The following is a 57,671-nucleotide window of genomic DNA, read 5'->3' as shown; positions in this document are numbered from 1 at the left end:
AGACCACCGCGATCGTCGGCTCGCTGTAGGAGATCTGCTCGGCGACCGCACGGAACTCCGCCAGCATCGGGTCCATCAGCGGCGAGTGGAACGCGTGGCTGACCCGCAGCCGCTGCGTCTTACGACCGCCCTCGGCCAGCTGCTCGGCGATCGCCGTAACGGTCTCGTCGTCACCCGAAATCACCGTCGCGTTCGGCCCGTTGAGCGCCGCGATCGACACCTTGTCCTCGTGCCCCGCGAGCAGCGGCAGCACATCCGCCTCACCGGCCTGGACCGCGACCATCGCGCCACCGGCAGGCAGCGCCTGCATCAGCCGGCCGCGGGCGGCGACGAGCTTGGCGGCGTCGGCGAGGCTGAACACCCCGGCGACGTGGGCGGCGGCGATCTCGCCGATGGAGTGGCCGACCAGGACCTCGGGGCGGACCCCGAAGGCTTCCAGCAGCCGGTAGGCGGCGACCTCGAAGGCGAACAGCGCGGGCTGGGTGTAGCCGGTCTGGTCCAACTCCTCGGACTCGAAGCACAGATCGCGCAGCGAACGCCCGAGGTGCCCGTCCAGTTCGGCACACGCGGCGTCGAAGGCCTCCGCGAAGACCGGGAAGCGCTCGTACAACTCCCGGCCCATACCCGCACGCTGGGCGCCCTGACCGGTGAACAGCGCCCCCACCTTCGGCGCGCCCTGCGCCACCCCGGTCGGGACCTCGCCCTCGGCCAGCCCCAGCAGCCCGGCGAGCAGCTCCTCGCGGTCCGCACCGACGACGACGGCGCGGTGCTCGAAGAGCGCCCGGCCGGTGAGGGCCTTGGCGACGGCACCGAGACCGAGTTCGTCCTGCTGGTCGGTGTACGCGGCAAGGCGCTCGGCCTGTCCGCGCAGCGCCTCCTGGCTCGCGGCCGAGAGGACCCAGGCGGTCGGGCCCGCGGCCTCCGCCGGGGCGGCCTCCGCCGGCGTGCTCTCGCCCTGCTCGATGATGACGTGCGCGTTGGTGCCGCTGATCCCGAAGGAGGAGACGCCGGCCCGCCGCGGGCGGTCCTCAGCCTGCGGCCAGTCGCGCTGCTCGGTGAGCAGCCGTACCGCGCCGGAGGCCCAGTCGACGTGGTGGGTGGGCTCCTCGACGTTCAGGCTCTGCGGCAGCACGCCGTGCTGCATCGCCATGACCATCTTGATGACCCCGCCGACACCGGCCGCCGCCTGGGCGTGGCCGATGTTGGACTTCAACGAGCCCAGCCAGAGCGGCTCCTGGCGGTCCTTGCCGTAGGTGGCGAGCAGCGCGCGGGCCTCGATCGGGTCACCCAGCGAGGTGCCGGTGCCGTGCGCCTCGACGGCGTCGACGTCGGCGGTGGTGAGCCCGGCCTGGGCGAGGGCCTGGCGGATGACGCGTTCCTGCGAGGGGCCGTTGGGGGCGGTCAGGCCGTTGCTGGCGCCGTCCTGGTTGACGGCGGAGCCGCGTATGACGGCGAGGATCCGGTGTCCGTTGGCCTGGGCCACGGACAGCCGCTCCAGGACCAGGATGCCGACACCCTCGGCCCAGGAGGTGCCGTCCGCGCTGGTGGAGAACGGCTTGCAGCGGCCGTCGGGTGCCAGGCCGCGCTGGCGGCTGAACTCCACGAACGACGAGGGCGTCGACATCACGGTCACGCCGCCGGCCAGTGCGAGGTCGCACTCGCCCTGCCGCAGCGCCTGTCCGGCGAGGTGCATCGCGACCAGGGAGGAGGAGCAGGCGGTGTCGATGGTGACGGCCGGCCCCTCCAACCCCAGGGTGTAGGAGATGCGGCCGGAGGCCACACTGCCGGTGCTGCCGATGCCGACCATGCCCTCCAGCTCGCCGGGGACGGCGGCGAGCGGGGGCAGGTAGTCGTGGAACATGAGTCCGGCGAACACGCCGGTCCGCGAGCCGCGCAGCGAGCGCGGGTCGACGCCGGCCCGCTCGATCGCCTCCCAGGAGGTCTCCAGCAGCAGGCGCTGCTGCGGGTCGATCGCCAGCGCCTCACGCGGGGAGATGCCGAAGAACCCGGCGTCGAACAGGCCGGCCTCGTGAAGGAACCCGGCCTCCCGGCAGTACGACGTCCCGAGCTGCTCGGGGTCGTCGTCGAACAGGCCGTCGAGGTCCCAGCCGCGGTCGGACGGGAAGGCGGAGATGCCCTCCCGGCCTTCGGCGACCAGCCGCCACAGCTCCTCCGGCGAGGAGACCCCGCCCGGGAACCGGCAGGCCATGCCCACGATCGCGATCGGCTCCTGCTGGCGATCCTCCATCTCCCGTACCCGACGGTTGACGTCCCGCAGCTCCGCCGTCGCCCGGCGGAGGTACTCCCGCAGACCGCTCTCGTTGTTCGACATCGCCAGTCCCCTAGCCCTTGCTCAGTTGTCCGGAGGTCAGAAGGTCTTGAGTTCGTTTTCGAGCGCCGCGAGGAGGTCGTCCTCGGAGGCCTCGGTCAGCTCGGAGTCCGCCGTCGACCGCGCCAACTCGCGCAGTCGGCCGACGACTTCCTGGCGGAGTTCGTCGTCCGGGTCCAGCTGGGCCAGCGCCGCCTCGAAGCGGTCGAGGTCCGCCAGCAGCGGGTTGGGGGCCTCCGCCGGGGCCAGTTCGGTCCGGAGGTGGTCGGTCAGGGCGTGGGGGGTGGGGTAGTCGAAGACGAGCGTGGCCGGCAGGCGGAGCCCGGTCGCGCGGTTGAGCTGGTTGCGCAGCTCGAGGGCGGTCAGGGAGTCGAAGCCGAGGTCCTGGAAGAGCCGGTCGGGGTTGACCGCCTCGGGGCCGGTGAAGCCCAGGACGGTGGCGGCCTGTCGGCGCACCACGTCCAGCAGGAGCTCCTGCTGGGCGGTGGCGTCCAGCCCGGTCAGGCGCTCGGCGAGGCCGCCGCCGGCGGTCTGTGCGGCGGCGGCGCGGCGGGTCTGGGTGGTGACCAGGCGGCGCAGCAGCGGGCGGACGGTGTCCTGCTGGCCGAGGGCCTTCAGGTCGAGGCGGGCGGGGATGACGTGGTGCCGGTCGGTGCCGAGGGCGGTGTCGAAGGCGCTCAGGCCCTGTGCGTCGGAGAGCGGCAGGACGCCGGTGCTGCCCAGGCGTCGCAGGTTGGCGGCGCCGAGCTCCTCGGCCATGCCGCCGGCCGTCCACAGCCCGTAGGCGAGGGCGGTGGCGGGCAGGCCGGCCGCCCGGCGGTGGGCGGCGAGGGCGTCCAGGAAGGCGTTGGCGGCGCCGTAGTTGGCCTGCCCGGCGTTGCCCCAGGAGCCGGCCAGCGAGGAGAAGACCACGAACGCGGCCAGCGGGAGCTCGCGGGTGAGCTCGTGCAGGTGCCAGGCCGCGTCGGACTTGGGGCGGTAGACCCCGTCCAGGCTGTCGGTCGAGATGCCCTCCACCAGGCCGTCGTTCAGTACGCCGGCGGCGTGGACGACGGCGGTGAGCGGGTGTTCGGCGGGGACGGCGGCCAGCAGGGCGGCCAGCGCCTCGCGGTCCGCGACGTCGCATCCGGCGATCGTCACCTCGGCGCCCGACTCGGCGAGTTCGGCGCGAAGTTCGGCCGCGCCGGGGGCCTCGGCGCCGCGGCGGCTGACCAGCAGCAGGTGGCGGACGCCGTGGGCGGCGATCAGGTGGCGGGCGACGACGGCGCCGAGGCCGCCGGTGCCGCCGGTGATCAGGACGGTGCCCTCGGCGTCGAGCGCCGCGGCGGTGTCCGGCGCGGCCGCGGTCCGGGTGAGCCGCGGAGCGCTCACCGCGCCGGCCCGGAAGGCGAGTTCGGGCTCGTCGCCGGCGATCGCCCGGGTCAGGGCGGTCAGGCTCTCCGCGGTGTCGTCGAGGTCGGCCAGCACGAACCGGCCGGGGTGCTCGGCCTGCGCGGCGCGGACCAGGCCCCAGACCGGCGCGAGCGCCAGGTCGGGGGTGTCGGTGGCCGCGGCGCCCCGGGTGACGATCACCAGTCGGGAGTCGGCGAGCTTCTCCTGGGCCAGGAAGCCCTGGACCAGCTCCAGCGCCCGGTAGGAGGCGCTGCGCATCCGGGCGGGGGCGTCGGCCCCGGCGTCCGCGGTGACCTCGGCCAGGACGTACGGCGCGAAGCCGTCGGAGAGCTCGTCCCAGTCGGTGTACCGCTCCGCGCGGGTCAGGGCGTCCAGGCCGGTACCGAACACCGCCAGGTCGTCGACGGCGTCCTCCGCGACGGGGACGCCCGACCACTCGACGCCGAACAGCACGTCGGACGCCCGGCCGGCGGCCGCGAGCTGCTCGGCCGAGACCGGCCGCAGACCGAGGGAGTCCACGGTGAGGACGGGGGCGCCGGTGGCGTCCGCGAGGTGCAGGGCTACCTCCTGCGCGCCCTTGGTGGTGATCCGCACCCGCAGGGCGGTGGCGGCGGAGGCGTGCAGGGCCACCTCGGACCAGCTGAACGGCAGCAGGGTCTCGGTGGCGTCGGCCGGGCGGCTCAGCAGGATCGAGTGCAGCGCGGCGTCGAGCAGGGCCGGGTGGACGCCGAACCGCTCGGCGTCGCCGCGGTACTCCTCGGGCAGCCCGACCTCGGCGTACACCTCGTCGCCCGCGCGCCACAGGGCCCGCAGGCCCTGGAACGCCGGACCGTAGTCGTAGCCCTGGTCGGCGAGCGTGCCGTAGGCGTCGCCCAGCTCGACGGGCTCGGCGCCGTGCGGCGGCCAGGCCTGCGGGGCGGGCGCGGGCGCCGCGGCGTCCGCGGCGAGCTGACCGGTGGCGTGCAGGGTCCAGCCGCCGTCCTGCGGGCGGGAGAACACGCTGACGGCCCGGGTGCCGTCCTCGGCGGGCTCCTCCACCACGACCTGGAGCTGGACGGCCTCGTCCTCGGCGAGCGCCAGCGGCGCCCGCAGGGTGAGCTCGCGCAGGTGCGGGGTGGCGGTGCGGTGGGCGGCCTGGAGGGCCAGCTCGATGAAGGCGGTGCCGGGCAGGATGGTCGTGCCGTGCACGGTGTGGTCGGCGAGCCAGGCGTGGGTGGCGAGCGAGAGCCGGCCGGAGAGGACCAGCTGGTCCGCGGTGGCGACCTCGGTGGCGGCGCCGAGCAGCGGGTGCTCGACGGTGCCGAGGCCGACGGTGGCGAGGTCGCCGGCGGGCGCCTGGCCCTGGATCCAGTAGTGCTGGTGCTCGAAGGCGTAGGTGGGGAGGTCCACCAGGGCGGCCTGCTCGGGGAGCAGCGAGGACCAGTCGATCTTGACGCCGCGGGCCCACAGGCCGCCGAGGGCGGTCACCAGGGTGCCCGGCTCGTCCTGCTTGCGGCGGGCGGCGGCGAAGGCACTGATGCGCTCGTCGTCGGCCAGGATCTGCCGGGCCATCGCGGTCAGCACGGCGTCGGGGCCGGTCTCGACCAGCACCCGGGCGCCGGCGGTGACGGCGGCGGTGATGCCGTCGGTGAAGCGGACGGCGTCGCGGACGTGCTGGACCCAGTACTCCGGGTCGGTCAGCTGCCCGGCCTCGGCGAGGGTGCCGGTGACGTTGGAGACCAGCGCGATCGTCGGCTCGCTGTAGGCGATCTGCTCGGCGACCTTGCGGAAGTCGGCGAGCATCGGGTCCATCAGCGGGGAGTGGAAGGCGTGGCTGACCCGCAGGCGCTGGGTCTTGCGGCCCTCGGCAGCGAGCTGCTCGGCGATGGCGGTGACGGTCTCGTCGTCGCCCGAGATCACGGTGGCGTTGGGTCCGTTGAGGGCGGCGATGGAGGCCTTGGCCTCGTGCCCGGCGAGCAGCGGGAGGACCTCGGCCTCGGTCGCCTGGACGGCGATCATGGCGCCGCCGGCGGGCAGGGCCTGCATCAGCCGGCCGCGGGCGGCGACGAGCTTGGCGGCGTCGGCGAGGTCGAAGACCCCGGCGACGTGGGCGGCGGCGATCTCACCGATGGAGTGGCCGACCAGGACCTCCGGGCGGACCCCGAAGGCCTCCAGCAGCCGGTACGTGGCGACCTCGAAGGCGAACAGCGCGGGCTGGGTGAAGCCCGTCTGGTCCAACTCCTCGGACTCGAAGCACAGATCGCGCAGCGAACGCCCGAGGTGCTGGTCCAACTCTTCGCACGCGGCGTCGAAGGTCTCGGCGAACACCGGGAAGCGCTCGTACAACTCCCGGCCCATGCCGGTGCGCTGGGCACCCTGACCGGTGAACAGCACGCCCACCTTGGACGATCCGGCGGCCGCGCCCTGCGCCAGCCCGGCGGCCGCGCCGCCCTCGGCCAACGCGGCCAGCCCGGCGGCCAGTTCGTCACGGTCGGCGCCGACGACCACGGCCCGGTGTTCGAGGCCGGCCCGCGAGTGCAGCGTCTTCGCGGCCCCGCCGAGGCTGAAGTCCGTGTCGGAGGAGAGCAGTTCGCCCAGTCGGGCGGCCTGGGCGCGCAGCGCCGTCGCGGTCGCCGCGGACACCAGCCACGGCACCGGACCGGCCACCTCGACCGTGGCCGTCTCCTCGGCCTGCGCCTGCTCGATGATGACGTGCGCGTTGGTACCGCTGATCCCGAACGAGGACACGCCCGCCCGGCGCGGACGCTCGGCGTCGGCCGGCCACGCGCGGTTCTCGGTGAGCAGCCGCACCGCGCCGGAGGACCAGTCGACGTAGGGGGTCGGCTCGGCCACGTGCAGGGTCTGCGGCAGCACGCCCTCCTGCATCGCCATGACCATCTTGATCACGCTGGCGACGCCGGCCGCGGCCTGGGTGTGCCCGATGTTGGACTTCAGCGAGCCCAGCCAGAGCGGCTTGTCGGCCTCGCGCTGGCGGCCGTAGGCGGCGATCAGGGCCTGCGCCTCGATCGGGTCGCCGAGCGAGGTGCCGGTGCCGTGCGCGTCCACCGCGTCGACGTCGGCGGCGGCCAGCCCGGCCTGCTCCAGCGCCTGGCGGATCACCCGCTCCTGCGAGGGGCCGTTGGGGGCGGTCAGGCCGTTGCTGGCGCCGTCCTGGTTGATCGCCGAGCCGCGCAGCACGGCCAGCACCCGGTGGCCGTTGGCCCGGGCCACGGACAGCCGCTCCAGCACCAGCACACCGGCGCCCTCGCCCCAGGAGGTGCCGTCGGCGGTGGAGGAGAAGGACTTGCAGCGGCCGTCGGGCGCCAGCCCGCGCTGCCGGCTGAACTCCACGAACATCGCCGGGTTGGCCATCACGGCCGCGCCGCCGACCAGTGCGAGCTCGCACTCGCCGAGCCGCAGCGCCTGCGCGGCCTGGTGCATCGCGACCAGCGAGGAGGAGCAGGCGGTGTCCACGGTGACCGCCGGACCCTCCAGGCCCAGCTCGTAGGAGACCCGGCCGGAGGCCACGCTGGCCGCCTTGCCGGTGCTCGCCATGCCCTCCAGGTCGCCGGGGACGGCGCTCAGCGGCGTGGCGTAGTTGTGGGTCATCAGGCCGGTGAACACGCCCGTCCGGCTGCCGCGCAGCCCGGACGGGTCGAGGCCGGCCCGCTCCAGGGCCTCCCAGGACACCTCCAGCAGCAGCCGCTGCTGGGGGTCGACCACGACCGCCTCGCGCGGCGAGATGCCGAAGAAGCCCGCGTCGAACTGTCCGGCCTCGTAGAAGAACCCGCCGCTGCGGCTGTAGCTGGTGCCGTAGTGGTCGGGGTCGTCGTCGAAGAGGTTGTCCAGGTCCCAGCCGCGGTCCTGCGGGAACTCCCCGATGACGTCCCGTCCGTCGGAGACCAGCCGCCACAGGTCCTCGGGGGACTTCACCCCGCCGGGGAACCGGCAGGCCATTCCCACGATCGCGATCGGCTCCCGGGTGGCCGAGGCCAACTGCCGGTTCTGCTCACGCAGCCGTTCGGTCTCCTTCAACGACGCGCGCAACGCATCGATCAGCTTGGTGTCGTTGGCAGCCATCTCTGCTACACGCTCCTCGCGTCACCGAGATCGGGGAAAGTTCGGAAAGAGTCCGCCGGAAAGAACGGACGGAAAGGCGTCACAAACGGAAAGGCATCAAGAACGGCACGCATCAAGACGGCAAGCGCAGGACGGCAAGCGGCAAGACGAAAGGCACCGGCAACGGCAAGACAAAAGAAGAGGGGCTGCCCAGCCCGCCGTCCATGGGGTCACGGCGGGCTGGACAGCGTCCACGACAGCGGCCGGTCAGCCCTGCCGCGCCTTGACCTGCTCCGCCAGCCCGCGTGGGGTCGGGTTGGCGAAGAGGTCCGCCAGCTTCAGCCGGACGCCGATCTGCCGGCTGATCTTCTGGATGAGCTGGGCCCCCAGCAGCGAGTGGCCGCCGCTGGTGAAGAAGTGCGAGTCGGCGTTGAGACCGGGCACGTCGAGCAGTTCGCGCCACATCCCGGTCAGCTCGTCGACGACCGGGTCGCCGGTGGTGGCCACGACCGCGGCGCCGCCCTCCTGCTGGGCGCGGCGCTCCTCGGCCGTCCTGGTCAGCTCGGGGTAGTTCACCTTGTCGTTGCCCGTCATCGGGAAGGCGTCGACCACGATGAAGTCCTGCGGCACGGCGGCGCCCTGCAGCAGGGCGCGGCTGTGGCTCCACAGCTCCTCGACCACGCGCGGGTCGTCGGGCGCCACCACGAAGGCGACCAGGGCGCCGTCGGTGGTCGGGTCGCCGACCAGGACGACGGCGGCCGCGCCGACCTCGGCGTGCTCCAGCAGCACCGACTCGACCTCGCTGAGCTCGATCCGGTTGCCGCGCAGCTTGACCTGGCGGTCCATCCGGCCGAGCACCTCCAGCGTGCCGTCGGGCAGCCAGCGGGCGACGTCGCCGGTGCGGTAGTGGGTGCCGTACCGGGGGTGGTCGGCGAACCGCTCGGCGGTCAGCTCGGGGCGGTCGTGGTAGCCGATCCCCACACCGGCCCCCGCGATGCACAACTCACCGCGGAGGCCGACGGGGACTTCGCGACCACGGGGGTCGGCCACGAAGATCTGGGTGTTGGCGATCGGGCCGCCGACGTGCAGCCGGCCCTCGTCCAGGTCCGCGATCAGGCCGGAGGCCGACCAGATGGTCGTCTCCGTCGGACCGTAGACGTTGCGCAGCTCCCCGCCGGTGGCGAGTAGCTGGCGGGCCAGAGCGGGCGGCAGCGGCTCGCCGCCGGACAGCACCCGGCGGCCCTCCAGCCGGGCGCCGGCCTCCTGGACGACCAGCCGCCAGGTGGTCGGGGTGGCCTGGACGATGTCGATGGCGTGCCGGTCCAGGACCTCCAGCAGGCGTCCGCCGTCGACCCGGGCGTCGTCCGGGGCGACCACCACGCGGCCGCCGCAGGCCAGCGGGACGAGCAGCTCCAGGGCGGAGATGTCGAAGCTGAAGGTGGTCATCCAGAGCGCCGCCGTGCGCGCCGAGCAGTCCAGCTCGTCGACGAAGTGGGCGACCAGGTTGACCAGGTTCCGGTGGCTGATCTTCGTGCCCTTGGGGCGGCCGGTGGAACCGGAGGTGTAGATCAGGTAGGCGCAGGACTGCGGGTCCACCTCGGGCACCGCGAAGCCGTCGGCCGCGTCCTCCGCAGCCGCGTCCTCGGGGGCGCCGAGCCGCAGCACCGTGCGGTCGCCCTCGGGCACCTCGACGTCCGGGTCCGCCAGCACGAACCGGGCCTGCGCGTCGTCCAGCTGGTAGACGATGCGCTGGCTCGGGTGGTCCGGGTCGAGCGGCAGGTAGACGCCCTCGGCCAGCCAGACGCCGAGCACCGCCGAGGCGAGCGCCGCGCTGCGCCGGGAGAGCAGGGCGACCACCGAGCCGGGCTCGGTGCCCGCCTCGCGCAGCCGCGCGGCGACGGCCTGCGCGGCCCGCCACAGCTCGCCGTAGCCGATCTCGCGGCCGGCCTCCTCGACCGCCACCGCCGCCGGGTCCGCCTGGGCCCGCTCGGCGACGGCCTGCAGCACCGACGCGTAGGCCAGCGGCCGCTCGGTGGCGTTGGCGCCGTCGATGACCGCGTGGTCGCGGGCCGACCAGGCAGACAGGTCGCCCACCGCGCGGTCGGCGTCCTCGCCCACCGCGAGCAGCAGCGCCTCGTAGCGCTCGATCATCAGGGCGACGTCCTCGCGGTCGTACGCGTCCTGGTAGAACGCGGCCCGGATCTGGAGCGAGTCGCCCAGCTCGGTGACGAAGAACTCCAGGTCGAACTTGCTGTAGCCGTTCTCGACGGTCAGCAGCCGGGCCTTGCCGCCGCCGATGCCGAAGCGCGGGTCGCTCTGCGGCACGAAGTTGAAGACGTGCCGGAACAGCGAGTTGCGCCAGGAGGCGTCGACCCGGGGCACGATCTCCAGCAGCTCGTCCACCGGGAAGCCGGCGTGTCCGACGGAGTCCAGGAAGGTGCGCCGCAGACCGGTCACCAGCTCGCGGAAGGTTTTCTCCGGCTCGACCTGCTGACGCAGCGTCAGCACGTTGATGTGGTAGCCGACGGCCTTCTGCTGCTCCCGGCCGCGGACGCTGATCGGGGAGCCGACGGTGATGTCCGGCCCGGCGCCGTGCGCCGCGAGCAGCGCGTAGTAGGCGGCGAGCAGGATGACCACCTCGGGGGCGCGCAGCTCGCGCTGGAGCCGCTTGGCGACGGCCGCGGCCTCCGGGGAGAGCTTGCGGGTGACCCAGTCGCCGACCAGGGTGGTCTTGGCGGGCAGCGGCTTGTCGTTGCCCAGGTTCAGCCCGGAGACGTCCAGGCCGTCGACCTGCTTCTGCCAGAAGTCCCGGCTGCGCTCGGACGGCTGGGGCTCCGTCCAGCGCGGCACCTCGGCGGTCAGCGCGTCGGGCACCGGGGCGCCGGTGTCGAAGGCGTCGTAGAGGGCGCAGAACTCCTCCACCACGATGCCGGTGGACATGCCGTCGTAGACGCTGTGGTGCAGCACCAGGCAGAAGACGTCTCCGGTGGCCGGCTCGCCCTCCGACTGGTCGCCCACCGGGCTTCCGCCGCCGGGCAGTTCGACGTGCCGGGCGCGCAGCAGGCTGCTGCCGTCGGCCCGGAACGGGGTGCCGGTGAAGGCGGTCAGCTCGGCGAGGACGTCGGCCTCGGGCGCGGGCCGGACGGTCTCCAGCGGGACCTCGGCGCGGTCGGCCGGCACGGTCCACCGCTGGAGGCCGGAGCCGTCCGCCCCCTCGGAGCGGAAGACGGTACGGAGCACCTCGTGGCGGCGGACCAGGGAGTCCAGTGCCTGCCGCAGGGCCTCGCCGTTGAGCGGGCCGTCGGCCTGGAACGTGAAGGTCAGGTTGTTCACCCCGGCGCCGGGGACGAGGTCCTCCAGCAGCCAGAGGGACCGTTCTTTGCTCGTGGCGGGCAGGGTGTCGGCGGCTGCCCCGTGGGTGTGCTGCATCTCCGTGCTTCCGATCCTCTCGGGGGCCCCTACTTGGCGAGCAGTTCGTCGACGGCCTTGGCGACGTCGTCGTTGCGCAGCAGGTCGGCGTGGACGATGCCGGGGAAGACCAGCTCCTCGGCGACGTACTTGCCCTCGCGCCGCAGGATCTCGTTGCGGACCCGGCTGAGGCCGTTCTCCGCGCTGGAGGAGGAGACGGCGGTGGCGCCGGCCCAGAGCGGCAGCGGGTCGGCCTGGTCGGCGATCGCCAGGTAGGCCATGAAGGCGCCGAACATCTCGACCAGCTCCTCGACGAACTCCTCGCCGAGCCCGGTGCGCTCGCAGGCGATGGCGATCGCGTCGCGGAACCGCTCGACCAGGGCCCGGGCCAGCTCGGTCGGGTCCTGGATCTCCTCGAAGGCCAGCTTGCCGGCCTCGCGCAGGTCCTCGGCCTCCTCGGCGTTGAGGACCTGGCTCAGGCTCTCCACGACCATCGCGAACTGCCAGTACACGGTGCCCGTGTTGACCAGCTCGGGGTCGAACAGGACGACCTCGGGCGCCGGGTCCTGCCACTCGGCGATCCGCTCGGCGAGCAGGGCGGCGTGCACGCTGCCGACGCAGAAGCCCATCACGGCGCGGACGGTCAGGCCGCTGGCCTTCACCTCGTCCAGCCACGGCCGGATGTACTCCTGGCTGTCCACCCCGGTCAGCGGGGTGGGGGCGACGACGGTGCGCCAGAAGGCGTGGCCGCCGGTCAGCCGCGCGGCGAGTTCGGAGAAATCCGCCTGAAGGCGGCCGGTGGCCGGAAAGTCGACCGTGAGAATGACCTGGCCGGTCTCCCCCTCGGTGATTTTCGTCCAGCTGGTCGTCGGGTCGCTCATTGATTCCCCTTGGATGTAATCCCACGATCAGGCGGTCGCTAGCGAAGTTAGTCATCCCGGTTATCCGGCCACACCCCCTAAGGCCCCCTAAACGCGGAGGTGGGGGGTCCGGGGGAGGCCCGGGTACGGCGAAAAGGGGGCCCCGGTGTCCCGGGGCCCCCTGGGGTTGTGACGTGTGTTACGAGCGGCGCGGAATCGGGATCACATAGCGGCTGAACACGAGGTCGCGCAGGACGTCGTCGCCGCCCTCGACGATCGAGACGTAGCGCATGTCCCGCACCAGCTTCCCGATCGGGTGCTCGTTGGTGTAGCCGAGTCCGCCGAACATCTCCGAGCCGACGGTCGCGACGTCCCAGCCGGCCTGGCCGCAGAACATCTTGGCGGTCAGCGCCGACTTCAGCGTCCCCTGCTTGGCGAACGCGGTGGCCGGGTCCGGGCTCTCCATGATCGCGTCGTAGTCCCGCGCCGCCTGCCGGCACTGGCTCTTCATGACGTCGATCTGCATCTCCATCTGGCCCAGCTTGGCGGCGAACACCGGGCTGTCGACCAGCGGGGCGTCGCGCAGGCGCTTGGTCTTGGCGTACTCCATGCACAGGTCGCGGATCCGCCGGGCGGTGCCGAGCGCGGTGGTGGCGATCAGCGTGCGGCTGGCGTTGAGGCCGATCTCCAGCAGCCGCAGGCCGTTGCCGTTCAGCCGGTTCCCGGCCGGGACGCGGCAGTCCTCGAAGTGCACCTCGTAGGTGGCGGAGGAGCGCAGCCCGATGACGTCCCAGCGGCGGACGATGCTCACCCCGGGGGTGTCCCGGGGCACCAGGACGGCCAGGTGGTCGCCCGGGTCCTCGGCGGACGCGGCGACGACCAGCAGGAAATCGGCGAATCCCGCGTTGGTCGAGAAGTACTTCTCGCCGTTCAGCACGAGTTCATCTCCGCTGCGGGCGGCGACCGTCTCGATCCGGCCGAGTTCGCTGCCCGCATTGCGCTCGCTGCCGAGCGTCGCGCAGTACGCGCCGCGCTCGGCCATCGGTGCGAGATAGCGCTCCTTCAGCTCCTCCGACCCGTACAGCGAGACCATGCTCGTGCCGAGGACCGAAATGAACAGCGTGAACGCCGCACCCGCGTCGCCGTAGGCGAGTTCATTGACGATATCCACGCTGTCGGACAGGGTCAGCCCCTGCCCGCCGCTCTCCTTCGGCAGCCACCAGTTGGCGAGCCCGGTCTCCCGGAACCGGTCGTACAGCGGAAGCGGGGCCTCGGCCAGGGAATCGAGCTCGGCGTGCCGGCCCTTCAGCTCCTGGGCGACAAAGCCGCGGACGGCCTTCTGGATTTCGGGCGCCACCAATTCACTTCTCCTTCTCTTCGGAGCCGGTCACTGCCGTGCCGGTCACCACCGCGCGGGTCTCCGCCGTACGCACCGGTGCGGGGCCTGTCGGCACCCCGCGGGCCGGTGTCCTGCCCGTCCGGGTCACTGCCCGTCCGCCTGCAGCGCCAGCTGGATGAGGTCGTCGACCAGCATGCTGTCGATGTCCTGGTCCGAGGGGGCGTCCTCGGCCTCCGCGGCCGCCCCGCCGTCGGCGAGCCGCAGCAGGCCCTCCAGCAGGCCGGAGTCGCGGAGCTCCTGGACGGGGATGGCGGCCAGCATCCGGCGCACGTCCTCGTCGGTCTGCTCGGGCTCCGCCGCCTCCTCGTCCTCGGGGAGGAGCAGGTTGCGCACGTGGCCGGAGAGCGCGCCGGGCGTCGGGTAGTCGAACACCACGGTGGTCGGGACCTGCACGCCGACGGCCTTGTTGAGCTGGTTGCGGAACTCCACGCCGCTCAGCGAGTCGAAGCCGAGCTCCTTGAAGGTGTAGTCGGTGTCGACGTCGTCGGCGGACGGGTAGTCGAGCACCACCGCGATGGTGTCCCGGATGATCTCCAGCAGTCGGCTCTCCTGCTCCTCGACCGGGAGCACGCTGAGCTTCACCGCGAAGGAGGACAGCGCGGGCTGGGCGGGGGCCGCGCTCTGCGCCACCTGCCGCGGGCGGGTCCGCACCATGCGGCGGAACAGCGCGGGCACCTCGTCCTGCCGCTGCAGTGCGGTCAGGTCGAGCCGGGCGGGCACCACCACGGCGCGGTCGAGGCCGAGCGCCAGGTCGAACAGCGGCATCCCCTCGTTCTCGGTCAGCGGGGCGATGCCGATCCGGCGGAACCGGGCCAGGTCGGCCTGGCCGAGCGTGCCGCCCATGCCGTGGTCCAGCTCCCACAGGCCCCAGGCCAGCGAGACGGCCGGCCGGCCCTCGGCCCGGCGGTGCTCCGCCAGCGCGTCCAGGAAGACGTTGGCCGCCGCGTAGTTGGCCTGGCCCGCGGTGCCCATGGTGCCGGCGATCGAGGAGTAGGTGACGAACGCGGTGAGCGGCAGCTCGCGGGTGAGCTCGTGCAGGTGCCAGGCGGCGTCCACCTTCGGCCGGAAGACCCGGTCGAGCCGGTTGGTGGTCATCGCGGTGACCGGCCCGTCCTCCAGCACGCCGGCCAGGTGGACGACGGCGGTGAGCGGGTGCTCGGCGGGGACGGTGGCCAGCAGGTCGGCCAGTGCCCCGCGGTCGGCGACGTCGCAGGCGGCGAGGACGGCGTCGGCGCCGAGCTCGGCCAGCTCGGCGGCCAGCTTCTCGGCCCCCTGCGCCTCGGCGCCGCGGCGGCTGACCAGCAGCAGGTGCCGGACGCCGTGCACGGTCACCAGCCGGCGGGCGACGAGTGCGCCGAGGCCGCCGGTGCCGCCGGTGACCAGCACCGTGCCGGTCGGGTCCCAGACCGGTGCCGGGCCGCCGGTGGCGGTGGCCGGGGCCAGTCGCGGTGCGAGCAGCCGGCCCGCGCGGACGGCGAGCTCAGGCTCGTCGGCGGCGACGGCCGCCACGAGGGCCCGCAGGCTCTCGGGGGTGTCGTCGACGTCGGCCAGCACGAGGCGGCCCGGGTGCTCGGCCTGCGCGGCGCGGACCAGGCCCCAGACCGGGGCGAGCGCCAGGTCCGGGCTGTCGGTGGCGACGGCGCCCCGGGTGACGAGCACCAGGCGGCCGTTCGCCCACTTCTCCTCGGCCAGCCACTGCTGGACCAGCTCCAGGGTGCGGTGCGCGGTCAGCCGGGCACGCTCGGCGGTGTCGGCGCCGGGAGCGGCCTGGACCAGGGTGAACACCACGTCCGGGACGGCGGCGGCCGAGCGCAGCGCGGCGAGGTCGGCGTGCGCGTCGATCGCGGGCGGCAGGCCGTCCGCGCCCAGGGCGGCGAGCCGCAGCCGGTCGTCGGCGGCCGGGACGGGCACCTCCGTCCAGTCCAGGGCGAGCAGCGAGCCCGCCGAGGCGCCGGTGACGGCGGCGGTCAGCTGCTCCACCGAGACGGGCCGCAGGTCGAGCGAGTCCACCGAGAGGACCGGGGCGCCCGAGGCGTCCGTGAGGTGGAGGGCGACCTCCTGGGCGCTCCTGGCGGTGATCCGCACCCGGACGGCGGTGGCGGCCGCGGCGTGCAACTCGATCCCGGACCAGGAGAACGGCAGCAGGGCCGGCTGGTCCGCGCTGTCGGCCTGGTCCGGCTGCAGGACCATGTGCAGCGCGGCGTCGAACAGCGCCGGGTGCAGGCCGAAGCGCGCGGCTTCGGAGTGCGCCTGCTCGGGCAGCTCGATCTCGGCGTACACGGTGTCGCCCGCGCGCCAGGCGGCCCGCAGGCCCTGGAACACCGGGCCGTAGCCGTAGCCCCGGTCGGCGAGCAGCGGGTAGGCCTCGTCCAGCGCGGCCGGCCGGGCGCCGGCCGGCGGCCAGGCCCGGTCGTCCGGCGCGGGGGTGGCGCCGGTGTCGGACAGGCGGCCCGCGGCGTGCAGGGTCCAGGCGCCGAGTGCGGCGTCCTCGGCCCGCGAGTACACCTTGACGTCCCGCAGGCCGTCCTCGCCCGGCTCCGCCACGACCAGCTGGATCTGCCGGGCGCCCTGCTCGGTGAGCACCAGCGGCGCCTGCAGGGTGAGTTCCTCGACGCGGGTGCAGCCGGCCCGGTGGGCGGCCTGCAGCGCCATCTCGACGAAGGCGGTGCCGGGCACGATGACGTTGCCGTGGACCTGGTGGTCGGCGAGCCAGGCGTGGGTGGCGAGCGAGAGCCGGCCGGAGAGGACGAACTGCTCGGTGCCGGCGAGTTCGGTGACGGCCCCGAGCAGCGGGTGCTCGACGGCGGCCAGTCCGGCCGTTCCGACGTCGGCCGTGGTGGCCGCGGGGGCGGTCAGCCAGTACTGCTGGCGGTCGAAGGCGTAGGTCGGCAGCTCCACCGGGCCCGTCCCGGCGGGGAGGACCGGCGCCCAGTCGACCTTGACGCCGTGCGTCCACAGGCCGGCCAGCGCCTCGGTGGCGGTCTGGGTCTCGGTACGGCCCTTGCGGGCCAGCGGGACGGCGGTGACCTCGGGCTGCTCGTCGGCCAGGATCTGCCGGGACATCGCGGCGAGCACGCCGTCCGGGCCGGTCTCGACCAGCAGGCGGGCGCCGGCGGTGACGGCGGCGGTGATGCCGTCGGTGAAGCGGACGGCGTCGCGGACGTGCTGGACCCAGTACTCGGGGTTGGTGAGCTGTCCGGCCTCGGCGAGGGTGCCGGTGACGTTGGAGACCACCTGGATCACGGGCTCGCTGTAGGCGATCTGCTCGGCGACCTTGCGGAAGTCGGCGAGCATCGGGTCCATCAGCGGGGAGTGGAAGGCGTGGCTGACCCGCAGGCGCTGGGTCTTGCGGCCCTCGGCGGCGAGTTCCTCGGCGATCGCGGTGACGGCCTCGTCGTCACCCGAGATCACCGTGGCGTTCGGGCCGTTGAGGGCGGCGATCGACGCCGTGTCCTCGTAGCCGAGCAGCAGCGGGAGTACGTCCGCCTCGCCGGCCTGGACGGCGATCATGGCGCCGCCGGCGGGCAGGGCCTGCATCAGCCGGCCGCGGGCGGCGACGAGCTTGGCGGCGTCGGCGAGGTCGAAGACCCCGGCGACGTGGGCGGCGGCGATCTCGCCGATGGAGTGGCCGACCAGGATCTCCGGGCGGACGCCGAAGGCCTCCAGCAGGCGGTAGGCGGCGACCTCGAAGGCGAACAGTGCGGGCTGGGTGTAGCCGGTCTGGTCCAACTCCTCGGACTCGAAGCACAGATCACGCAGCGAACGCCCGAGGTGCCCGTCCAGTTCGGTGCAGGCGGCGTCGAAGGCCTCGGCGAAGACCGGGAAGCGCTCGTACAACTCCCGGCCCATACCCGCCCGCTGGGCACCCTGGCCGGTGAACAGTGCGGCCACCTTCGGCGCGTTCGCCGCGGTGCCCTGGACCAGCCCCGACGCCGCGCCGTCCGCGGCCAACGCGGCCAGCCCGGCGAGGAGTTCGTCACGGCCGGCGCCGACCACCACGGCCCGCTGGTCGAACCGCGCCCGGGAGTCCACCAGCGCCGCGGCGATCGCGGCGGGCGAGGTCTCGGGGTGCTCGGCCGCGAACCCGGCGAGCCGGGCGGCCTGGGCGCGCAGCCCGTCCGCGGTGCGGGCGGAGACCACCCACGGCAGCGGACCGGCCGCCTCGACGGGGGCCGTCTCCTCGGCCGGCTCGGCCTGCTCGATGATGACGTGCGCGTTGGTGCCGCTGATCCCGAAGGAGGAGATGCCGGCCCGGCGCGGACGGCCGTCCTGCGGCCACTCCCGCTCCTCGGTGAGCAGCTCGACGGCGCCCGCCGTCCAGTCCACGTGCGGGGTCGGCTCGGCCACGTTGAGGGTCTTCGGCAGCACGCCGTGGCGCATCGCCATGACCATCTTGATCACGCCGCCGACGCCCGCCGCCGCCTGGGCGTGGCCGATGTTGGACTTCAACGAGCCCAGCCAGAGCGGCTCCTCGCGGTCCTGGCCGTAGGTCGCCAGGATCGCGCGGGCCTCGATCGGGTCGCCGAGCGAGGTGCCGGTGCCGTGCGCCTCGACGGCGTCCACCTCGGCGGCGGACAGTCCGGCCTGAGCGAGCGCCTGGCGGATCACCCGCTCCTGGGAGAGGCCGTTGGGGGCGGTCAGGCCGTTGCTGGCGCCGTCCTGGTTGACGGCCGAGCCGCGCAGCACGGCCAGCACCCGGTGGCCGTTGGCCTTCGCCTTGGACAGCCGCTCCAGCACCAGCACGCCGACGCCCTCGCCCCAGGACGTGCCGTCCGCCGAGGAGGAGAAGGACTTGCAGAGCCCGTCGGCGGCCAGCCCGCGCTGCCGGCTGAACTCCAGGAACATGCCGGGGGTGGCCATCACGGTCACACCGCCGGCCAGCGCGAGGTCGCACTCGCCGAGCCGCAGGGCCTGGCCCGCCAGGTGCATCGCGACCAGCGAGGAGGAGCAGGCGGTGTCGATGGTGACCGCCGGGCCCTCGAAGCCGAAGGAGTACGCGATCCGGCCGGAGACCACGCTGCCGGCCATCCCGGTCAGCAGGTAGCCCTCGGCACCCTCGGGCGCCTCGTGCAGGCGCGGGCCGTAGTCCGGTGCCATGACGCCGGCGAAGACGCCGGTGCGCGAGCCGCGCAGCGCCGCCGGGTCGATCCCGGCCTGCTCGAAGGCCTCCCAGGAGGTCTCCAGCAGCAGGCGCTGCTGCGGGTCGGTCGCGGTGGCCTCGCGCGGCGAGATGCCGAAGAAGCCCGCGTCGAACCGGCCGGCGTCGTGCAGGAAGCCGCCCTTGGTGACGTAGCTGGTGCCGGAGTGCTCCGGGTCGGGGTGGTAGAGGCCCTCGAGGTCCCAGCCGCGGTCCTCCGGGAACCCGGAGATCCCGTCCCGGCCCTCGGCGATCAGCCGCCACAGCTCGGCGGGGGAGGAGACCCCGCCGGGGAAGCGGCAGGCCATGCCGACGATCGCGATCGGGTCGTCGTCCGGGGCGGCCACCGGGCCGTCGAAGCGGGCGGCGCCGTCCTGGGCACCGAACACGGCCGCGTGCAGGTGGTGCGCCAGGGCCGTCGGCGTCGGGTGCTCGAACAGGACGGTGGTGGGCAGCGGGAGTTCGCACTCGGCGCCGAGCGCGTTGCGGATCTGCACCGACAGGTGCGAGTCGACGCCCAGGTCCTTGAAGGTCCGGTCGGCCTCGACCGCGTCCGGCGACGGGTGGCCGAGCGCGGCGGCGGTGTGCGCGAGCACCAGGCGCAGGCAGGCCGCCTCGCGCTCGGCGGCGCCCAGCGGCTCCAGCTCCTGGCGCAGCGCCGAGGCGGCGGCCGGCTCCTCGCCGGTGTCCGCGGCGGCGGCCGTGCGCAGGGCCGGGCGGGTGGCCAGGCCGGTGGTGTCCAGCCAGTACCGCTGGCGCTGGAAGGCGTACCCGGGCAGCGCGACGCGCGCTCCGCCGAGGGGGGCGAACACGGCCTCCCAGTCCACCGGCAGGCCGCGCACGAAGCCCTCGGCCAGCGAGGCGAGGAAGCGGTCCGGCCCGCCCTCGCCGCGGCGCAGGGTGCCCAGCGCGACGGCGGTGGCGCCGGAGGCCTCCAGGCTCTCCTGCACGGCGACGGTCAGCACCGGGTGGGCGCTGGACTCGATGAAGAAGCCGAAGCCGTCGGCGACCAGGGCCCGGACGGTGTCGGCGAAGCGGACGGTCTGGCGCAGGTTGGTGTACCAGTACTCGGCGTCCAGGCCGGCGGTGTCGATCAGCTCGCCGGTGACGGAGGAGTAGAACGGGATCTCGGCGCTGCGCGGCTCGATGCCGGTCAGCGCCTCGATGACCTGCTCGCGGATGATCTCGACCTGGGCGCCGTGCGAGGCGTAGTCGACGGCGACCTTACGGGCCCGGACGCCGTCCGCCTCGCAGGAGGCGATCAGTTCGTCCAGGGCCTCGGGCTCGCCGGAGACCACGCTGGAGGAGGTGCCGTTGACGGAGGCGAGCGAGATCCGCTCGCCCCAGCGGGCGAGCCGCTCGACGGTCTGCTCGGCGGGCAGCGCCAGCGAGACCATGCCGCCGAGGCCGGAGAGCCGCTCCTTGATGGCGCGGGCGCGCAGTGCGACGACCCGGGCGCCGTCCTGGACGGTGAGCGCGCCGGCCACGGTCGCGGCGGCGATCTCGCCCTGGCTGTGGCCGACCACGGCGGCCGGCTCCACGCCCGCCGCCCGCCACATCGCGGCGAGCGAGACCATCACGGCCCACAGCGCGCACTGGACGACGACCACGTCCTCCAGCGACTCGGCGTCCTCGCCGCCGCGGACCACGTCGGTCACGGACCACTCGACGTGCGCGCGCAGCGCGGCGTCGCACTCGGCGAGCCGCTCGGCGAAGGCGGGGGAGGTCTCCAGCAGCGCGGCGGCCATGCCCTGCCACTGCGCGCCCTGGCCGGGGAAGACGAAGGCGACCCTGCCGGGGATGTCGGCCTGGCCGGTGACGACGTTGGCGCCCGGCAGCCGGTCGGCCAGGGCGGTCAGCCCGGCGAGGCCGTCGGCGCGGTCGGCGGCGAGGACCACGGCCCGCTGGTCGAGGGCGGCGCGGGTGAGCGCCAGCGAGCGGCCGAGGTCGGCCCGGTCGGCCTCCGGGTGCTCGGCGGTGAAGGCCGCCAGCTGCTGCGCCTGGGCGCGCAGCCCGGCGCGGCCGCTGCCGGACAGCACCCACGGCACGGGAGCGCCGGAGGTCTCGGTGAGCAGGGCCGGACCGGTCGGCTCGGCGGCCTCGGCGGGCGCCGCGGCGCCGTCCCACTCGCCCACCACCACATGGCAGTTGGTGCCGCCCATGCCGAACGCGGAGACGCCGGCCAGCAGCGGCCGGTCGGCCTGCGGCCAGGGGCCGAGGGCGGTGCGGACCTCCAGGTTGAGCTCGTCCAGCGGGATGTCCGGGTTGGGCGTCTCGTGGTTGAGGGTGCCCGGCAGCTCCCGGTGCTGGACGCTCAGCAGCACCTTGAGCAGCCCGGTGATGCCCGCCGCGCCCTCCAGGTGGCCGACGTTGGTCTTCACCGAGCCGACCACGAGCGGCAGTTCGCGGCCCTCGGCGGCGCCGACGGTGCGGCCGAGCGCGGCCGCCTCGATCGGGTCGCCGACCGGGGTGCCGGTGCCGTGCAGCTCCACGTACTGGACGTCGCCGGCCGCGATCCCGGCGTGCTCGTGGGCGAGCCGGACGACCTGCTCCTGGGCCTGCTGGTGGGGCGCGGTGAGGGTGGCGCCGCCGCCGTCGTTGTTGACCGCGCTGCCGAGCAGCACGCAGCGGATCGGGTCGCCGTCCGCGATCGCCTGGGAGAGCAGCTTGAGGACGACGACCGCGCCGCCCTCGCCGCGGACGTAGCCGTTGGCGCGGGCGTCGAAGGTGTAGCAGCGGCCGTCCGGGGAGAGGGCGCCGAAGGTGCCGATCCGCTCGGTGGTCTCCGGGATCAGGTTGAGGTTGACGCCGCCGGCCAGGGCCACGGTGGACTCGCCGGAGCGCAGGCTCTCGCAGGCCAGGTGGACGGAGACCAGCGAGGAGGACTGGCCGGTGTCCACGGTGAGGCTGGGGCCGCGCAGGCCGAGCACGTAGGAGAGCCGGTTGGCGATGATGCTGCGGTGCAGGCCGGTCATGGTGTGCGGGGTGACGGCGGCCGCCCCGAGCTGACCGGTCAGGCTCGCGTAGTCGTCGGTGATGACGCCGACGAAGACACCCGAGCGGCTGCCGGCCAGGCGGTCCGGGGCGATGCCCGCGTCCTCCAGGGCCTGCCAGCCGAGCTCCAGGACGAGCCGCTGGTGCGGGTCCATCGCCGTGGCCTCGCGCGGCGAGATGCCGAAGAACCCGGCGTCGAACCCGTCGACCGAGTCCAGGAAGCCGCCGCGTCCGTAGGAGGTCCGCAGGCCCTCGTCATCCGACCAGCGGCCGGCCGGGGCGTCGGTGACGGCGTCGCCGCCCGAGCGCAGCAGCTGCCAGAAGGAGGCGGGATCCGGTGCCTGCGGCAGCCGGCAGGAGAGGCCGATGACCGCCACCGGCTCGTTCACAGTGTGTGCGAGTTGCTTGGACATACACCCAATCCAGCTTCAGGAGAGCAGTTCAGGGAAGGTGGCGATCAGCTCGGCGGAGAGGAACTCGGCCAGAGCCAGTGGCGTCGGGTACTCGTAGACGGCGCTGAGCGACAGCTCCAGACCGGTCTCCTCGCGCAGCCGGTTGCCGAAGTCGACGGCGGAGAGCGAGGTGAAGCCGAGGTCGAGGAAGTCGCCGTCGGGGTCGATCGCCTCACCGGAGGCGTGGCCGAGGGCGATCGCGCACTCGTGCCGCACGAACAGGCAGAGCTCGTCGAACCGGGCCGGCTCGTCCAGGGCGCGCAGCCGGTCGAGCAGGGTGAGCGCCTCGGGCTCGGCCTCGGCCTGGCCGGCGGGCGCCTGCGGCTGTCGGCGCTGCCACCAGTCGGTGAGCAGCGGGAGCAGCCGGTCCACGGCCTCCTGGTGCTCCTCGGCGCCGTCCAGCAGGCCGAGCAGGGCGGCGGAGTCGCCCTCGCCGACGGCCTGCCAGAAGCGGCCCTCGGCGGAGTCCGGGGCGGCCGCGCCGGGCAGCTCGGGCTCGGCGTCCAGCCAGTAGCGCTCGCGCTGGAAGGCGTAGGTCGGCAGGTCGGCGGGCCGGCCGGTGCGGGCCGGCACGGCGGGGGAGAGGTCCACCGGGTGGCCGGCGGTGTGCAGCCCGGCCAGTGCGGTGAGCAGCGCGGTGGCCTCGGGGCGGTCGCGGCGCAGCGCCGGCAGGACGGTGGCGTCGGCGGCGGTCAGGCTCTCGCGGGCCATCGCCGCGAGGACGGCGTCCGGTCCGGCCTCCAGGTAGCCGGTCACGCCGGCCTCGCGCAGGGCGGCGACGCCGTCGGCGAAGCGGACCGCCTCGCGGATGTGCCGCACCCAGTACTTGGGGTCGGTGAGGGTGCCAGGACCGGCGACCGCGCCGAGCAGGTTGGAGACGACCGGGATCTGCGGCTCGCGGTAGGTCAACTCCTGCGCGACCGCCGCGAACTCGTCGAGGATCGGGTCCATGTGGGCGGAGTGGAAGGCGTGGCTGACGCGCAGCCGCTTGGTCTTGCGGCCGGTCGCGGCGAGCGCGTCGGCGACCGCGGTGACGGCGTCCTCGTCGCCCGAGATCACGGTGGCCGAGGGGCCGTTGACGGCGGCGACGCAGACCCGGTCGCCGTACCCGTCCAGGGCGGCCAGCACCTCGGCCTCGGTGGCCTGGACGGCGGCCATGGCGCCGCCGGCCGGCAGGCTCTGCATCAGCCGGCCGCGGGCGGCGACCAGCTTGGCCGCGTCGGCGAGGTCGAACACCCCGGCGACGTGCGCGGCGGCCAGCTCGCCCACGGAGTGGCCGATCAGGTGGTCGGGGCGGACTGCGAAGGACTCCAACAGGCGGTACAGCGCCACCTCGTGGGCGAACAGCGCGGGCTGGGTGTACCCGGTCCGGTCCAGCTCCTCGGCGTGCTCCGGGTCGAAGACCAGCTCCTTGAGGGAGCGCCCGAGGTGCGGGTCGAGGGCGGCGCAGGCGGCGTCGAAGGCCTCGGCGAAGACGGGGAAGCGCTCGTACAGCTCGCGGCCCATGCCGGTGCGCTGGGCGCCCTGGCCGGTGAACAGCACGGCGAGCGGTCCGGCGTGCGAACGGCCCTGGACCACCGAGGGGTTGGCGGTGCCGGCGGCCAGCGCCGCCAGCCCGGTGAGCAGTTCGTCCCGCCCGGCGGCGAGGACGACGGCCCGGTGGTCGAAGCCGGTGCGGGTGGTGAGCAGTGCGGAGGCGACGGCGCCGGGGTCGGCGGCAGGCTGCCCGGAGAGCAGGGCGTGCAGCTGCTCGGCCTGTCCGCGCAGCGCCTTGGGGCTGCGCGCGGACAGCGCCCACGGGGTCAACCGGCCCTCGGCGGGGGCGGATTCGCCCGCGTCCACGGCCTCGGCCTGCTCCAGGATCAGGTGCGCGTTGGTCCCGCTGATGCCGAAGGAGGACACCCCGGCCCGGCGCGGGCGGCCGGTCTCGGGCCAGGCGCGCCGCTCGGTGAGCAGCTCGACGGCGCCGGAGGACCAGTCGACGTGCCGGGTCGGCTCGTCGACGTGCAGCGTCTGCGGCAGCAGGCCGTGGCGCATCGCCAGCACCGTCTTGATGACGCCGCCGACGCCCGCGGCCGCCTGGGTGTGGCCCAGGTTGGACTTCAGCGAGCCGAGCCAGAGCGGCTCCTCGCGGTTCTGGCCGTACACGGCGAGCAGCGCCTGGGCCTCGATCGGGTCGCCGAGGGCGGTGCCGGTGCCGTGCGCCTCGACCGCGTCCACGTCCGAGGGGGCCAGTCCGGCCTGGGCGAGCGCCTGGCGGATGACCCGCTCCTGGGCGGGGCCGTTGGGGGCGGTGAGGCCGTTGCTGGCGCCGTCCTGGTTGACGGCCGAGCCGCGGATCAGGGCCAGCACCGGGTGGCCGTTGGCGCGGGCGTCGGAGAGCCGCTCCAGCACCAGCAGGCCGACGCCCTCGGACCAGCCCGTACCGTCGGCGGCCTGCGCGAAGGCCTTGGAGCGGCCGTCCGGGGCCAGGCCGCGCTGGCGGCTGAACTCGACGAAGACGCCCGGGGTGGCCATCACGGTCGCCCCGCCGGCCAGGGCCAGCGTGCACTCGCCGCGGCGCAGCGACTGCACGGCCAGGTGGAGGGTGACCAGCGAGGAGGAGCAGGCCGTGTCGACGGTGATCGCCGGGCCCTCGAAGCCGTAGGTGTAGGCGATCCGGCCGCTGGCCACGCTGGCCGCGCTGCCGATGCCGACCAGGCCCTCGACCTCCTTCGGCGTGGGCCGGCAGCGCCAGGCGTAGTCCTGGTACATCACCCCGGTGAAGACGCCGACCTGCTCGCCGCGGAGCGAGTCCGGCACGATCCCGGCCTGCTCGAGGGCCTCCCAGGAGGTCTCCAGCAGCAGCCGCTGCTGCGGGTCGATCGCGACCGCCTCACGCGGCGGCAGACCGAAGAACCCGGCGTCGAACTCCGCCGCGTCGTACAGGAATCCACCGCGCGTGGAGTAGGTCTTTCCGGCGGTCCGCGGGTCCGGGTCGAAGAGGTCCTCGGCCCAGCCGCGGTCCTCGGGGAACTCGCCGATGGCGTCCACTCCTTCGGACACCATCCGCCAGAGGTCCTCGGGCGAACGGACCCCGCCGGGGTAGCGGCAGCCCATCGCGACGATGGCGATCGGCTCCTGCTCGCGGTCGGCGATGTCGTTCAGCCGCTGCTGCGCCTGATGCAGGGCCGTGGTGGTCCGCCTGAGGTATTCCCGGAGTTTTTCCTCGTTCGTTGTCATGCGAACGTCTATCTCCTCGACTGAAGAACGGACCGCGCGGCAGAATGCGACGAATCACGGGTTATATGGCGCCGACCATATCCACCCGCTCATTCCGGGCTCAACCCCTGGTGTCCCCCTACCCGCCCCGGGCGGGCCGCCCGGCGGCATACCCGCAGTTCCGGGCAGGGGGAACCCCCTATTGCCCGATAGGGGTGCCCGGGGGCGCTTGAGGGGGGTTGACGTCTGGCCCCGCGAGTATCGCCCCGGCTTGAATGTTATGCAGACCGGCGGCCCGTCGCACAAGGCGGAACTGAGCGGCGGACCGCTTCTCGGGAAGCGCGAGGGGATGGGGAATCCGAATGTACAAGTCAGCAGCGCCGGAACGGAGCAGTCTCTGGATGCGGCGTTTCCAGCCGTCTCCGGCCGCACCCGCGCAGCTGGTCTGCCTCCCGCACGCGGGCGGCTCGGCCGGGTACTTCCTGCCGGTGGCCCGGGCGATGAACACCTCGGTGGACGTGCTCGCCGTCCAGTACCCCGGGCGCCAGGACCGCGCCGCCGAACCCTGCGTCGAGGACCTGCACGAACTCGCCGACCTGGTGGTGCGGGAGCTGCGCCCCTGGTCGGACCGGCCGCTCACGCTGTTCGGCCACAGCCTCGGCGCCTCGCTGGCCTTCGAGGTGGCCGTCCGGCTGGAGCGCGAGGGGATCGAGCTGCAGGGCGTGATCGCCTCCGGGCGGCGCGCGCCGTCCCGCCCCCGCGACGAGTACGTCCACCTGCTGGACGACCGCGCGCTGATCCGGGACATGGAGCGGCTGAGCGGCACCGACCCCCGGATGCTGCGCGATCCGGAAATTCTGGAAATGATTCTCCCGTACGTCCGCAGCGACTACAAGGCGGCCGAGACGTACCGCTGCCGGCCCGGCGCGGATTCCATTGACCGGCCCATTCTGGTGCTGACCGGCGATGCCGATCCGCATGTCACCACCGCCGAGGCCGAGGCATGGGCCGAGCACACCACCGGTGATTTCTCGCTGCGCACCTTCGCGGGTGGCCACTTCTTCCTCAACGACCACGCGCTGTCGGTCATCCCGGCGATCAACGCATTCATCGCCGGCCACCGCTCCATGGCGAACATCGCGTGAATTCAAGAGCAGCCGGCCGTGGATTCCCCGCGGCCGGAAGACCGCGGCCGGGGGCTTCCCGACGACCGCTTCCGCACCGCCCGTCTGCCGGTCCTCGGACCGGTGGCGGGCGGTGTCCGGCTGCCTGGACCCGGACGGTCGCTCCGCTCCGAGGTCAGTACCAAAAGATGTGACGAGCGTCACACTCCCTGACCATAGCGATACGCTCCCGTTGCGTATCGAAATCCCCTAGAGTTCTGGGCCATGACACAGACCACGATTCCCCAAGTCCAGCCCCAGGCAGGACATCCGCGCCGTTGGCTGATCCTCGGCGTGCTCGTCAGCAGCCTGCTGGTGATCCTGATCGACAACACGATCCTCAACGTCGGCCTCCGCACGATCCAGCACGACCTGAACGCCACGCAGAGCGAGATGGAGTGGGTGCTCGACTCCTACATCCTGATCTTCGCCGGCCTGATGTTCACCTTCGGCGTCCTGGGCGACCGGGTCGGCCGCAAGCTCCTCCTGGTGATCGGCCTCGTGCTGTTCGGCCTCACCTCGGTGGTCGCGGCGCTGGTGACCGAGCCGGTCCCGCTGATCCTGGCCCGTGCCGGGATGGGCCTGGGCGCCGCGATGGTCCAGCCGCAGACCCTCTCGATCATCCAGAACGTCTTCCCGCCGAACGAGCGCGGGAAGGCCATCGGCCTCTGGTCCTCCTTCTCCGGCATCGCCATCGCGGTCGGTCCGATCACCGGTGGCCTGCTGCTGAAGTACTTCTGGTGGGGCTCGCTCTTCCTGGTCAACATCCCGGTCGTGATCGTCGGCTCCATCGCGGTGATGATGGTCGTGCCCGAGTCCCGTGACCCCAAGCCCAGCCGGCTCGACCCGCTCGGCGTGGTGCTCAGCACCGTCGGCGTCATCGGCCTGGTCTACGGGATCATCAAGGGCGGCGAGACCAACGACTGGATCTCCGCGGCCGTCCTGCTCCCCTCCGTCGGCGGCGTGGCCGTCCTGGCGCTCTTCGTCTGGCTGCAGAAGCGCAGCGCGTCCCCCACGCTGGACGTCAACCTGTTCCGCAACCGGCTCTTCTCCAGCGGTACCTTCGCCCTCTCGGTGACCTCGTTCGCGCTGATGGGCGGCCTGGTCTTCATGGCCTACTACTGGCAGGCGGCGCGCGGCTACGACGCGCTGAAGGCCGGCCTGTTCGCCCTGCCCGTCGCGGTCGGCATGATGATCAGCGCGGCCAAGAGCTCCGGTCTGACCGCCAAGTTCGGCCACCGCGGCCCGGTCGCCGGCGGCCTCGCCATCATGGGCCTGTCCCTGCTGGGCTGGGCGATCGTCGACAAGGACACCGCGGTCTGGTACCTGCTGGTGATCAGCCTGCTGTTCGGCTTCGGCATGGGCGGCGTGTTCGCCCCGGCCACCGCGCTCGCCATGTCGGCGGTGCCGGTGACCAAGGCGGGCGCCGGCTCGGCGGTCACCAACACCGTCCGTCAGATGGCCGGTGCGCTCGGTATCGCGGTGCTCGGATCGGTGCTCGCCGCGGCCTACCGTGGCAAGATCTCCGACACGGTGGACACGGTCTTCCCGGAGGCCGCCCGGCACAACGCCGCCGAGTCGATCGTTGGTACGGGTACCGAGGCCGAGAAGCTGGTCGCCCAGGTACAGTCGGGTAGCGTTCCACAATCCGCGCTCGCCAACCTGCACTCGCTGTTCGAGAAGGCACAGGACGCCTTCATCTCGGCGATGCACGTGACGTCGATCGCTGCTGGAGGGTTCGCGCTCCTCGGCGCGGCGGCGGTGGTCCTGGCGATGCCCAGCCGTAACCCCCGCACCGAGTAGGAGGCCCCACCATCCAAAAGACAAGTGCGCCGGTCAAAAGAACGCCGGTCCGGTCCGGACGGCCTCGGAGTGAGGAGGCGGAGCGTGCGATCCTCGACGCCTCGCTCGCCCTCCTCGCCGAGGTCGGCCCGGACGGGCTCTCCGTGGAGACCGTCGCGGCCCGGGCCTCCGTCGCCAAGACCACCATCTATCGGCGATGGAAGACCAAGGACGAGCTCCTGGTGGCCGCGATCTGCTCCCTGCGGGGCGAGATGCCGGAGGCCCCGGCCGCGAAGGACCTGCGGCAGGCGCTGATCGAATGCGTCCGGGGCATGCAGCGGATGCACGACGATCCGCGGTACATCCAGCTGGTGCCCCGGCTGTTCGGTGTCGCCGACACCCACCCGGAGCTCTACCGGGAGTACGTCGACCAGGCGATCCGCCCGCGTCGGGACATCGTCCTCCAGATCCTCCAGAAGGGGGTCGCGGAGGGGGTGATCCGCTCGGGTGCGAATCTGAACCTCGCGATGGACCTGCTGCTCGGTCCGGTCCTGATCCGCTCGTTCCGGTCCTCGGGAGCGGATCCGACCGACACCAGCTTCAGTGACCTCGACCCCGAGGAACTGGTGAACGCGGTGCTGGACGGGCTGGCGCCCCGGTGATCCTCCGGGAACGGGGGATCCACGACTCAGGCCCGATGGGAGACCATCGGGCCTGAGTCTTTTTCGTTCCCCAACGGTCCCGGGGGCGACGGATGGTGACGGTCCGTCCGGTCGGGCCGCCGGACCCTGCCGCCGGGTCCTGCTGCCGGACCCTCCCGCCGGCGATCCGCAGCCTCGGCGGATCGGGCTGATGATGCGATGAAATATCGGAACTCATGCAGCGCTGAACGCATATGACGGACCGTTTGTCTGCGTATTGTCGGACAATTTTGGCCGCTTGTGATTCCCCTCCGAAATCGCTCGCATCCCCTTCCGATCACCGTTAGTATCAGAACGAATGCGTTCGGTGATCGCTCGGTGTCGGATCGCGAAGGGGGCCGCCATGGGCGTACGGCTGCGAGCTGTGCTCCGCCATGTCGCATACCCGGTACTGCTGTTCGCGCTGGTGTCGATATCGGTCGCGGCCCTGCGCTGGCGCTGGGACTTCGGCCGGGTGAGCCTGCTCTTCCTGTTCGGCACGGTCGGATATCTGGCGGCGCTCGAATGGTTGATCCCCTACGAAGTGCAATGGCGACCGTCCCGTGGTGAGTTGGGCCGGTACGTCGTGTACTTCGTGCTCACCCTGGTCGGCGGGAGCCTTGCGCAGCTGCCGGTCTCGGCCGTCGTCGGCCGGGTGGCGCCGCCGCATCCGGTGCTGCCGCTCTGGGCCGAGATCCCGGCGGCGCTGCTGCTCGGCTCGCTGGCCAACTACCTGGTGCACCGGTGGAGCCACCACAATCCGTGGCTCTGGCGGCTGCACGGGGTGCACCACGCCCCACGGAAGGTCAACGTCGCCAACAACGGTGTCAACCACGTCCTCGACGTGCTGGTCACCCAGGGCGCCGTCCAGCTCTCCCTGGCGCTGGCGGGCTTCTCGCAGGAGTCGGTGTTCGTGGTGGGCCTGTTCGTGGTCGCCCAGGGCTACTTCGTGCACGCCGACGTCGACGTCCGGATCGGCCCGCTCAACCACGTCCTGGCCGGCCCGGAGCAGCACCGGCTGCACCACAGCGTCGACCTGGCCGAGGCCGGGCACTACGGCTCGGACCTCTCGGTCTGGGACCACCTCTTCGGCAGCTTCACCTGGCAGCCGGGCCGCAGACCGGCCGCGGTGGGGCTGCAGCGCCCGTCCGACTTCCCCGACGCGGGCAAGGTTATCGCCAGTCACCTCCAGGCCCTGCGCCGCCCGGTGCGGGCCGAGGACTCCCCGGCCTGACCGCTCCCGCGCACCCGTCCACCCGCCCGTCGCCCCACCCGTCCGCCCTTCGGCCCGCCCTCCTTCGGCCCGTTCCCCCGGGCCCGCCCCTCCCCAGGCCCGTCCTCCCGCCCGGCCCCGCCCCGGCCGACCCTGCTCCGGTGTGCCCGGAGCGGGGCCGCGGCCGCCGTTTCCATGCCCGCGCGGCCCTCCCACACCCGCGCCGCGCGGGCGAACGCAGTGACACAAGGACTCGACCATGACGGATTCATGCTTCGCCGCACCCCCGGACTCCCCTGATTCCCCCGACCGCCCGACCGGCCCCGACCACGCGGACCGGCCAGGCGTCGTCCACCCCTCCGGCCACCCCTCCGGCCGCCCCTCCGGCGCCCAGGAGAAGATCGCGATCATCGGCATCGGCTGCCGGCTGCCGGGCGGCGCCAACGACCACCGGACGTTCTGGCAGAACCTGGTGGAGGGCAAGGACTGCATCACCCCGACCCCGCGCAGCCGCTACGACGTGGCCACCCTCGGCAGCCGGGACAAGGCCAAGCCGGGCAGGCTGGTGGGCGGCCGCGGCGGCTACATCGACGGCTTCGACGAGTTCGACCCGGCGTTCTTCGGCATCAGCGGCCGCGAGGCCGACCACATGGACCCGCAGCAGCGCAAGCTCCTGGAGGTCGCCTGGGAGGCCCTGGAGGACGGCGGCCAGAAGCCGGGTGAGCTGGCCGGCCGCGAAGTCGGCGTCTACGTGGGCGCGTTCACCCTGGACTACAAGATCGTCCAGTTCTCCGACCTCTCCTTCGAGACCCTGGCCGCGCACACCGCCACCGGCACGATGATGACGATGGTGTCGAACCGGATCTCGCACTGCTTCGACTTCCGCGGCCCCAGCGTCTCCCTCGACACCGCGTGCAGCTCCTCCCTGGTCGCCGTCCACCTCGCCGCCCAGAGCCTGCAGCGCGGCGAGACCGACCTCGCACTGGCCGGCGGCACCCTGCTGCACATCGCGCCGCAGTACACCATCGCCGAGACCAAGGGCGGCTTCCTCTCCCCGCAGGGCCGCTCCCGCACCTTCGACGCCTCGGCCGACGGCTACGTCCGCGCCGAGGGCGTCGCCGTGGTCGCGCTCAAGCGGCTCTCCGACGCCCAACGCGACGGCGACCCGATCCACGCCGTGATCATCGGCAGCGGCGTCAACCAGGACGGCCGCACCAACGGCATCACGGTGCCCAACCCGGACGCCCAGGTCACCCTGATCGAGCGGGTCTGCGCCGAGGCGGGCATCACCCCCGGCAGCCTCCAGTACGTCGAGGCGCACGGCACCTCCACCCCGGTCGGCGACCCGATCGAGGCCGGCGCCCTGGCCCGCGCCCTGCGGGTCGGCCGCCGCCCCGGCGACCAGTGCTACGTCGGCTCGGTGAAGACCAACATCGGCCACACCGAGTCGGCCTCCGGCCTGGCCGGGCTGATCAAGTCCGCGCTGGCGATCGAGCACCGCCTGATCCCGCCGCACATCAACCTGGAGCGGCTCAACCCGGCGATCGACCCGGCCACCCTGCCGTACGAGATCCCCACCGAGCCCACCCCCTGGCCGGCCCACCGCGGCCCCGCCCGGGCCGGCGTCAACTCCTTCGGCTTCGGCGGCACCAACGCCCACGTCCTGCTGGAGGCCGCCCCCGCACCGGCCGCCGAGCCCGCGCAGGCGCCGCCGCCCCGGTACACCGTCCTGCCGCTCACCGCGCGCGACGCCGCCGCGCTGCCCGAGCTGGCCGCCGGCGTCCAGGCCGAACTGACCGGCGTCCGCGGCGGCGCCCCCGTCTCCCTCGCCGACCTCGGCCACACCCTCGCCCACCGCCGCCAGCACCTGGACTCCCGGCTCTCGGTGGTCTACGACACCCGGGAGGCGCTGGACGACGCCCTCGGCGCCTACCTGCGCGGCGAGCCGCACCCCCGGGTGCTGACCGACCAGCGCCGCCCGGCCGGGCACCGCCGGCTGGCCTGGGTGTTCACCGGCATGGGCCCGCAGTGGTGGGCGATGGGCCGGCAGCTGTTCGCCGGCGAGCCGGTCTATCGCGAGGCCGTCGAGCGCTGCTCCGAGCACATCGCCGAGCTCACCGGCTGGTCGCTCACCGAGGAGCTGGCCGCCGACGAGTCCGCCTCCAGGATGGCCGAGACCTGGCTCGCCCAGCCCGCCAACTTCGCCGTCCAGATCGGCCTGGCCGCCCTCTGGCGCAGCCGCGGCGTGCGCCCCGACGCCGTCGTCGGCCACAGCACCGGCGAGGTCGCCGCCTTCCACGAGGCCGGGGTCTACGACCTGGCCGACGCGGTCAAGGTCGTGGTGCACCGCAGCCGCCTCCAGCAGCGACTGGCCGGCACCGGCGGCATGCTCGCCGTGGCGCTGTCCGAGGCCGAGGCGCTGCGCCGACTGCGCCCGCACGGCGACGCCGTCTCGGTCGCCGCGGTCAACAGTCCGACCTCGCTCACCCTCGCCGGGGACACCGACGTCCTGGCCGAACTGGCCGCCGAGCTGACCGCCGAGCAGGTCTTCGCCCGCCCGCTGACCGTCGAAGTGCCCTACCACAGCGCCCGGATGGAGCTGATCAGGGAGGAGCTGCTCGACTCGCTCGCCGACCTCAAGCCCCGCCCCGCCCAGGTGCCGCTCCACCTCACCGGCCGGGAGGGCACCGCCCACGGCACCGAGCTGGACGCCGCCTACTGGTGGCGCAACGTCCGCGACAGCGTGCGCTTCCGGCAGGCGGTGGAGCGGCTCGCCGACGACGGCTGCCGGCTCTTCCTGGAGATCGGCCCGCACCCCGTGCTGGGCCGGGCGATCCAGGAGACGCTGGAGGGCCGGCCCGGCGACGACCTCCCCGAGGTGCGGACCTTCCCCTCGATCCGCCGCCAGGAGGACGAGCAGGCCTGCTTCACCGCCTCGCTGGCCGCCCTGCACAACCTCGGCGCGGCCGTCGACTGGTCCGTCCTCCAGCCGTCCGGGCGGCCGGTGCCGCTGCCGCGCTACCCGTTCAAACGCGACCGGCACTGGGTCGAGCCCGGCGTGGTCGAGCAGGTCCGGCTCGGCCGGCTCGACCACCCGCTGCTCGGCCGCCGGCTGCCGAGCGCCGAGCCGCTCTGGGAGGCCCGGCTGGACGCCGAGGCGCTGCCCTACCTGGACGGCCACCGGATCCAGGGCGACGTGCTCTTCCCCGCGGCCGGCTATCTGGAGATGGCCGTCCAGGCGGTGCGCGCGCTGACCGGCGGCACCGACGCCGCGCTGGCCGGGATCGAGCTGCGCAAGGCGCTGTTCCTGCCCGACGGGGAGGCCCGGGCAGTCCAGCTCGCCCTCTCGGCCGAGGACGGCGGCTTCACCGTCAGCACCCTCGGCGAGGGCGGTCGGGAGCGTACCGTGCACGCCGCGGGCACCGTCCGCCCGGCCCAGCGCCGCCGCGGCGGCCACCGGCTGGACGCCGAGCTGATCCGCGGGCGCAGCGCCCGCCGGCTGTCCGGCCCCGACTGCTACACCGCCCTGGCCGCCCTCGGCTACCACTACGGCCCGGCCTTCCAGGGCATCGAGGAGGTCTGGATCGGCCCCGGGGAGGCGCTGGCCCGGATCCGCCCGACGGCGGCGATCGCCGGCACGACGGCCGGCCACCACGTCCACCCGGTGCTGATGGACGCCTGCTTCCAGACCCTGCTGACCCCCCAGCTGCTCACCGCCGCCGGCCCGGCCGGTACCGGCATCAAGCTGCCGCTGGCCATCGAGGAGGTCCGCCTGGACGCGGTCGGCGAGCGCCCGCTCTGGGTACACGCCACCGTCACCCGCGACGCCGGGGACGAACTGCTCGGCGACATCGCCGTGTACGACGAGGGCGGTGCCCCGCTCGGCGGGATCGGCGGCTTCCGCGCCACCGACGTCGAGAAGGCCGCCACCGCCGTCGGCCTCGCCACCATCGACGGCTGGCTCGCCGAGCCCGTCTGGCAGGAGCTCCCGGACGCTCCCGACACCCCCGACCTGCTCGCCGAACACCCCGACCACTGGCTGCTGTTCGCCGACGCCGGGGGAGTGGCCGAGGAGTTGGCCGCCCGGATCACCGCACGCGGCGGCAGCTGCCACCTGCTCCGCCCGGGCACCGGCTACCGGCCGGCCGCCGACGGGCGGGAGTCCACCGTCGAGCCCGGATCGGCCGAGGACCTCGGCCGGGTGCTGGCCGCACTGCGTGCCGCCGGCGCCCCCGACCCGGCGGCCGTCGTCCACCTCTGGAACCTCGACCGGCCCGCCCTCGCCGCCGCCGACCACGCCGCCGTGGCCGAGGGCACCGCCGCCGGCGCGTACAGCCTGGTCGCGCTCGCCGCCCTGCTGCCCGGCGAACTGCCCGAGGCCAGGCTGCACATCGTCACCCGCACCGCCCAGGCCACCGCCCCCGGTGAGCAGGTCGAACCGCTCGGCGCCCCGGCCTGGGGCATCGGCCGGGTGCTGCGCCACCAGGAGCTGCCCGGCCACCCCGGCAAGCTGGTCGACCTCGGCCCGGTCGCCGCGCCCGGCACCGAGGCGGCCGCGCTGCTGCGCGAGTTCGGGCTCGCCGACGAGGACGAGATCGCGTTGCGCGCGGGCCGCCGGCTGACCGCCCGGCTGCGCTCCGCCGAGGGCCTCACCAGGCCGCTGCCGCCCCGGCTGCGCCCGGACGGCAGCTACCTGGTGACGGGCGCCTTCGGTGCGCTCGGCCGACTGCTCTGCCGGACGCTGGTCCGGCGCGGCGCCCGCCGGCTGATCCTGGTCGGCCGCAGCCCGCTGCCCCCGCGCGGGCAGTGGCGCGGCCTCGACCCGCAGAGCCCGGCCGGACGCGCCGCCGCCTTCGTGCGCGAGCTGGAGGCCCTCGGCGCGCAGCCCGTCCCGGCGCCGCTGGACATCACCGACGAGCGGGCGCTGGCCGACTGGCTGGCCGAGTACCGCGCGCTCGACTCGCCGCCGATCCGGGGCGTCTTCCACCTGGCCGGGCAGGTCCGCGACACCCTCGTCCCCGAGCTGGACCGCGCGGTGTTCGACGCCGTCCACGGCCCCAAGGTGCTCGGCGCGTTCGCGCTGCACCGGCAGCTGGCCGGCGAACCGCTCGACCACTTCGTGCTGTTCGCCTCGATCGCCTCCCTGCTGACGACGGCCGGCCAGACCAACTACGCGGCCGGGAACGCCTTCCTGGACGCGCTGGCGCACCACCGCCGGGCCCTCGGGCTGCCCGCCCTCTCGCTCGACTGGGGGCCCTGGGCCACCGGCATGATCGAGGAGCTCGGACTGATCGACCACTACCGCAACAGCCGCGGCATGAGCTCGCTCGCGCCGGAGGCCGGTATGGCCGTGCTGGAACGGGTGCTCGGCCAGGACCGCGCCCAGCTGCTGGTCGCCACCGTGGTCGACTGGCCGGTCTTCCTCTCCTGGTACCCGGCGCCGCCACCGCTGGTCGCCGAGCTGGCCGCCGCCGCCCGGTCCGCCGCCCCGGCCCAGGAGCAGAGCAGCCTGCTGGAGGCACTGCGGGCGGCCGGCGAGGAGGAGCGCCGGGCGCTGCTCGCCGAGCGGTTCGCCGCGCTCGCCGCCACCGTGCTGCGGGTGCCCGTCGAGCAGATCGGGCCCGGCACCGGCCTGGGCGGCCTCGGCCTGGACTCGCTGCTCGCGATGGAGCTGCGCGCCCGGCTCAACACCGAGCTCGGCGTCGCCCTGCCGGTGGTGGCGCTGCTCGGCAACGCGCCGGTGGGCGAGCTGGTCGCCCGGCTGTACGAGGGCGTGGCCGAGCTGATCGAGGACGACGGCGCGGGCTCCGGCGGCGCCGAGGTTGAGCTCTTCCAGGACCCGACGAGCTTCCCGTTGACCCAGAACCAGAAGGCGCTCTGGTTCCTCAAACAGCTCAACCCGGACGGCTTCGCCTACAACATCGGCGGTGCGGTCGAGGTCCGGGTGGAGCTGGAGCCCGAGCTGATGGCCGCCGCCTTCCGGGCGATGGTCGAGCGCCACCCCAGCCTGCGGGCCAACTTCCTGCTCGACGGCGGCCGGGCCGTCCAGCGGGTGCGCGCCGAGGCCGAGCCGGACTTCCGGGTGTTCGACGTCCAGGGCCTGGAGTGGGCCGAGGTCCACGACCTGATCGTCCGCGAGTACCGCAAGCCGTACGACCTGGAGCACGACCCGCTGGTGCGGTTCCGGCTGTTCCGGCGCGGGCCGGAGCGCTGGGTGATCATGAAGGCCGTCCACCACATCATCTCGGACGCCATCTCCACCTTCACCTTCATCGAGGAGCTGCTCGCCGTCTACGAGGGGCTGCGCCAGGGCCGGGCCCCGCAGCTCCCCCCGGTCACCGCCCGCTACCTCGACTTCCTCAACCGGCAGAACGCCTTCCTGGCCGGCCGCGAGGCGCCGAGGATGCTCGACTACTGGCGTTCGCACCTGCCCGCCGAGGTGCCGATCCTCAGCCTGCCCACCGACAAGCCGCGCCCGGCGGTGCAGACGCACAACGGCGCCTCCGAGTTCCTCGTCCTCGACGAGGAGCTCAGCGCCCGGGTGCACGCGCTGGCCCGGGAGCACAACGTCACCGTCTTCATGGTGCTGCTCAGCGCCTACTACCTGCTGCTGCACGCCTATTCGGGCCAGGAGGACATCATCGTCGGCAGCCCGGTGACGGGCCGCACCGACGAGGAGTTCGCCTCCGTCTACGGCTACTTCGTCAACCCGCTGCCGCTGCACGTCTCGCTGGCCGGCGAGCCGACCGTGGCCGAGCTGCTGGCGCAGGTGCGCACCACCGTGCTGGGCGGGCTGGACAACCAGGAGTACCCGTTCGTCCTGCTGGTGGAGAAGCTCGGGCTGCAGCACGACCCGAGCCGCTCGGCGGTCTTCCAGGCGATGTTCATCCTGCTCCACCACAAGGTGGCCACCGAGAAGTACGGCTACCACCTGGAGTACATCGAACTCCCGGAGGAGGAGGGGCAGTTCGACCTCACGCTGTCCGCCTACGAGGACGAGGCCGAGCGTCGGTTCCACTGCGTCTTCAAGTACAACACCGACCTCTTCCTGCCGGAGACCATGCGGCGGCTGGCCGGCCACTACGTCAACCTGCTGTCCGGGCTGACCGCGGCCCGCGCCGAACAGCCCGCCACCGGAATGGAGTTGCTGGGCCTGGCGGAGCGCGCCCTGGTGCTCGGCCGGTGGAGCGGGGCCGAGCGCACGGTGGCCCACGAGGAGCCGGTCCACGAGCTGGTGCTGCGGGCGGCCGCGGCGGATCCGACCGCGCTCGCGGTCGCCGCCCCCGCCGAGTCCGGTGAGACCGTCCGGCTGACGTACGGCGAGCTGGCCGAGCGCTCCCGCCGGGCCGCCGAGCGGTTGCGGGCCCTCGGCGCCGGCCCCGGCTCGGTGGTGGCGCTCTGCCTCGACAAGTCCCCCGGACTGATCGTCGCCCTGCTGGCGGTGCTGCGCACCGGCGCCGCCTACCTGCCGCTCGACCCGGGCCACCCGGCCGACCGGCTGGCGTACATGGTCGAGCACGCCGGTGCGCGGCTGCTGGTCACCGAGGACGAGCGGCTGTCCGGGCTGCCGGCCCGGCTGGTCACCCCGGCGGAGCTGGCCTCGGCGGCCGGGCCCGCCGAACCGGTCGAGCCCGCCGAACCGGTCGAGGGCGCGGAGCCGATCGACGGGCCGGTCGACCCCGACGCCACCGCCTACGTCGTCTACACCTCCGGCTCCACCGGCCGCCCCAAGGCCGTCCGGGTCGGCCACCGCAACCTGGCCTCCGCCTACCAGGCCTGGCGCACCGAGTACCGGCTGGACACCGACGCCCGGGTCCACCTCCAGATGGCCGGCGCCGCCTTCGACGTCTTCACCGGGGACGTCGTCCGGGCGCTCTGCTCCGGCGGCGCCCTGGTGCTGGTCGGCCGGGAGCTGCTGTTCGACACCGCCCGGCTGTACGAGGTGATGCGGGCCGAGCGGGTGGACGCCGCCGAGTTCGTCCCGGCCGTGGTCCGCACCCTGATGAGCCACTGCGAGCGGGCCGGCACCCGGCTGGACTTCATGCGGCTGCTGGTGGTCGGCTCCGACGTCTGGAAGGTCGAGGAGTACCAGCGGCTGGGCGCCCTGTGCGGCCCGCGGACCAGGCTGGTCAACTCCTACGGGCTGACCGAGGCCACCATCGACAGCGCCTACTTCGAGGGCCCGGTCGACGGCCTGGAGCCCAGCCGGATGGTGCCGATCGGGCGGCCGTTCCCGAACAGCGCCCTCCTCCTGCTGGACGCGCACGGCCGGCCGGTCCCGCCCGGGGTCCCGGGCGAGCTGTGGATCGGCGGCTCCGGTGTGGCCCTCGGCTACGTCGGAGACCAGGAGCAGACCGACCGCCGCTTCGTCACCCGGCCGCTCGGCGGCCCCGACGGCACCGAGCCGCTGCGGCTCTACCGCACCGGGGACCTCGCCCGCTGGGACGCCTCGGGCGGGGTGCACCTGCTCGGCCGGGCCGACTCCCAGATCAAGGTGCGCGGCCACCGGATCGAGCTCGGCGAGATCGAGACCCAGCTCGCCGAGTGGCCCGAGCTCGCCCAGGCGGTGGTCACCGTCCGCCCCGACGCGAGCGGCGAGAACGTGCTCTGCGCCTACTGCGTCCCGGCCCCCGGGCGCACCCTGGACCGCCGGGAGCTCCGCCGCCACCTGGCCGGCTACCTGCCCACCTTCATGATCCCCGGCCACTTCACCGAGCTGGCCGCGCTGCCGCTCACCGCCAACGGCAAGGTGGACGTCGCGGCGCTGCCCGCCCCCCGGGCGGACGCCGGCGAGCAGGCCGTCGAACCGCCGGTGACCCTCTACGAGGTCCGGATGGCCGAGCACTGGCAGGCCCTGCTCGGGACCGGGGAGGTCGGCCTCCAGCACGACTTCTTCGAGGTCGGCGGCAGCTCGATCAAGCTGATCGAGCTGATCCACGGCCTCCAGGCGGAGTTCAACATCGGTATCCCGGTCAGCCTGCTGTTCAAGGTCACCACCCTGCACGGGATGGCCAGGACGGTGGAGCACATCGTCACCGGCCGGATCGAGGGCGCCCAGCCGTACCTCTGGTTCAACCAGGAGCAGCAGCAGACCCTCTTCTGCTTCCCGCCGGCGGGCGGCCACGGCCTGGTCTACCGCCAGTTCGCCGCCCACCTGCCCGAGTACCGGATGGTCGCCTTCAACTACGTCACGGGCGACGACAAGGTCACCCGCTACGCCGACCTGATCGACACCCTCCAGCCGGAGGGCCCGTGCGCCCTGCTCGGCTACTCGCTCGGCGGGAACCTCGCCTTCGAGGTGGCCAAGGAGCTGGAGCGGCGCGGCCGGGCGGTGCCAAATGTGGTGATCATGGACTCGCACCGCATCCCGGAGTCCTTCACCCTCGGCGACGAGCACGTCGAGGCCTTCGAGCGCGAGCTCGCCGAGCACCTGCACCGCCACACCGGCTCGGCGGTCGTCGCCCAGGAGACCCGCGAACAGGCCCGGGACTACCTGCAGTTCTGCAGCCGGACACCCAACCTCGGGGTGATCGCCGCCCCGGTCAGCGTGATCTCCGACGACGAGAAGGTGGCGCTCTACGCGGACGGCGAGCACGGCGCCTGGCACGGCAGCTCGGCCACCCGGACGGCGGTGTTCCGGGGCTTCGGCACCCACGCCGAGATGCTCGACCGCGAGTACAGCGGCCGCAACGCCGGGCTGGCCCGGGACATCCTCACCGGAGCCGCCCATGCGTCCTGAGACCGGCACCCCGCAGGCCCAGGCGCCCCGCAGGCCCCGGCCCGCCGCCCCGGCCCGCCGCCCCGAGACCCCCGGCGATCCCGGAGGTTCCAGCAGTCCCACACGAGAGGTGGACCGCCTCATGCTGAGGCAGCACCAGCCGCTGACCTATCCCTTCGAGCCGCTCGGGCTCGAACTCCACCCCAGGTACGCCGAGTTGCGCGAGCAGCCGCTGCCCCGGATCCGGATGCCCTACGGCGACGGCGCCTGGCTGGTCACCCGCTACGAGGACGTCCGGACCGTCCTGGCCGACCCGCGGTTCAGCCTCGCCGAGGCGATGGGCCAGGACCAGCCCCGAATGCGCCCGGTGTCCAGGACCGGCGCCGGCCTGTTCTCCACCGAGCCGCCCGAGCACACCCGGCTGCGCTCCCTGGTGGCCCGGGAGTTCAGCGCCCGCCGGGTCGAACGGCTGCGCGTGCGGGCCTGCGAGCTGGCCGAGGAGCTGGTCGACGGCATGCTGGCCGCCGGTCGGCCGGCCGAACTGGTCGAGGACTTCGCCATCCCGATGCCGACCACCATCATCTGCGAGGTGCTCGGCATCCCCGCCGAGGACCACCGGATGCTCTGGGGCTGGGCCGAGACGGTGCTCTCCGCCGTCACCCCCGGCGAGGTGCTCGCCGTCCAGGGCCAGGCCTTCATCGAGTACATGGCCGGGGTCCTCGACCTGCGCGGCCGCGAGCCCGGCGAGGACCTGCTGACCGTCCTGGTGGCCGCCTGCCGCGAACAGGGCCTGATCAGCGAGGACGAGCTGCTCTCCATCGCCTGCGACCTGCTGATCGCCGGCTTCGTCAGCACCACCAACCAGATCGGCAACTTCTTCCACCAGCTCCTCGTCAACCCCGACGAGCTGCGCAGGATCCGGGAGCGGCCCGAGCTGATCCCCCGGGCCGTCGAGGAGCTGATGCGGTACGTGCCGCTGCTCACCGGCTTCAGCCTGCCCCGGTACGCGACGGCCGACGTCGAGCTGGGCGGGGTGACGATCCGGGCCGGCGACGCGGTGATGATCGCCACCGCCGCCGCCAACCGTGACCCGGAGGTCTTCGAGGACCCGGAGCGCCTGGTGCTGGACCGCCCCGGCAACCCGCACATCGGCTTCGGCCACGGCGTGCACTACTGCATCGGCGCCCATCTGGCCCGGCTGGAGCTCCAGGTGGCGATCGAGACCGTGCTGCGCCGGATGCCGGGCCTGCGGCTGGCCGTGCCCGAGGACCAACTGCGCTGGAAGGCCGACGCGATGGTGAACGGCCTGCAGGCGCTCCCGGTCACCTGGTGACCGGCCCGACCACCCCGAGGACCACGAGGAAGGCCAGAGACATGGCGCGGGACACCGCTGACAGACGGCGGCGAGAAACGATGATCATCGTCGGTGGCGGCCTCGGCGGCCTCTCCACCGGCTGCTACGCCCGGATGAACGGGTACCGCACCCGGATCTTCGAGATGCACGAGATCCCCGGTGGCTCCTGCACCGGCTGGGAACGCAGCGACTTCACCTTCGACTGGTGCATCAGCTGGCTGCTCGGCAACGGCCCGGGCAACGAGATGTACCAGATCTGGCTGGAGCTGGGCGCCCTCCAGGGCAAGGAGATGCGGCACTTCGACGCGTTCAACATCGTCCGCGGCCGGGACGGCCGGGCGGTGTACTTCTACTCCGACCCGGACCGGCTGGAGGCCCACCTGCTGGGCATCTCACCGGCCGACGCCGCCCCGATCCGGGAGTTCTGCGACGGCATCCGGACCTTTCGCAAGGCCCTGGCGGTGTACCCGTTCCTCAAGCCCGTCGGCCTGATGGGCCGGGTCGAACGCTGGCGGATGCTGGCCTCGTTCCTGCCCTACTTCACCACCATCCGCCGGTCCATCACCGTGCTGATGACGGACTACGCGCAGCGCTTCCGCGAGCCGCTGCTGCGCGAGGCCTTCAACTTCATCCTCTACGAGAAGCACCCGGCCTTCCCGGTGCTGCCGTTCTACTTCCAGCTGGCCTCGCACGCCAACCAGGCCGCCGGGGTGCCCGAGGGCGGCTCGCTCGGCCTGGCCCGCTCGATCGAGCAGCGCTACCAGAAGCTCGGCGGCGAGATCACCTACAACGCCAAGGTCGAGGAGATCCTGGTCGAGGACGACCGCGCGGTGGGCGTGCGGCTGAGCGACGGCCGGGAGTTCCGCGCCGACATCGTGGTCTCCGCCGCCGACGGCCACACCACGGTGATGAAGCTGCTCAAGGGCCGCTACCTCAACGACACCTACCGACGGCTGTACACCTCGCTGATCGACGAGCCGGGCCAGCTGTCGCCCGGCTACGTCTCCCTCTTCCTGGGCCTGCGCCGGCCCTTCCCGGAGGGCGACCCGTGCACCACCTACCTGCTGGACGAGCACGAGGCCGCCGGGCTCACCGGCATCCGCTGCCCGAGCATGAACGTGCAGTTCCGCACCCGGCACTACCCGGAGCTGGCCCCGCGGGAGTCCACCGTGGTGTTCGCGACGTACTTCTCCGACATCGAGCCCTGGCGGGCGCTGCGCGAGGGCCCGGAGCAGTCCTCCCGGGTGCGCCGCGGCGAGGAGCTGCACACCCTGCCGGTCAAGCACGGCCGGGAGTACACCGCGGCCAAGCGCAGGGTCCGCGGCGGCATCGTCTCCTTCCTGGACGAGCGCTTCCCCGGCTTCAAGGACGCCGTGGCCGTCGCGGACGTCTCCACCCCGCTCACCCAGGTCCGCTACACCGGCGTCTACGACGGCACCTTCCCCGGCTGGAACCCCTTCGTCGAGGGCAGCGAGACGGTGGAGGAGGAGATCAAGAAGAACGGCCCGGTGCTGCCCGGGCTCTCCGACTTCTACCTCTCCGGGGTCTGGGCCACCATCGGCGGCCTGATCCGGGCCGCCGCCGCCGGACGGCACGTGATGCAGTTCGTCTGCCGCGACGACGGGCGGGAGTTCCACGCCGAGATCGACGAGAGCGCGCCGCCGCCGACCCATCTGATCCTCCCTGTCGGGCGCCCGCCGCAGCAGGCCGCCCCGGTCGAGGAGATCCCGTCCACCAGCACCGTTTCGACAGGGGCCCTGGCATGAAGATCGAGAAGTGGGTGGTCCGCGAGCACCTCGACGGGGTGCCCGACGTCAACCGGATCTACCGGAAGGTGACGGAGGAGGTCGAGATCCGCCTGCGCCCGGACGAGATGCTGTTCCGGACCAGGTACGTCTCCGTCGACCCGTACCAGAACGGCCTCGCGCTGGAGACGCCGATCGGCGACCACATGGGCGCCGACTCCGTCATGGAGGTGCTGGAGGCCGGGCCCGAGGCGGCCTTCCAGGTGGGGGACCTCGTGCAGGGCTTCGGCGGCTGGCGCAGCCACGTCGTCCACAACGGCGCCGAGGAGCTGTGGAAGACCGGCATCTTCCCGATGGTCTTCCCGGCCTACCGCCGGCTCGACCCGGCCCACTACGACGAGCGGCTGCCGCTCTCCACCGCGCTCGGCATCATGGGCGCCCCGGGGATGACGGCCTGGGGCACCCTCACCACCTTCCTGGCCGTCCGCCCCGGCGACACCGTGGTGATCAGCGGCGCCTCCGGCTCGATCGGCACCCTGGTGGGCCAGTTGGCCAGGCGGGCCGGCGCCGGCCGGGTGGTCGGCACCACCGCCTCGGCCGCCAAGGCCGCGTACCTGCGGGAGCTCGGCTTCGACGAGGTGGTGCTGTACGACCAGGCGGACGACGCCGAGAAGGTCCGCGGGGCGCTGCTGGCGGCCGCCCCCGACGGTGTCGACCGGTACTTCGACAACCTCGGCGGGAGCGTCACCGACGCGGTGTTCACCATGCTCAACGTGGACAGCCGGGTCGCCGTCTGCTGGCAGTGGGCGACGACGGTCAACGGCGAGCTGACCGGGCCCAGGCTGCTGCCGTACATCATGTTCCCGCGCACCACCATCCGCGGCATCTTCGCCCAGGAGTGGTTCACCGAGGCGAAGTTGACCGAGATGCACGAGGATCTCGGCGGGCTGGTGCGAAGCGGTGGGATCCGCTACCACCAGACCGTCCACAAGGGCTTCGACGCGATCCCGCAGGCCTACCGCAGCCTCTTCCTGGACCGGGACGCCAACCGGGGCAAGGTCCTGGTCGAGGTGTGAGAACGGGAGGAGGGCGGGCCGCCGGCCCGCCCTCCTCCCGTTCCGGCCGACCCGCGGTCAGCCGTCAGCCGTCAGTCGTCGTCGCCGTCCAGGCCGTCCAGACCGCCCGGGTCGCTGCCGTCCGGGGTGCCGCTGATCGCGTACCCCTGGCGGCGCGCCTCGTAGCAGGCCACCGTCGCGGCCGCCGAGACGTTCAGCGAGCCGACCCGGCCCAGCTGCGGGACGAACGCCACCGCGTCGCAGAGCGCCAGCGCGTCGGGGGTGATGCCGCGGTCCTCGTGCCCGAGCACGAAGGCGACCGCCGGGGTCAGCTCGGTGCCGAACAGCGGCGCCGCCTCGTCGGCCAGCTCCAGACCGACCACCTTGAAGCCGTCCGCCTTGGCGGAGGCCACCGCCTCGGCGACGGTGGGGAAGTGTTCGACCTTCAGGTACTTGTCGGTGCCCATCGCGGCCTTCTGCGCGCCCGACGAGCGCACCGACGGGGTGTCGCCCGTCAGGTACAGCTTCTCGGCGCCCATCGCGGCCGCCGTCCGGACGACCGAGCCGACGTTGAACGGCGACTGCAGGTTCTCCAGGATCATCGCGAGCCGGAACTCGTTGCTGCGCCGCCACTGGCGGTGCAGGCGCTTCAGTTCGGTCCCGCGGAGCTGCTTCACGACGTCGTACCTCGTCCACTCTCGGGGCCCGCGCCCTCCGGGCGGGGCCGCGCTTCCAGAATCCGGAACCCGTTGACCGACGTGGCGCGGGTGGTCGGGTAGCCCTGCTCGTTCAGCCACTTCTGCAGCGAGTCCGAACCGAGGTTGCGCTGGACGACCAGGAAGGCCGAGCCGTCCGGGGTGAGCCGGCCGAGCCACTGGTGCAGCAGCCCGCGCAGGGCGGCCTTGCCGACGCGGATCGGCGGGTTGGAGTAGATCGCCGCGAACCGCAGGTCCGCGGGGACGTCCTCCGGCAGTGCCGCGTGCACGTTGCCCAGGCCGAGGGCCTGCGCGTTGAGCTCCACCAGCTCCAGGGCGCGGGTGTTGATGTCCACGGCCCACACCGGGAGGCGCTTGCGCCTGCTCGCCCAGGTCAGCGCGATCGGGCCGTAGCCGCAGCCGACGTCCAGGATCGGGCCGCGGACCCGGGGCAGCGGGGCGTGCTCCAGCAGCACCCGGGTACCCGGGTCCAGCCGGCTTCGGGAGAACACGCCGGTGTCGGTGGTCAGTTCCAGGGTGAGGTCCGGCAGGGAGACCGTGATCGGCCGGCGCTCGCTGGCGACCTCGGGTGCACCGGTGAAGTAGTGCGAGCCGGACATGCTTTCCCCGTCGTTCGTCTGGGCCTCGGGGCCACCGGGTGGGTGCGGGTAAGCCCTGCTGGTACGGCACTGATGGTACCCCCGGTGGCCTTCGGCCTGGCATCCGCGCAGGTGGGGGGCGGTGCAGTGGGTCTCCGCGGCACCGGGCGGGCCGGGCCCGGCAACACGCCGGGCGCCGGGCGGCACATCGCGTCCGAGCGCTCGGCGGCGGATACTTCCAGTACCCCCACCAGGGCCCGTGGGAGGCTCCGAACAGCGAGGACGGACGCCATGCCGCAAGATCCCGAGGACTATCTGGACGAGGTCGCCGAGGCCGTGGAGCCGGACGAGGAGGCCGAGGAGGGCGACGAGTACGACGAGCTGGCCGAACGCCGCGCCCTCGGCGCCGACCCGGCCACCGAGGTCGCGGACGTCGCGGAGCAGAGCCGGATCGTCCAGCTCGACGAGGACGAGTACCGGGAGTAGGCGCTCTCGGCCGGACAGGGCCTAAAGCGCGCCGCGTCGCTGGAGCCAGGTGAACGCCGCCCAGCCGGGCAGTACCGGCAGCACCAGCGTCAGCAGGCGGTAGAGCGCCACGGAGGCCAGCGCGCCGCCCTCCTCCATGGAGGCGGTGTGCTCCAGCAGCGTGACCAGCGCGCTGTCCACGGCGCCGGCCCCACCCGGGGTCGGCGCCGCGTTGCCGACGGCGTTGCCGATCAGGAACACCACCGCGACCGAGGCGAAGGCCGGCTCCCGCCCGACCGCCCGGGTGCAGCAGTACAGACAGGCGACCAGGCAGATCGAGACCAGCAGCTGGCCGGTGAGGCCGACCGCCAGCCGCCCGGGGTTGCGCAGCAGCTCCAGCAGCCGGGGCAGCACCTCGGAGGTGAGCGGCCGCAGGCGGGCGGCCAGCCAGCGCCGGGCCGGCGGCACGGCGGAGACCAGCCCCAGCAGCACGGCGGCGCCCGCGAGCCCGCCGACCACGGCCGGCAGCGCGTCCAGCTCGGAGCCGCCCGGCTCCAGGCCCAGCAGGTAGACGAAGGCGCCCAGCTGCAGCAGGTGCAGCACCAGGCCGAAGAGCTGCCCGACACCGACGCTGGAGAGCGCCTGGGCGGTCGGGATCCCGGCCCGCTGGAGGAAGCGGGTGTTCAGCGCGACCCCGCCGACGCCGCCGGGCGAGACCAGCTTCACGAAGGCCCCGGCGACCTGGGCGAACACGGCGTTGCGGAAGTCCAGCCGCTCCGGCACGAAGCCGACGAACCCCATCGCCGCCGTGACGTGGCTGGCCGCCGCGGCCAGCAGGGCCAGCGCCAGCCAGGCCGGGTCGGCGTCGGCGATGGTGGCGACGGGGTTCTGCTCGCTGGCGAACAGCTGCGGCAGCAGCAGCCAGCCGGCCACCACCCCGCCGACCACGGCGAGCAGTGTGCGCGGCCGCAGCCGCTCCAGCTTCACCGGCCGCACCGGGGCCTGCGGCTGGGTGCGCAGCACCTCGGCGCGGATCGCGTCCAGCAGCTCCACCGGCTGGGCGGGCGCGGTGGTGTCGGGGGCGGTGGTGTCGGGCGCGGTGGTGGCAGCGGCGTCGGGTGCGTCGGAGGCGGTGCGCTGCACGGGTACCCGGGGGGCGGTGGCCGGGTCGGCCGCGCCCTGGCTCTCCGGGCTCTGGCTCTCCGGGCTCTGGCTCCCCGGGCCCGGGCCTTGGCTCTGCTCGGCCTGCCGCACGGCGGCCCGCTGGGCGGCGGCGGCCTGCTTCAGGGCGCCGCGGGTGCCGCGGGCCAGCGCGATCGGCTGCAGCAGCGGCAGCGCCGCGCCGACGGCGTCCGGACCCAGCACCGCCACCGCGCTGCGCACCGCGCGCTCGGCGCCGACCCGCAGCGCCAGGGTGGTGAGCAGTTGGGCGATGTCGCAGCAGAGCACCAGTTCGCCGGCCGCGATGTCGCCGTCCGCGAGGTCCACCAGGTGCACCGCGCCGGCCTCGTCGACCAGCACCGAGGAGGGGACCAGTGCCCGGTGCGAGATCTCCCGCCGCTGGAGCAGCGAGAGCTGGGTCCAGGCGTCGGCGAGCAGCGCGTCGGTGAGCTCCTCGTCGGCGAGCCGGTCCAGGGTGCGGCCGGGCAGGTACTCGTACGCGACCAGGGCGGTGTCCCGGCCCAGCTCGGCGGTGGCGGCGATCCGCCGGGTGCGGACGCCGGCCGCGACGGCGGCGTAGGAGACCAGGGCCTCGTGCTCCAGCCCGGTGCGCAGCGAGCGCAGCGCCCGGGGGTGCGGGGCGGTGCGCAGCCGCAGCCGGCGCCAGGCGCGCTGGACGAGGGCGGCCGTCACCGCCTGTCGGTCGAGCAGCTGGACGTCGAGGTCGGGGCGGTCGCCCTGCTGCTCGACGCGGTAGCGGTCCGGGCCGGCCGGGCGGGCGGCGGTCGGGCGCAGGCCCGCCTCGCGCAGGCTCCGCAGCAGCCGGTCGGGCTGCGGCCGGGGGTCCGGGGTGCCGACGGCGTAGAGGGTGCCGTGGGCGGTGGTCCAGCCGATCAGCAGGCCGAGCAGCAGGGCGGTCGGGGTGGCGTACCCGCCGGCCAGTCCGGCCAGTCCGGAGACCCCGAGGACCGCCCACGGCACCCGGCGCTCGCGGGCGCCGGAGGCCGTCATGAAGGCGAGCACCGGCGCGAGGTAGCCGTACACCGGCTCGGTGTGGCCGAGTCCGCCGTCGGGCAGTGACTGGGTCAGTGCGGCGAGCACCGAGACGGGGGCGAGGCCGTCGGCCCACAGGCCGAAGGCGAGCGAGACGCCGTAGGCGAGGACGGCGGCCAGCAGGCCGTCGGCGACCTGCTGGAGCCCGCGCCGCCGGTCGGCGGCGAGCAGTCGCCGGGCCGCCGAGTAGGCCGGTACCAGCAGCAGGGCGGCGGTGGACAGCACCCCGACGGCCTTGGCGAGCGGGCGCGGTACCAGCCGGGCCAGCTGGGCGACATCGGCGGCGACGCCACCGGTGGTGGCCCGGGCGTAGTCGGCGAGCAGCAGGGTCAGCGCGATCGCGGCGACCCCGACGAACAGCCGGATCAGTGCCACCGGCTGCCGGATCCGCCCGGTCCCGGGTTCGGCCGGCTCGGCGGGAGGTCCGCCGGGTATGCCGGTCTCGCTGGTACCGCCGGTACCGCTGTCCGATCTCTGCGTCACGATGGCCACGAGGGGCATGCTCCCACGGCGGTCGGCGCGGTCGCCCGGGAATGTCAGGCCTGGCGGGTGGGCAGGGCGACGATCCGGCGCAGGTTGACGTGCCGGGGGCGGCTGACGGTGTAGCCGACCAGGTCGGCGATGTCCTCGGCGGTGAGCGCCGGGATCGCGGTGAACATCCCGCCGAGCTGCTCGCGCAGTGCCGGGTTGTCGATGTGCCCGCCCAGCTCGGTGTCGGTCAGGCCGGGCTCGACGGCGCTGATCCGGACGTCGAGCGGGCCGAACTCGGTGCGCAGCGCGGTGGAGAGCTGGGTGAGGGCGGCCTTGGTGGCGCCGTACACGGCGTAGTCGGGGAAGGAGACGTGCGAGGCGATCGAGGAGACGTTGACCAGGTCGGCGGTGCCGCCGTCGGCGGCGGCCGCGGTGAGGTCGGCGGCGAAGGCGCGGATGATCCGCAGGGCGCCGGTGAGGTTGGTGTCGATCATCCGGGTCCACTCGTCGAGGCGGCCGTCCGTGAGCGGGTTGGGCAGCATCACACCGGCGTTGTTGACCACCAGGTCGACCCGGCCGTAGGCGTCGCGGACGGCCTTGGCGGCGGCGTCCACCGAGGCCTGGTCGGTGATGTCGGCGGTGACGGCGAGGGCCTGGCCGCCGGCGGCGGCCAGCTCGGCGGCCAGTGCGTCCAACCGCTCGGTGCGGCGGGCCAGCAGGGCGACCCTGGCGCCGTTCGCGGCGAGCAGACGGGCGGTGGCCGCTCCCATGCCGCTGGCGGCTCCGGTGACGACGGCGGTACGGGCGGCGAGGGCGGGGTAGCTCATGGGGTCCAACCTTCGTGGCGTTCGGGGCGGGCTGACGGGGACAACTCTGCGCGCGGCGGGCGGCTCCACCCAGGGCCGTGGTGCACCTGGGACGGCCCGACCCGGGTCTGCTCATCCTGGGAACGCCGGTACCACCCTGGGCCGGTGGGCCCGGGGCTACGCTGCGGGGCATGGAGAACACCGTGGGGGACTTCCTCCGCTCGCGCCGGGCCCGGATCCAGCCGGAGGAGGTCGGGCTGCCCGTGCACGGCCGGCGCCGGGTGCAGGGCCTGCGCCGGGAGGAGGTCGCCCAGCTCGCGGGCGTCAGCGTCGACTACTACATCCGGCTGGAGCAGGGCCGGGGCTCCAGCGCCTCGGACGCGGTGCTGGACGCGGTGGCGCGGGTGCTGCGGCTGGACGAGGTGGAGGCGGCGCACCTGCGCGCGCTGGCCCGCCCGCCCCGGGCGGCGGCCCCCGCGCGCGGGCACCAGGCCGTCCGGGAGGGCACCCGGCTGCTGCTGGACCTGATGCCCGGGGTGCCGGCCTTCGTGCTCGGCCGCCGGATGGACGTGCTCGCCTGGAACGCCCTCGGGGACGCGGTGAACGGGTTCTCCGCGCTGCCGCCCGGCCAGTGCAACGCCGCCCGGACGGCCTTCCTGGATCCGGCGGCCCGCGACTTCTACCCGCAGTGGGAGGCGGTCGCCGTGGAGACCGTCGCCTATCTGCGGTTGGACGCGGGCCGCTACCCCGAGGACTCCCGGCTGAGTGCTCTGATCGGTGAACTCGCGGTGCGCAGCGAGGAGTTCCGCAGGCTCTGGGCGGACCAGCAGGTGCGGCAGAAGACCCACGGCGGCAAGCTGATCCACCATCCGGTGGTGGGCGAACTCGACTTCGGCTACGAGACGCTGGCCGTCAACGGCTCGCCCGACCAGCTGTTGGTGGCTTACACCGCCCCGCCCGGATCGGCCACCGCGCAGCGGCTCGCCCTGCTCGCGAGCTGGTCGGCCTCCGGGGCGCGGACCGCGGTGGAGTGAGCGGCGGGGCGTGTCTTGAGGCGCCGCCCGGGCCGGTCGTCACTACCCTGCGTCCATGAGCGCGTGCGAAGACCTCACGGCGACCCCCCGGGACATCGCGCCGATGCCGCCCACGGACGGGTGCGCAGACTGCCTCGCCGAGGGCCGCCGGGACTGGGTGCACCTGCGGCTCTGCCTGGACTGCGGGCACATCGGCTGCTGCGACTTCTCGCCGCAGCGGCACGCCACCGCGCACTTCCACAACAGCTCCCATCCGGTGATCCGCTCCTATGAGCCGGGGGAGGACTGGCGCTGGTGCTTCGTCCATGAGGTCATGGGCTGAGGCCGCTGCGCCGCCTCCCTGCCGCTGCCGTCCACCTGCCGCCCGTCCACCTGTGGCCGCTCTCTCCGGGTGCGATCAGGTGTACGACGGCTAAAATCCGGACATAACGCCCGTGCGGCCCTCCCGGCCCCGCGTCCGTGTGGCCGGTGACCGCCGAAGGGAGGCCGACGATGACCAGGCGAACGCCGAGCAGTACGAACAAGCTCCGCCGGGGCACCCAGGAGCTGCTGGAGCGCCGCGGGATGGCGACGAGCCCCGGACCCCTCGCCCCGCAGCTGCGCACCAACGCGCCACCCGCCGGCGGCGGCATGTCCCTCGGGGGCGACGCCTTCCGGCACGGCGGGCGCGACGTCGGGGCGGCGGCCATGCACTCCGCCCCCGCGATGCACGCCGAGCTCAAGGGCCACCGCCACCGCGGCGCGGAGAAGCACTCCGCGCACTGACTCCGCGCACCGACTCCGCACGCTGAGCGGCCAGGTCGGACAGGGGTGGGGGCCCATGGGCGGGCCCCGCCCCTGACGCGTCCTCAGGGGTGGCCCCCGGGGGCTCTCGGGGGCCGCTCGGGGCGTGATCGGGGTCCGCCCCGGATGGCCGGTGCGCCGCCCGCCGACAGACTCGAACCAGGCACCGGAGACCGGATGCCGCCGGACGAGCCCCTGTTGGAGACCAAGCCCATGAACACGCCCAAGCGCGACCGCCGTTGGAGCACCCTCGCCGTCTCCGGTGCACTGCTGGCCGCCGTCGCCGCCGGTGTCGCCACCCCGGCCCTCGCGGCCGACCGGACGCCGGGCGGGTCGGGCGCCGCCGCGGCCGCCCTCCGGCTGGCCGGGCCGGTGGACCGCGCGGCGCTGGCGAAGACGCTGGCCGACCTGCCGAGCGAGCAGGTCACCGGGGCGCTGGTCCGGGTCGACGGCCGGGGCGGCGGCTGGTCCGGCACGGCGGGGGAGGGCGTTCCGGCGGACGCGCGGTTCCGGATCGGCAGCATCTCCAAGGTGTTCACCGCCACCGTCGTCCTGCAGCTCGCCGCCGAGCGGCGGCTCGACCTGGACGGCACCGTCCAGCACCACCTGCCCGGCCTGCTGCCGGCGGACTACCCGCCGATCACCGTCGGCCAGTTGCTCGACCACACCAGCGGCCTGCCGGGCGGCGGCGGCCTGACCTCCGGCGACGGAAGCGAGCGGTGGTTCGCCGAGCACCGGGCCGACTCCTGGACGCCCGCCCAGGTGGTCGCCGCGGCGGTCGCCCAGCCGATGGGCTTCGCGCCCGGTACGGCCCAGCAGTACAACGGCATCAACACCTTCGTGGCCGGCCTGGTGATCGAGAAGGTCACCGGCCGCACCTTCGCCCAGGAGGTGCAGTCCAGGATCGCCCGCCCACTGGGCCTGCGCGACACCTTCGTGCCCGGCCGCGACGACCTCGCGCTGCCCGGCCCGCACGCGTCGGGACGGGTCGCGGTCACCGGCCCGGACGGCGTCCGGCGGCTGGTGGACGTGACCGAGCAGAGCCCCTGGCCGTGGGCCGAGGGCGGCATGATCTCCTCCGCCGCCGACCTGGACCGCTTCGTGACCGCGCTGTTCCGCGGCCGGCTGCTGCCGCCCGCGCAGCAGGCCGAGCTGTTCAACGTCCCGGACGTGCCCAACCAGCGCAACAAGAACTGCGAGATCGGTCCGACCGCCGGCCATGCCTGCTTCAGCAAGGGCCTGATGAGCGCCACCCTGCCCAACGGCACCGTGGTCTGGGGCAAGACCGGCTCCCGGCCCGGCTACTCCAGCGCCGTCTTCGCCACCCGCGACCTCAGCCGCAAGGTGGTGCTCTCGCTCAACCCGACGGACATCTCCGGCGGCGAGTTCCCCAAGCTGTGGCAGATCGTGACCACCTCCTTCGGCTCCGGCCAGGTCTACGGGCAGACGGGCTGACCGGTTGTCAGTGGTCTGCGGTACGTTCGGGCCGTTCGAGTCGGGCGGTGACGGCGGCGGCGAGAGGGTCGGCCGTCCGCGGTCGTCGGCGGTGCGCGGTGACCGAGAGTACGCAAGGGGCACAGGTCGATGACAGGGCAGTTGACGCAGGAGCCGGTCGAGCTCCAACTGGAGCGGTTCCGCACCGAGCTGACCGGCTACTGCTACCGCATGCTCGGCTCGGTCTTCGAGGCCGAGGACGCGGTGCAGGAGACGATGGTCCGCGCCTGGCGCGGCCACCAGGGCTTCGAGGGCCGGGCCGCCCTGCGCTCCTGGCTCTACCGGATCGCCACCAACGTCTGCCTGGACGCGCTGAACGGCCGCAAGAACCGGGCCCGGCCGATGGACCTGGCCGGCCCGTCCACCGTGGCCACCGCGACCGAGGCGCAGCTTCCCGAAGTGACCTGGATCGGGCCCGCACCGGACGGCCGGGTCGTCCCGGAGACGGCCGACCCGGCCGAGGTGGCCGCCCAGCGCGAGTCGGTGCGGCTGGCCTTCATCGCCGTGCTGCAGCGGCTGGCTCCCCGGCAGCGGGCGGTGCTGATCCTGCGCGAGGTCCTGGGCTGGCGGGCCGCCGAGGTAGCCGAGCTGCTCGGGGTCACCGTGGCCTCGGTCAACAGCGCCCTCCAGCGCGCCCGTTCGGTGCTCGCGGCGGACACCGCGGCGGCCCGCCCGGCCCCCGCGCTGGACGAGGAGCACCGCGCGCTGCTCGCCCGCTACGTCAGCGCCTTCGAGGCGTACGACATGGACGGGCTGGCCGCGCTGCTGCACGAGGACGTCACGCTGAACATGCCGCCGTACGAGCTGTGGCTGTGCGGCCACGGCGACATCCGCGCGTGGATGCTCGGCCCGGGCCACGGCTGCCGCGGTTCGCGGCTCGTCCCGGTGGAGGCCAACGGCAGCCCGGCCTTCGGCCAGTACCGGCCCAGCCCGGCGGGCGGGTACGAGCCGTGGGCGCTGATCGTGCTGGAGGTGTCAGCGGACCGGATCGCCGGCCTCACCAACTTCCTCGACACCGACACCCTCTTCCCGCTGTTCGGCCTCCCGGCCCGGCTGGACGCCTAGGGAATCCGCCACCGGCAGGGCGTCGGACAGCCCGGCCAGCGCGAGCAGCTCCCGCAGGGGGCCGCCCGCGTTCGTCAGGACGACCCGGACGCCCTGGCGTCCGGCGGCCAGCTGCAGGCGGGCGAGGGCGTCGAGAACGGCCAGGTCAGGGCGGGTGAGGGCGCCGACATCGCAGGTCAGCACGGGGCCGGTCGGGGTCTCTCGGTCGGTGTTCATGCAGGGTGGACCGGTTCGGCGGCCCCGACTCATCGGCCCGGGGCGCGGTTGTCGCAAAATCCCCCCTCGGAGGCGGCGGCCTCCGAACGCGGCAGACAGGCCGGCACCGCCCGCCTGCCGCCCGCATCCCGCCCGTGGCAGAGTAGGCCGCGCGGTGTCCCGCACGGGTGCCCGCGTCTGCCTGACCCCTTGTGGTTCCCCCGAGTCCAGGAGCAGCACCATGGCGGCCGAGCCGTTGAAGTCCCGGGAAGAGTGGCTGGCCTCCCTGCCGCGGATCTACGCGGCCGCGGGGGGTGTGCTGCGGGACGCCTCGGGTCGACTGCTGATCGTGAAGGCCGGGTACCGGGAGTACTGGCAGTTCCCGGGCGGGACGATCGACCTGGGCGAGGGGCCGGCCGAGTGCGCCGCGCGGGAGCTGCTGGAGGAGACCGGCCTCGTCCGGCCGGCCGGTGACCTGCTGGCGATCTCGTGGACCCACGCCTCGGACGAACTCGACCACCCCGCCGAGCACTTCCTCTTCGACTTCGGCACCGTCCCGGACGGCACCCCCGTGACCGTCCCGGCCGGTGAGCTGGACGACTACCGCTGGGTGACCGACCAGGAGGCGCTCGAACTGCTGGGCCCCGCCCGGTCGCTGCGGCTGCGCGCGGCGATCGAGGCGGCCGCCGACGGCCGCGTGCGGATCATCACCACCCGCGTGTCGGGCTTCTGAGCAGGCTCCGGCCGGAGCCGGAGCCTGCCGTGTGCGGACGGGGCGTGCGGGTCACTGCGGCTCGGTGGCCCGGGCCGCGATGAGGGCCGCGACGGCCTCGCTGGTGAAGGTCTCGGCCTCGGTCTGGTCCACCCGGAGGTCGTTGAGCACGCCGCCGCCGTTCTCCAGCTCCAGCAGTGCCAGCAGGATGTGCTCGGTGCCGACGTAGTTGTGCCCCAGCTTCAGGGCCTCCCGGAAGGTCAGCTCCAGCACCTTCTTGCCCTGGGCGTCGTACGGGATCAGGCCGGGCACCTCGGCCGCGGCGGCCGGGAGCGCCGCGGTCGCGGCCGTGCGGACCGCGTCCGGGGCGACGCCCTGGGCGGCCAGCGCCTTCATGCCGAGGCCCTCCGGCTCGGCGAGCAGGCCGAGCAGGATGTGCCCCGGCCCGATCTCGTCGTTGCCGGCCTGGCGGGCCTCGTCCTGCGAGGCCATCACCACGTGCCGGGCCCGGTCGGTGAACCGGCTGAAGCCCTGGCTGGGGTCGAGGTCCGTGGGGGCGCCCGGATCCTTGGGGACGAAGCGCTTCTGGGCGGCCTGCTTGCTGACGCCCATGCTGCGGCCGATGTCCGTCCAGGACGCGCCGGAGCGGCGGGCCTGGTCGACGAAGTGGCCGATCAGGTGGTCGGCCAGGTCGTCGAGGTGGTCGGCGGCGATGACCGCGCCGGAGAGCTGGTCGAGCGCGTCGCTGTGGACCTTCTTGATCGCGTCGATCAGGTCGTCGAGGCGCAGCGGACTGGTCGTGGGAACGACAGGATTCTCCATGCCGTCAACCGTAGGTTGTCGACCCCTGGATCGTCAACGGCCGGTTGACGATTATGCGAGTTGAGTCATCCGGATGGCCGCTCAGGCCTGCTTCCGCCAGACGTACGCCGCCGAGACCGGGTGGCTGCGGTACTTCTCCCACTTGGGCTTCAGGGCGATCCAGGTGTCGTCCACGACCGCCTCGGACATCTCGGTGAGCGTCCAGCCGGCCGCCAGCCCGGCGCTCAGGTGGTCGCTGACCAGGTGGACGTGGGTGGTGATGGCGATGTCCTCCCCGGTGGCGCCGGTGAAGTGGGTGGGCATGCCGGCCGCCATGATGAAGTACGGGTGCAGGCCGACCAGGACGAACCGCCCGCCGGGGCGGACCAGCCGCCAGGCCTCGCGGTAGAGCGGGCCGAGGTCGGCCAGGTGCTCGTCGATCAGCGAGGAGACGGCCAGGTCGTAGCCGCCCTCAGGCAGGCCGGTGTCCGCGACGTCCGCCTCGGTGAGGCTGTCGTGCGCGCCCTTCGCCTTGGCGGCGGCCAGCATCTCCGGGGTGAGGTCCACCCCGTCCAGCACCAGGCCCGGAGCGGCCCGTCCGCGCAGCCAGGCGCCCGTGCGGCCGGTGCCGCAGCCGAGGTCGGCGGCCCGGCGGACGTCCGTCCAGTCGGGAGTGGTGAGGCGGTCGAGGACGGCGAGGTCCATCGTGTCCTCGACGGTCTGTTCGTAGCTGTCCACCCATTGCGCGTAGCCGGAACGCACGTCGACGGTGGGGTAGTTGCGGGAGTCGAAGTCGGAGAATTGCACCATGGGTGAAGTATTGGCACGGCGTCGCGCGGCGGGCGAGTGAATTACCTCGCGTGCGGACCGATTCGACCGCGGGCCCTTTGCCGGGGGTGACCGGTGCCGCGAACCGGGCGGGTGCGGCCGCCGGACTCCGGCAGCCGCTCGACCGCTCGGCCTCTCAGGCGCCGAGCAGCCGGGCGCGGACGGCGGCGAGGTCGGCGGGGTCGACGCCCGCGGCGAGCAGGTGGTCGACCGGGTCGAAGCCGTCCAGGGCGGCGAACAGGGCGTCCTCGGCGGTGGTGCCGGCGTCGGCGAGCACGGAGTCGATCCGCCGGTACTGGTCGGGCAGGCCGAGCATGCCGTACAGCGGGCGGACGTTGGGCGCGCTGAGCAGGTAGTCGGCGACGATCCCGGCGGGTTCGACGCCCGCCAGGGAGAGCAGCAGAAGGGCGGCCAGGCCGGTGCGGTCGCGGCCGGCGCCGCAGTGGACGACCAGGCCGCCGGGACCGGCCCCGGCTATGGTGGCGATCAACTCGGCGGCGGCGCGCGGGCAGTGGTCGAGGTACGGGCGCAGCGCCAGCGGGGTGCCGTCCAGGTGGCCGTAGGTCTTCCACCAGTCGGATCCGGCCAGTTCGTCCAGTGGGACGCGGACCAGGTCGACGCCGGCCGGGAGCGGCAGCAGCGGCTTGTACTCCTCGATGTTGCGCAGGTCGACGACGGTGCGGACGCCGTGGTCGAGGAGGGCGTCCCAGCCCTCGGCGGTGAGGCGGTCGAGGTTGTCGGCCCGGGCGACGGCGCGGTGGGCGGTCCGTCCGCCGGAGCGGGTGGGGAGCCCGCCGAGGTCGCGTACGTTGAGGCAGCCGTCCCAGACCAGGGTGCGGTCCTCGGTGGCGGTGGTCAGCGTGTGCGTCCGGCTCATCAGGCTCCCCGTTTCATACCGGGGGCTCGTTACCCCCTCGTTATAGAGGACTCCGGGGGCTCCCGGATGGTTCCTGGCGGCTGTCGGGTGGTCGGGCTTTCGGGCTGTCGGATGGTCAGGCTGTCGAATGGTCAGGCTTTCGGACGCCCGGCCGGTCAGCGGCCGGTGGGCTCGGCGGCCTCGGTGCGGACCAGCTTCTCCATCGGGTCGGCGGCGGCGTGGCCGAGCACCGAGCCGGCGGCGATCGCGCCGATCAGGAACACCGTGGACAGCCAGGCCATGGTGGCCACCGGCAGGGTGAAGGCGCCGACCACCCGGGCCGCGCACTCCGCCAGCAGCGCGGTGCCCCAGATCCCGGAGAACATCCGCTCGTGGCGGCGGAAGGCGCGCGAGTGGGCCGAGCGCCCGCCCGCCAGCCGCTCCCAGGCGGCGCCGCGGGCCCGGTCGCCCTTGGTGAGGAAGGGCATCAGCATCGGCGACATCAGCGGCCGTCCGACCAGCACGGAGAACAGGATGGCCAGGGCCAGGGTGCCGCTGAGCGCGCCGTCCTTGGCGAGCATCAGCCGGGCGTCGCCGGTGACGGTGGTGAGCGCCAGGCCCGCGACGTTCACGCCGAGCATCATCGACGCCCAGAGGTTGAGCCGGCGCTCGCGGAGCAGCCCGTGGACCGTCCGGACGGCGGGGATCGCGCCGCTCCAGGCGAGGGCGGCGA

At 73.8% G+C, this 57,671-nt stretch carries 30 protein-coding genes and 1 pseudogene (2 of these 31 running past the window's edge); 15 read left to right on the top strand and 16 right to left on the bottom strand.

The genetic code is table 11. From position 1 onward, the window contains the following. The 7 genes and pseudogenes from ACIGZJ_RS12345 to ACIGZJ_RS12315 form a co-directional block, all read right to left on the bottom strand. Positions 1–2,332, bottom strand: partial view of a type I polyketide synthase gene (locus ACIGZJ_RS12345; RefSeq protein WP_396457109.1) — the 5' end (the start) only. Its footprint begins 8,282 nt before the window's first position; only the first 2,332 of its 10,614 coding nucleotides appear in the window; the start codon lies at positions 2,330–2,332; the stop codon falls past the left edge of the window. Between the two features lie 36 nt (positions 2,333–2,368). Then, positions 2,369–7,780 (bottom strand): SDR family NAD(P)-dependent oxidoreductase, encoded by a 5,412-nt coding sequence (locus ACIGZJ_RS12340; protein WP_396457108.1) that lies wholly within the window; start codon positions 7,778–7,780, stop codon positions 2,369–2,371. 246 nt (positions 7,781–8,026) lie between these two features. After that, positions 8,027–11,188 carry an amino acid adenylation domain-containing protein gene (locus ACIGZJ_RS12335; RefSeq protein WP_396457107.1) on the bottom strand — a complete coding sequence of 1,054 codons (3,162 nt, stop codon included), beginning with the start codon at positions 11,186–11,188 and terminating at the stop codon, positions 8,027–8,029. 29 nt (positions 11,189–11,217) lie between these two features. Continuing rightward, on the bottom strand, positions 11,218–12,048 hold the full coding sequence (locus ACIGZJ_RS12330; RefSeq protein ID WP_396457106.1) for a hypothetical protein: 831 nt from the start codon (positions 12,046–12,048) through the stop codon (positions 11,218–11,220). Between the two features lie 178 nt (positions 12,049–12,226). Continuing rightward, the gene (locus ACIGZJ_RS12325) at positions 12,227–13,384 is read right to left on the bottom strand and encodes an acyl-CoA dehydrogenase family protein (protein ID WP_396457105.1); all 1,158 of its coding nucleotides are present in this window, start codon (positions 13,382–13,384) and stop codon (positions 12,227–12,229) included. A 126-nt stretch (positions 13,385–13,510) separates the two neighbouring features. Next, on the bottom strand, positions 13,511–21,970 hold the full coding sequence (locus tag ACIGZJ_RS12320) for a type I polyketide synthase (protein WP_396457104.1): 8,460 nt from the start codon (positions 21,968–21,970) through the stop codon (positions 13,511–13,513). A gap of 15 nt (positions 21,971–21,985) precedes the next feature. Then, a pseudogene (locus ACIGZJ_RS12315) lies at positions 21,986–25,210 on the bottom strand (type I polyketide synthase); the annotation flags it as partial. A gap of 401 nt (positions 25,211–25,611) precedes the next feature. Between ACIGZJ_RS12315 and ACIGZJ_RS12310 the strand changes: the two are divergent. The 8 genes from ACIGZJ_RS12310 to ACIGZJ_RS12275 all read left to right on the top strand — a co-directional run bounded on the left by ACIGZJ_RS12310 (position 25,612) and on the right by ACIGZJ_RS12275 (position 43,941). Further along, positions 25,612–26,355 carry a thioesterase II family protein gene (locus ACIGZJ_RS12310; RefSeq protein ID WP_396457103.1) on the top strand — a complete coding sequence of 248 codons (744 nt, stop codon included), beginning with the start codon at positions 25,612–25,614 and terminating at the stop codon, positions 26,353–26,355. Positions 26,356–26,598: 243 nt separating this feature from the next. Next, positions 26,599–28,176: a DHA2 family efflux MFS transporter permease subunit gene (locus ACIGZJ_RS12305; RefSeq protein WP_396457102.1), complete on the top strand. Its 1,578-nt coding sequence runs from the start codon at positions 26,599–26,601 to the stop codon at positions 28,174–28,176. A gap of 11 nt (positions 28,177–28,187) precedes the next feature. Further along, a complete protein-coding gene (locus ACIGZJ_RS12300; RefSeq protein ID WP_396457123.1) occupies positions 28,188–28,817 on the top strand; it encodes a TetR/AcrR family transcriptional regulator in 630 nt (209 codons plus the stop codon). A gap of 382 nt (positions 28,818–29,199) precedes the next feature. Continuing rightward, entirely contained in the window at positions 29,200–30,069 is an 870-nt protein-coding gene (locus ACIGZJ_RS12295) for a sterol desaturase family protein (protein ID WP_396457101.1), read from the top strand. A gap of 238 nt (positions 30,070–30,307) precedes the next feature. Then, positions 30,308–39,787: an amino acid adenylation domain-containing protein gene (locus ACIGZJ_RS12290; protein WP_396457100.1), complete on the top strand. Its 9,480-nt coding sequence runs from the start codon at positions 30,308–30,310 to the stop codon at positions 39,785–39,787. 121 nt (positions 39,788–39,908) lie between these two features. Beyond that, positions 39,909–41,099, top strand: a complete 1,191-nt coding sequence (locus ACIGZJ_RS12285) for a cytochrome P450 (protein WP_396457099.1) — start codon at positions 39,909–39,911, stop codon at positions 41,097–41,099. 41 nt (positions 41,100–41,140) lie between these two features. Next, a complete protein-coding gene (locus ACIGZJ_RS12280) occupies positions 41,141–42,886 on the top strand; it encodes a phytoene desaturase family protein (RefSeq protein WP_396457098.1) in 1,746 nt (581 codons plus the stop codon). Beyond that, positions 42,883–43,941: an MDR family NADP-dependent oxidoreductase gene (locus ACIGZJ_RS12275; RefSeq protein WP_396457097.1), complete on the top strand. Its 1,059-nt coding sequence runs from the start codon at positions 42,883–42,885 to the stop codon at positions 43,939–43,941. Before ACIGZJ_RS12280 ends, ACIGZJ_RS12275 begins: the two co-directional genes overlap by 4 nt. Before the next feature lie 71 nt (positions 43,942–44,012). On the opposite strand, the gene ACIGZJ_RS12270 is transcribed toward ACIGZJ_RS12275, so the two are convergent. Both ACIGZJ_RS12270 and ACIGZJ_RS12265 read right to left on the bottom strand, forming a co-directional pair. Continuing rightward, complete coding sequence (locus ACIGZJ_RS12270; protein ID WP_387946609.1) at positions 44,013–44,597, bottom strand: TrmH family RNA methyltransferase; 585 nt, start codon at positions 44,595–44,597, stop codon at positions 44,013–44,015. Continuing rightward, positions 44,594–45,235, bottom strand: a complete 642-nt coding sequence (locus ACIGZJ_RS12265) for a class I SAM-dependent methyltransferase (protein ID WP_392937053.1) — start codon at positions 45,233–45,235, stop codon at positions 44,594–44,596. Before ACIGZJ_RS12265 ends, ACIGZJ_RS12270 begins: the two co-directional genes overlap by 4 nt. Positions 45,236–45,505: 270 nt before the next feature. On the opposite strand from ACIGZJ_RS12265, the gene ACIGZJ_RS12260 reads away from it, so the two are divergent. After that, complete coding sequence (locus ACIGZJ_RS12260) at positions 45,506–45,700, top strand: hypothetical protein (protein WP_396457096.1); 195 nt, start codon at positions 45,506–45,508, stop codon at positions 45,698–45,700. 21 nt (positions 45,701–45,721) lie between these two features. On the opposite strand, the gene ACIGZJ_RS12255 is transcribed toward ACIGZJ_RS12260, so the two are convergent. After that, entirely contained in the window at positions 45,722–48,376 is a 2,655-nt protein-coding gene (locus ACIGZJ_RS12255; protein WP_396457095.1) for a lysylphosphatidylglycerol synthase domain-containing protein, read from the bottom strand. Between the two features lie 53 nt (positions 48,377–48,429). Continuing rightward, positions 48,430–49,191, bottom strand: coding sequence for an SDR family oxidoreductase (locus ACIGZJ_RS12250; protein WP_396457094.1), 762 nt, complete (start codon positions 49,189–49,191; stop codon positions 48,430–48,432). 170 nt (positions 49,192–49,361) lie between these two features. On the opposite strand from ACIGZJ_RS12250, the gene ACIGZJ_RS12245 reads away from it, so the two are divergent. From ACIGZJ_RS12245 to ACIGZJ_RS12225, 5 genes are all read left to right on the top strand, one after another. Beyond that, complete coding sequence (locus ACIGZJ_RS12245; RefSeq protein WP_396457093.1) at positions 49,362–50,204, top strand: helix-turn-helix domain-containing protein; 843 nt, start codon at positions 49,362–49,364, stop codon at positions 50,202–50,204. Between the two features lie 55 nt (positions 50,205–50,259). Next, a complete protein-coding gene (locus ACIGZJ_RS12240; protein ID WP_396457092.1) occupies positions 50,260–50,526 on the top strand; it encodes a UBP-type zinc finger domain-containing protein in 267 nt (88 codons plus the stop codon). A gap of 170 nt (positions 50,527–50,696) precedes the next feature. Beyond that, positions 50,697–50,969 (top strand): hypothetical protein, encoded by a 273-nt coding sequence (locus ACIGZJ_RS12235; protein WP_396457091.1) that lies wholly within the window; start codon positions 50,697–50,699, stop codon positions 50,967–50,969. A 231-nt stretch (positions 50,970–51,200) separates the two neighbouring features. Then, a complete protein-coding gene (locus tag ACIGZJ_RS12230) occupies positions 51,201–52,442 on the top strand; it encodes a serine hydrolase domain-containing protein (RefSeq protein ID WP_396457090.1) in 1,242 nt (413 codons plus the stop codon). A gap of 129 nt (positions 52,443–52,571) precedes the next feature. Beyond that, a complete protein-coding gene (locus ACIGZJ_RS12225) occupies positions 52,572–53,546 on the top strand; it encodes a sigma-70 family RNA polymerase sigma factor (RefSeq protein WP_396457089.1) in 975 nt (324 codons plus the stop codon). On the opposite strand, the gene ACIGZJ_RS12220 is transcribed toward ACIGZJ_RS12225, so the two are convergent. Next, positions 53,457–53,762, bottom strand: coding sequence for an STAS domain-containing protein (locus tag ACIGZJ_RS12220; RefSeq protein WP_396457088.1), 306 nt, complete (start codon positions 53,760–53,762; stop codon positions 53,457–53,459). The genes ACIGZJ_RS12225 and ACIGZJ_RS12220 overlap by 90 nt on opposite strands. Before the next feature lie 220 nt (positions 53,763–53,982). Here ACIGZJ_RS12220 and ACIGZJ_RS12215 point away from each other — a divergent pair, with 220 nt between their 5' ends. Then, on the top strand, positions 53,983–54,474 hold the full coding sequence (locus ACIGZJ_RS12215; protein ID WP_392937074.1) for an NUDIX domain-containing protein: 492 nt from the start codon (positions 53,983–53,985) through the stop codon (positions 54,472–54,474). Between the two features lie 51 nt (positions 54,475–54,525). Here the strand turns inward: ACIGZJ_RS12215 and ACIGZJ_RS12210 are convergent, their stop codons facing one another. From ACIGZJ_RS12210 to ACIGZJ_RS12195, 4 genes are all read right to left on the bottom strand, one after another. After that, positions 54,526–55,275: a Clp protease N-terminal domain-containing protein gene (locus tag ACIGZJ_RS12210; RefSeq protein ID WP_396457087.1), complete on the bottom strand. Its 750-nt coding sequence runs from the start codon at positions 55,273–55,275 to the stop codon at positions 54,526–54,528. A gap of 81 nt (positions 55,276–55,356) precedes the next feature. Continuing rightward, positions 55,357–56,064 carry a class I SAM-dependent DNA methyltransferase gene (locus tag ACIGZJ_RS12205; protein ID WP_396457086.1) on the bottom strand — a complete coding sequence of 236 codons (708 nt, stop codon included), beginning with the start codon at positions 56,062–56,064 and terminating at the stop codon, positions 55,357–55,359. A 154-nt stretch (positions 56,065–56,218) separates the two neighbouring features. Next, positions 56,219–56,959: a tyrosine-protein phosphatase gene (locus ACIGZJ_RS12200; RefSeq protein ID WP_396457085.1), complete on the bottom strand. Its 741-nt coding sequence runs from the start codon at positions 56,957–56,959 to the stop codon at positions 56,219–56,221. A 155-nt stretch (positions 56,960–57,114) separates the two neighbouring features. Further along, on the bottom strand, positions 57,115–57,671 hold the 3' portion of the coding sequence (locus ACIGZJ_RS12195; RefSeq protein ID WP_396457084.1) for a VC0807 family protein. Its footprint extends 145 nt past the window's final position; the window shows 557 of its 702 coding nt (coding positions 146–702); the start codon falls outside the window, past its right edge — the gene reads right to left on this strand; the stop codon is at positions 57,115–57,117.

The sequence above is a fragment of the Kitasatospora sp. NPDC052868 genome, from assembly GCF_044547105.1.
Lineage (GTDB): Bacteria > Actinomycetota > Actinomycetes > Streptomycetales > Streptomycetaceae > Kitasatospora.
Note: the sequence above shows the minus strand (reverse complement) of the source record. Positions and strands in the feature narration are given on the sequence as shown.

Coding starts and splice junctions, on each gene's coding strand:
- ACIGZJ_RS12340 (WP_396457108.1), bottom strand. CDS start 7,780: ATGGCTGCCAACGACACCAAGCTGATCGATGCGTTGCGCGCGTCGTTG.
- ACIGZJ_RS12335 (WP_396457107.1), bottom strand. CDS start 11,188: ATGCAGCACACCCACGGGGCAGCCGCCGACACCCTGCCCGCCACGAGC.
- ACIGZJ_RS12330 (WP_396457106.1), bottom strand. CDS start 12,048: ATGAGCGACCCGACGACCAGCTGGACGAAAATCACCGAGGGGGAGACC.
- ACIGZJ_RS12320 (WP_396457104.1), bottom strand. CDS start 21,970: ATGTCCAAGCAACTCGCACACACTGTGAACGAGCCGGTGGCGGTCATC.
- ACIGZJ_RS12310 (WP_396457103.1), top strand. CDS start 25,612: ATGCGGCGTTTCCAGCCGTCTCCGGCCGCACCCGCGCAGCTGGTCTGC.
- ACIGZJ_RS12305 (WP_396457102.1), top strand. CDS start 26,599: ATGACACAGACCACGATTCCCCAAGTCCAGCCCCAGGCAGGACATCCG.
- ACIGZJ_RS12295 (WP_396457101.1), top strand. CDS start 29,200: ATGGGCGTACGGCTGCGAGCTGTGCTCCGCCATGTCGCATACCCGGTA.
- ACIGZJ_RS12290 (WP_396457100.1), top strand. CDS start 30,308: ATGACGGATTCATGCTTCGCCGCACCCCCGGACTCCCCTGATTCCCCC.
- ACIGZJ_RS12285 (WP_396457099.1), top strand. CDS start 39,909: ATGCTGAGGCAGCACCAGCCGCTGACCTATCCCTTCGAGCCGCTCGGG.
- ACIGZJ_RS12280 (WP_396457098.1), top strand. CDS start 41,141: ATGGCGCGGGACACCGCTGACAGACGGCGGCGAGAAACGATGATCATC.
- ACIGZJ_RS12275 (WP_396457097.1), top strand. CDS start 42,883: ATGAAGATCGAGAAGTGGGTGGTCCGCGAGCACCTCGACGGGGTGCCC.
- ACIGZJ_RS12265 (WP_392937053.1), bottom strand. CDS start 45,235: ATGTCCGGCTCGCACTACTTCACCGGTGCACCCGAGGTCGCCAGCGAG.
- ACIGZJ_RS12260 (WP_396457096.1), top strand. CDS start 45,506: ATGCCGCAAGATCCCGAGGACTATCTGGACGAGGTCGCCGAGGCCGTG.
- ACIGZJ_RS12250 (WP_396457094.1), bottom strand. CDS start 49,191: ATGAGCTACCCCGCCCTCGCCGCCCGTACCGCCGTCGTCACCGGAGCC.
- ACIGZJ_RS12245 (WP_396457093.1), top strand. CDS start 49,362: ATGGAGAACACCGTGGGGGACTTCCTCCGCTCGCGCCGGGCCCGGATC.
- ACIGZJ_RS12240 (WP_396457092.1), top strand. CDS start 50,260: ATGAGCGCGTGCGAAGACCTCACGGCGACCCCCCGGGACATCGCGCCG.
- ACIGZJ_RS12235 (WP_396457091.1), top strand. CDS start 50,697: ATGACCAGGCGAACGCCGAGCAGTACGAACAAGCTCCGCCGGGGCACC.
- ACIGZJ_RS12230 (WP_396457090.1), top strand. CDS start 51,201: ATGAACACGCCCAAGCGCGACCGCCGTTGGAGCACCCTCGCCGTCTCC.
- ACIGZJ_RS12225 (WP_396457089.1), top strand. CDS start 52,572: ATGACAGGGCAGTTGACGCAGGAGCCGGTCGAGCTCCAACTGGAGCGG.
- ACIGZJ_RS12220 (WP_396457088.1), bottom strand. CDS start 53,762: ATGAACACCGACCGAGAGACCCCGACCGGCCCCGTGCTGACCTGCGAT.
- ACIGZJ_RS12215 (WP_392937074.1), top strand. CDS start 53,983: ATGGCGGCCGAGCCGTTGAAGTCCCGGGAAGAGTGGCTGGCCTCCCTG.
- ACIGZJ_RS12210 (WP_396457087.1), bottom strand. CDS start 55,275: ATGGAGAATCCTGTCGTTCCCACGACCAGTCCGCTGCGCCTCGACGAC.
- ACIGZJ_RS12205 (WP_396457086.1), bottom strand. CDS start 56,064: ATGGTGCAATTCTCCGACTTCGACTCCCGCAACTACCCCACCGTCGAC.
- ACIGZJ_RS12200 (WP_396457085.1), bottom strand. CDS start 56,959: ATGAGCCGGACGCACACGCTGACCACCGCCACCGAGGACCGCACCCTG.